Origin of the sequence: Mariniflexile sp. TRM1-10, from assembly GCF_003425985.1 — a bacterium.
In the GTDB taxonomy this organism is placed as follows: domain Bacteria; phylum Bacteroidota; class Bacteroidia; order Flavobacteriales; family Flavobacteriaceae; genus Mariniflexile.
Genome location: NZ_CP022985.1, coordinates 152,844 through 210,514, shown reverse-complemented (window position 1 = coordinate 210,514; position 57,671 = coordinate 152,844). Strand labels below are relative to the sequence as shown.

52 protein-coding genes (2 of these 52 cut by a window edge) are annotated in these 57,671 nt (G+C 32.9%); 37 read left to right on the top strand and 15 right to left on the bottom strand.

Going from position 1 to position 57,671, the window contains the following annotated elements:
• The 3 genes from CJ739_RS01055 to CJ739_RS01045 all read left to right on the top strand — a co-directional run.
• Window positions 1-378, top strand: the end of a protein-coding gene (locus CJ739_RS01055; RefSeq protein ID WP_117172219.1) for an SDR family oxidoreductase. It extends 381 nt beyond the left edge of the window; 378 of the gene's 759 nt are visible here — the last part of the coding sequence; its start codon lies beyond the left edge, outside the window; the stop codon is at window positions 376-378.
• Window positions 379-784: 406 nt separating this feature from the next.
• A complete protein-coding gene (locus tag CJ739_RS01050) occupies window positions 785-1,402 on the top strand; it encodes an SET domain-containing protein (RefSeq protein ID WP_117172218.1) in 618 nt (205 codons plus the stop codon).
• Between the two features lie 26 nt (window positions 1,403-1,428).
• Window positions 1,429-1,908: a CinA family protein gene (locus CJ739_RS01045; RefSeq protein ID WP_117172217.1), complete on the top strand. Its 480-nt coding sequence runs from the start codon at window positions 1,429-1,431 to the stop codon at window positions 1,906-1,908.
• A gap of 455 nt (window positions 1,909-2,363) precedes the next feature.
• On the opposite strand, the gene CJ739_RS01040 is transcribed toward CJ739_RS01045, so the two are convergent.
• The 3 genes from CJ739_RS01040 to CJ739_RS01030 form a co-directional block, all read right to left on the bottom strand.
• Window positions 2,364-2,801, bottom strand: coding sequence for an OsmC family protein (locus tag CJ739_RS01040; protein ID WP_117172216.1), 438 nt, complete (start codon window positions 2,799-2,801; stop codon window positions 2,364-2,366).
• 30 nt (window positions 2,802-2,831) lie between these two features.
• Entirely contained in the window at window positions 2,832-3,002 is a 171-nt protein-coding gene (locus CJ739_RS01035; protein ID WP_117172215.1) for a lmo0937 family membrane protein, read from the bottom strand.
• Window positions 3,003-3,181: 179 nt separating this feature from the next.
• Window positions 3,182-4,063: a YihY/virulence factor BrkB family protein gene (locus tag CJ739_RS01030; RefSeq protein WP_117172214.1), complete on the bottom strand. Its 882-nt coding sequence runs from the start codon at window positions 4,061-4,063 to the stop codon at window positions 3,182-3,184.
• A gap of 391 nt (window positions 4,064-4,454) precedes the next feature.
• Here CJ739_RS01030 and CJ739_RS01025 point away from each other — a divergent pair, with 391 nt between their 5' ends.
• Together CJ739_RS01025 and CJ739_RS01020 are read left to right on the top strand one after the other, a co-directional pair.
• Window positions 4,455-5,471, top strand: coding sequence for a helix-turn-helix domain-containing protein (locus CJ739_RS01025; RefSeq protein WP_117172213.1), 1,017 nt, complete (start codon window positions 4,455-4,457; stop codon window positions 5,469-5,471).
• Between the two features lie 269 nt (window positions 5,472-5,740).
• Window positions 5,741-6,946, top strand: a complete 1,206-nt coding sequence (locus tag CJ739_RS01020; protein ID WP_117172212.1) for an NAD(P)/FAD-dependent oxidoreductase — start codon at window positions 5,741-5,743, stop codon at window positions 6,944-6,946.
• Window positions 6,947-6,999: 53 nt separating this feature from the next.
• Here the strand turns inward: CJ739_RS01020 and CJ739_RS01015 are convergent, their stop codons facing one another.
• On the bottom strand, window positions 7,000-7,482 hold the full coding sequence (locus CJ739_RS01015) for an MgtC/SapB family protein (protein WP_236951580.1): 483 nt from the start codon (window positions 7,480-7,482) through the stop codon (window positions 7,000-7,002).
• 406 nt (window positions 7,483-7,888) lie between these two features.
• On the opposite strand from CJ739_RS01015, the gene CJ739_RS01010 reads away from it, so the two are divergent.
• The 3 genes from CJ739_RS01010 (at window position 7,889) to CJ739_RS01005 (ending at window position 10,938) form a co-directional block, all read left to right on the top strand.
• Window positions 7,889-10,030 (top strand): catalase, encoded by a 2,142-nt coding sequence (locus CJ739_RS01010; RefSeq protein WP_236951579.1) that lies wholly within the window; start codon window positions 7,889-7,891, stop codon window positions 10,028-10,030.
• Between the two features lie 195 nt (window positions 10,031-10,225).
• Complete coding sequence (locus tag CJ739_RS20210; protein ID WP_162880087.1) at window positions 10,226-10,399, top strand: hypothetical protein; 174 nt, start codon at window positions 10,226-10,228, stop codon at window positions 10,397-10,399.
• Window positions 10,400-10,488: 89 nt separating this feature from the next.
• On the top strand, window positions 10,489-10,938 hold the full coding sequence (locus CJ739_RS01005) for a ferritin-like domain-containing protein (RefSeq protein WP_117172210.1): 450 nt from the start codon (window positions 10,489-10,491) through the stop codon (window positions 10,936-10,938).
• 153 nt (window positions 10,939-11,091) lie between these two features.
• Here the strand turns inward: CJ739_RS01005 and CJ739_RS01000 are convergent, their stop codons facing one another.
• On the bottom strand, window positions 11,092-12,399 hold the full coding sequence (locus CJ739_RS01000) for an IS110 family RNA-guided transposase (protein WP_117172209.1): 1,308 nt from the start codon (window positions 12,397-12,399) through the stop codon (window positions 11,092-11,094).
• A gap of 614 nt (window positions 12,400-13,013) precedes the next feature.
• Here CJ739_RS01000 and CJ739_RS00995 point away from each other — a divergent pair.
• Entirely contained in the window at window positions 13,014-13,175 is a 162-nt protein-coding gene (locus CJ739_RS00995) for a DUF1328 domain-containing protein (protein WP_117172208.1), read from the top strand.
• A gap of 389 nt (window positions 13,176-13,564) precedes the next feature.
• On the opposite strand, the gene CJ739_RS00990 is transcribed toward CJ739_RS00995, so the two are convergent.
• On the bottom strand, window positions 13,565-14,662 hold the full coding sequence (locus CJ739_RS00990; protein WP_117172207.1) for a DNA topoisomerase IB: 1,098 nt from the start codon (window positions 14,660-14,662) through the stop codon (window positions 13,565-13,567).
• A 375-nt stretch (window positions 14,663-15,037) separates the two neighbouring features.
• On the opposite strand from CJ739_RS00990, the gene rimO reads away from it, so the two are divergent.
• Window positions 15,038-16,345: a 30S ribosomal protein S12 methylthiotransferase RimO gene (gene rimO, locus CJ739_RS00985; protein WP_117172206.1), complete on the top strand. Its 1,308-nt coding sequence runs from the start codon at window positions 15,038-15,040 to the stop codon at window positions 16,343-16,345.
• A gap of 250 nt (window positions 16,346-16,595) precedes the next feature.
• On the opposite strand, the gene ttcA is transcribed toward rimO, so the two are convergent.
• A complete protein-coding gene (ttcA, locus tag CJ739_RS00980) occupies window positions 16,596-17,423 on the bottom strand; it encodes a tRNA 2-thiocytidine(32) synthetase TtcA (protein ID WP_236951578.1) in 828 nt (275 codons plus the stop codon).
• A 281-nt stretch (window positions 17,424-17,704) separates the two neighbouring features.
• Between ttcA and CJ739_RS00975 the strand changes: the two genes are divergently transcribed.
• Window positions 17,705-18,391 (top strand): peptidoglycan DD-metalloendopeptidase family protein, encoded by a 687-nt coding sequence (locus tag CJ739_RS00975; protein WP_117172204.1) that lies wholly within the window; start codon window positions 17,705-17,707, stop codon window positions 18,389-18,391.
• Window positions 18,392-18,525: 134 nt separating this feature from the next.
• Window positions 18,526-18,771, top strand: coding sequence for a hypothetical protein (locus CJ739_RS00970; RefSeq protein WP_117172203.1), 246 nt, complete (start codon window positions 18,526-18,528; stop codon window positions 18,769-18,771).
• A 67-nt stretch (window positions 18,772-18,838) separates the two neighbouring features.
• On the opposite strand, the gene ygiD is transcribed toward CJ739_RS00970, so the two are convergent.
• Window positions 18,839-19,669, bottom strand: a complete 831-nt coding sequence (ygiD, locus tag CJ739_RS00965; RefSeq protein ID WP_117172202.1) for a 4,5-DOPA-extradiol-dioxygenase — start codon at window positions 19,667-19,669, stop codon at window positions 18,839-18,841.
• Between the two features lie 87 nt (window positions 19,670-19,756).
• The gene (locus CJ739_RS00960) at window positions 19,757-20,644 is read right to left on the bottom strand and encodes an SDR family oxidoreductase (protein ID WP_117172201.1); all 888 of its coding nucleotides are present in this window, start codon (window positions 20,642-20,644) and stop codon (window positions 19,757-19,759) included.
• 385 nt (window positions 20,645-21,029) lie between these two features.
• Between CJ739_RS00960 and CJ739_RS00955 the strand changes: the two genes are divergently transcribed.
• Window positions 21,030-21,398 carry a winged helix-turn-helix transcriptional regulator gene (locus CJ739_RS00955; RefSeq protein WP_117172200.1) on the top strand — a complete coding sequence of 123 codons (369 nt, stop codon included), beginning with the start codon at window positions 21,030-21,032 and terminating at the stop codon, window positions 21,396-21,398.
• A 740-nt stretch (window positions 21,399-22,138) separates the two neighbouring features.
• On the opposite strand, the gene CJ739_RS00950 is transcribed toward CJ739_RS00955, so the two are convergent.
• The 4 genes from CJ739_RS00950 to CJ739_RS00935 form a co-directional block, all read right to left on the bottom strand.
• Window positions 22,139-22,792: a PsbP-related protein gene (locus tag CJ739_RS00950; protein WP_117172199.1), complete on the bottom strand. Its 654-nt coding sequence runs from the start codon at window positions 22,790-22,792 to the stop codon at window positions 22,139-22,141.
• A 229-nt stretch (window positions 22,793-23,021) separates the two neighbouring features.
• Window positions 23,022-26,375, bottom strand: coding sequence for a preprotein translocase subunit SecA (gene secA / locus CJ739_RS00945; protein WP_117172198.1), 3,354 nt, complete (start codon window positions 26,373-26,375; stop codon window positions 23,022-23,024).
• A gap of 167 nt (window positions 26,376-26,542) precedes the next feature.
• On the bottom strand, window positions 26,543-26,764 hold the full coding sequence (locus tag CJ739_RS00940) for a DUF2795 domain-containing protein (RefSeq protein WP_044638512.1): 222 nt from the start codon (window positions 26,762-26,764) through the stop codon (window positions 26,543-26,545).
• Between the two features lie 328 nt (window positions 26,765-27,092).
• Complete coding sequence (locus tag CJ739_RS00935) at window positions 27,093-27,665, bottom strand: cob(I)yrinic acid a,c-diamide adenosyltransferase (RefSeq protein WP_117172197.1); 573 nt, start codon at window positions 27,663-27,665, stop codon at window positions 27,093-27,095.
• Between the two features lie 448 nt (window positions 27,666-28,113).
• On the opposite strand from CJ739_RS00935, the gene CJ739_RS00930 reads away from it, so the two are divergent.
• Both CJ739_RS00930 and CJ739_RS00925 read left to right on the top strand, forming a co-directional pair.
• Complete coding sequence (locus CJ739_RS00930) at window positions 28,114-30,204, top strand: OmpA family protein (RefSeq protein ID WP_117172196.1); 2,091 nt, start codon at window positions 28,114-28,116, stop codon at window positions 30,202-30,204.
• 840 nt (window positions 30,205-31,044) lie between these two features.
• Window positions 31,045-32,457, top strand: a complete 1,413-nt coding sequence (locus CJ739_RS00925; RefSeq protein WP_117172195.1) for a DUF5723 family protein — start codon at window positions 31,045-31,047, stop codon at window positions 32,455-32,457.
• Between the two features lie 167 nt (window positions 32,458-32,624).
• Here CJ739_RS00925 and CJ739_RS00920 read toward each other — a convergent pair whose 3' ends face one another.
• Window positions 32,625-33,398 carry an O-methyltransferase gene (locus tag CJ739_RS00920; protein ID WP_117172194.1) on the bottom strand — a complete coding sequence of 258 codons (774 nt, stop codon included), beginning with the start codon at window positions 33,396-33,398 and terminating at the stop codon, window positions 32,625-32,627.
• A gap of 712 nt (window positions 33,399-34,110) precedes the next feature.
• Complete coding sequence (locus CJ739_RS00915; RefSeq protein WP_117178650.1) at window positions 34,111-35,976, bottom strand: ABC-F family ATP-binding cassette domain-containing protein; 1,866 nt, start codon at window positions 35,974-35,976, stop codon at window positions 34,111-34,113.
• 102 nt (window positions 35,977-36,078) lie between these two features.
• Here CJ739_RS00915 and CJ739_RS00910 point away from each other — a divergent pair, with 102 nt between their 5' ends.
• The 22 genes from CJ739_RS00910 to CJ739_RS00805 form a co-directional block, all read left to right on the top strand.
• Window positions 36,079-36,876, top strand: a complete 798-nt coding sequence (locus CJ739_RS00910; protein WP_117172193.1) for a polysaccharide biosynthesis/export family protein — start codon at window positions 36,079-36,081, stop codon at window positions 36,874-36,876.
• A gap of 10 nt (window positions 36,877-36,886) precedes the next feature.
• Entirely contained in the window at window positions 36,887-39,367 is a 2,481-nt protein-coding gene (locus CJ739_RS00905; protein WP_117172192.1) for an exopolysaccharide transport family protein, read from the top strand.
• Window positions 39,368-39,686: 319 nt separating this feature from the next.
• Window positions 39,687-40,475 carry a 3'(2'),5'-bisphosphate nucleotidase CysQ gene (gene cysQ / locus CJ739_RS00900; RefSeq protein WP_117172191.1) on the top strand — a complete coding sequence of 263 codons (789 nt, stop codon included), beginning with the start codon at window positions 39,687-39,689 and terminating at the stop codon, window positions 40,473-40,475.
• Window positions 40,476-40,480: 5 nt separating this feature from the next.
• Complete coding sequence (cysC, locus tag CJ739_RS00895) at window positions 40,481-41,065, top strand: adenylyl-sulfate kinase (protein WP_117172190.1); 585 nt, start codon at window positions 40,481-40,483, stop codon at window positions 41,063-41,065.
• Between the two features lie 177 nt (window positions 41,066-41,242).
• The gene (locus tag CJ739_RS00890) at window positions 41,243-41,563 is read left to right on the top strand and encodes a GIY-YIG nuclease family protein (protein WP_117172189.1); all 321 of its coding nucleotides are present in this window, start codon (window positions 41,243-41,245) and stop codon (window positions 41,561-41,563) included.
• 751 nt (window positions 41,564-42,314) lie between these two features.
• Window positions 42,315-43,160: an ABC transporter permease gene (locus CJ739_RS00885; RefSeq protein ID WP_117172188.1), complete on the top strand. Its 846-nt coding sequence runs from the start codon at window positions 42,315-42,317 to the stop codon at window positions 43,158-43,160.
• 161 nt (window positions 43,161-43,321) lie between these two features.
• Window positions 43,322-43,672: a four helix bundle protein gene (locus tag CJ739_RS00880; protein ID WP_117172187.1), complete on the top strand. Its 351-nt coding sequence runs from the start codon at window positions 43,322-43,324 to the stop codon at window positions 43,670-43,672.
• A gap of 181 nt (window positions 43,673-43,853) precedes the next feature.
• Window positions 43,854-45,041, top strand: coding sequence for an ABC transporter ATP-binding protein (locus CJ739_RS00875; RefSeq protein ID WP_117178649.1), 1,188 nt, complete (start codon window positions 43,854-43,856; stop codon window positions 45,039-45,041).
• Window positions 45,026-45,931 carry a sulfotransferase family protein gene (locus CJ739_RS00870; RefSeq protein ID WP_117172186.1) on the top strand — a complete coding sequence of 302 codons (906 nt, stop codon included), beginning with the start codon at window positions 45,026-45,028 and terminating at the stop codon, window positions 45,929-45,931. Before CJ739_RS00875 ends, CJ739_RS00870 begins: the two co-directional genes overlap by 16 nt.
• A 4-nt stretch (window positions 45,932-45,935) precedes the next feature.
• Window positions 45,936-46,670 (top strand): class I SAM-dependent methyltransferase, encoded by a 735-nt coding sequence (locus CJ739_RS00865; RefSeq protein ID WP_162880086.1) that lies wholly within the window; start codon window positions 45,936-45,938, stop codon window positions 46,668-46,670.
• Between the two features lie 4 nt (window positions 46,671-46,674).
• A complete protein-coding gene (locus tag CJ739_RS00860) occupies window positions 46,675-48,060 on the top strand; it encodes a capsular polysaccharide export protein, LipB/KpsS family (protein ID WP_117172184.1) in 1,386 nt (461 codons plus the stop codon).
• The gene (locus CJ739_RS00855; RefSeq protein WP_117172183.1) at window positions 48,057-48,917 is read left to right on the top strand and encodes a glycosyltransferase family 2 protein; all 861 of its coding nucleotides are present in this window, start codon (window positions 48,057-48,059) and stop codon (window positions 48,915-48,917) included. Before CJ739_RS00860 ends, CJ739_RS00855 begins: the two co-directional genes overlap by 4 nt.
• On the top strand, window positions 48,914-49,807 hold the full coding sequence (locus CJ739_RS00850) for a glycosyltransferase family 2 protein (protein WP_117172182.1): 894 nt from the start codon (window positions 48,914-48,916) through the stop codon (window positions 49,805-49,807). Before CJ739_RS00855 ends, CJ739_RS00850 begins: the two co-directional genes overlap by 4 nt.
• A 2-nt stretch (window positions 49,808-49,809) precedes the next feature.
• Entirely contained in the window at window positions 49,810-50,724 is a 915-nt protein-coding gene (locus CJ739_RS00845) for a glycosyltransferase family 2 protein (protein WP_117172181.1), read from the top strand.
• Window positions 50,725-50,756: 32 nt separating this feature from the next.
• Window positions 50,757-51,584 (top strand): glycosyltransferase, encoded by an 828-nt coding sequence (locus CJ739_RS00840; protein ID WP_117172180.1) that lies wholly within the window; start codon window positions 50,757-50,759, stop codon window positions 51,582-51,584.
• Entirely contained in the window at window positions 51,577-52,524 is a 948-nt protein-coding gene (locus tag CJ739_RS00835; RefSeq protein ID WP_117172179.1) for a glycosyltransferase family 2 protein, read from the top strand. The genes CJ739_RS00840 and CJ739_RS00835 overlap by 8 nt, the downstream gene beginning before the upstream one ends.
• Entirely contained in the window at window positions 52,524-53,375 is an 852-nt protein-coding gene (locus CJ739_RS00830; RefSeq protein ID WP_236951577.1) for a glycosyltransferase, read from the top strand. The genes CJ739_RS00835 and CJ739_RS00830 overlap by 1 nt, the downstream gene beginning before the upstream one ends.
• On the top strand, window positions 53,372-54,307 hold the full coding sequence (locus CJ739_RS00825) for a glycosyltransferase family 2 protein (protein WP_117172178.1): 936 nt from the start codon (window positions 53,372-53,374) through the stop codon (window positions 54,305-54,307). Before CJ739_RS00830 ends, CJ739_RS00825 begins: the two co-directional genes overlap by 4 nt.
• A gap of 41 nt (window positions 54,308-54,348) precedes the next feature.
• Window positions 54,349-55,419, top strand: coding sequence for a non-hydrolyzing UDP-N-acetylglucosamine 2-epimerase (wecB, locus tag CJ739_RS00820; RefSeq protein WP_236951650.1), 1,071 nt, complete (start codon window positions 54,349-54,351; stop codon window positions 55,417-55,419).
• On the top strand, window positions 55,412-56,665 hold the full coding sequence (locus CJ739_RS00815; protein ID WP_117172176.1) for a glycosyltransferase family protein: 1,254 nt from the start codon (window positions 55,412-55,414) through the stop codon (window positions 56,663-56,665). Before wecB ends, CJ739_RS00815 begins: the two co-directional genes overlap by 8 nt.
• A complete protein-coding gene (locus CJ739_RS00810; protein WP_117172175.1) occupies window positions 56,658-57,554 on the top strand; it encodes a glycosyltransferase family 2 protein in 897 nt (298 codons plus the stop codon). Before CJ739_RS00815 ends, CJ739_RS00810 begins: the two co-directional genes overlap by 8 nt.
• 12 nt (window positions 57,555-57,566) lie before the next feature.
• Window positions 57,567-57,671: the beginning of a class I SAM-dependent methyltransferase gene (locus tag CJ739_RS00805; protein ID WP_117172174.1), read on the top strand. The gene runs 672 nt beyond the window's last position; the window shows 105 of its 777 coding nt (coding positions 1-105); it begins with the start codon at window positions 57,567-57,569; its stop codon lies beyond the right edge, outside the window.

Sequence of the window (57,671 nt, the reverse complement as noted above, 5' to 3'; positions counted from 1 at the left end):
CTTACTTTTTCTTATGAAGCGGTTTTAAGGATGAAGGCACAAAAATCGGGTCATATTATCAATATCGGTTCCATGAGTGCGGAAACTCTTAATGGAGAAAGTACTATTTATGTTGCGACCAAAACAGCTATAAGAGGTTTTAGTACTGCGTTGCGTAAAGAAGTAAATGAGTTAGGAATTAAAGTTTCTCATATTGAACCTGGATCGGTAATGAGTGATATGCAGACAGATACTAAAGCGGAACAGCATCAAAAAATAAGAAAAATGAAAATGCTGGAAGCTGAAGATATTGCCATGAGTGTTTTATTTTGTTTATCACAGCCTCAGCGATGTGATATCGTTAGTATGCAATTGCGCCCGCATCTACAGCTGATATAAATTCCAGAAAAATCATTTTGTAGCCAATTGAAAAAAGTCAAGAAGAAGTGCAGTAATACAAACTGTGAACTATGTAACCCATATGCATTCCATTAACCCGAACACTTAAAAAAAATGATTATTGTCCAATAAAACTTTTACAGTTCATTGCAAACATAATGATGATGGCTTTTTAAAGAGAATACAGATTTGTGGCTAGGCTTTTTGTAATAATTTATTACTTAATGAGTATTAAAACAGATATGTAAATAGACATTTGGATATCAATTTATTGTCATTTAGGCAATCTATATGTCTATTTATCTATAGTCTATAGTCTTTTTTCTCTATTCTATTTTCTTTTAGCAAAGCCTTGAATCTTTAATAGACACTAATAAAAAAAATAAATACATAAAATAACTTTCAAATGATACATCCCAATACAGAAGTACGTTTTATTAGCAAAGAAAAAGGATATGGCGTGGTAGCTACCAAACTCATACCAAAAGGAACAATAACCTGGGTTCAGGACGATTTGGATCAAGTATTTACTAGAGATCAGGTTGCAAATCTCAATCCTTTCATCAAAAAACATCTGGATACTTATTCTTTTACCAATAAAAAGGGTGAAAAGGTATTATGTTGGGATAACGGAAAATTCGTGAATCATAGTTTTAGACCAAGTTGTTTTAGTACGCCTTACGATTTTGAAATTGCAATTCGTGACATTCACCCAGGAGATGAATTAACAGATGATTATGGTTATTTGAATGTAGAAATGCCATTTGAGGCCATGGATGAAGGCACGGATAGAAAAACCGTTTATCCAAATGATATCCTTAGATTTCATAAAGAATGGGACATTCTAATAAAAGAAAACGCACCCAAAGTTTTTGAAGTAGAGCAATCTTTAATCCATTTAATTCCGAAAGAAACATGGACTCAATTTATGAATGCGGTACAAAATCCAAATCAAATGAAATCCATATTAGAGTGCCATTATTACCATACAACATTATTAACTGGTACAACGCATCACATTTAAAATTATAGATTTAAAGCTTAATTTTTATGCCTTCAAAAATTGTTATAGAATGTAGTAAAACAATAGCAGCAAAAGGATGTAATATTGCTTTTGCCGAAAGCGCCACCGCAGGAAGAATGAGTGCGGAATTTTCAATGACAAAAGAATCTGGAAAGATTTTGAGGGGAGGAATTGTATGTTATGATGGATGTGTAAAAGAAACATTATTACATGTTCCTAAAAGTATCATTGAAAAATATACCCCCGAATCTTTAGAAGTGACTCAAATACTGGCACAACAGGCATCTAAATTATTCTATTCAAAAATAACAGTAGCCATTACCGGACTTACGACTCCCGGAGGGAGTGAAAATAAAGAAAAACCACTAGGTACTATTTTCTTTTATATTATAACTCCCACTAAAGAGTTCGGCCATAGGGAAATATTCAAAGGAAGTCCAGAAAAAATCGTATTGCAAGCCATAGATAAAACGGCAGAACTTGTTATGGAAAGCCTTATTGGTTAATGTTCAGTGTTCAGTCTCAGTAGGCAGTGTTCAGTCTCAGTAGGCAGTGTTCAGTGCTCAGTTTTCAGTGGTTGTACGATGAAGTTTGTGATATACGATTCAACAATTACGCGGTTAAACAGTTAAAAGTTATAAGGTATGTTTGTTAATCTGATAAAACCTAGATATCAGATTATATTATATCGAAATTCACGTTAATCTAAAGAATTCCATAGGGATTGTTCGTCTCAGGGCAAACGCACCAGTTTCAGAAATAAAGAATCAGCCACAAATTAGCTTCGCCTGTTCGCTTTCGCTCGGGTCATGAAATTATCTAAATTGGGATGGCATAATATGCCACGGATCTGCCAAAGGCAGATGAAATTTGTGTGATTTTTTTAGAATCATTAAAATTTGTGCAAATTAGCGTCATTCGTGGCAAAGATAAAACTCATGCGTTTGCTCTGGTGTTTGTTTCAAGACATTTGTTTATCAGCAGGATTACTTTGTAAAGTTGCCTCGAGGCTTATATCTAAATTGTAAGCTTTACTAACCGGGCAATCTTGCTTTGCCTTTTCAGCAATCTCTTGAAATTCTTCATCCTTAATACCACTAACCTTAGCAGTAACTGTTAATTTTGAACTTGTAATTACACCATCCTCTAGGGTAATATCACATTGGGTTTCCAACGTTTTTGGTTCAAATCCTGCTGTTGTTAAATCGGCACTTAATTTCATGGTGAAACATCCAGCATGAGCTGCAGCCATTAATTCTTCAGGATTTGTACCTATACCTTCTTCAAATCTGCTTTTATAAGAATATTGAACATTGTCAAGTGCTTTAGATTCAGATGTTATATATCCGTCCCCATTCTTTATAGTGCCGCTCCAAACGGCCACGCTATATCTTTTCATCTTTTAATAAATTATAGTAGGTGTTGTGAATTAATCTAATGGCCTTCTTCCCGCAATAATATTATATAAAATAGCAATTATGGCTATCACTAATAAAATATGGATGAGGCTACCCGTAGCTAGTCCCGCTACAATTCCAAAAAATCCTAAAAGCCAAATGGTTATACATATAACGGCTACAAGCCAAAGAATACTTCTCATGATACTATGTTTTAAGAGGTTATTTAATCATTATTTATGTCATAGTCATACTTATTAAGCGCATACAAAACGAGCCAAGCTAATTATGATAATATAAAAATAAACCTACTAAGTAAATTTATTTAACTCAATTACAAATGATTTTAGTGCAAATAGATAATAGACCTATTTAAAATAGCTCATTTGGTTAGCAAATACCTGTCTGAATAAACTTTGGTAAACTGTGCCCCGAAAAACAATATTAAACTAGAATACGACGTCCAGAGCATCACAATTATTATAGAACCGGCTGCTCCATATGTAGAACCGGGTTCTGTTTTTCCAAAATAAAAAGAAAGCACATACTTGCCTATGATAAATAAAAGAGTAGTTAAAGCGGCACCTACTCTTACGGCTTTCCATTTTATTGGTGCGCTGGGTAAATATTTAAACATGGCAGCAAATAGAGCATATATATATAATAAGGAGAGTATAATATCAAGAATATAAGCAATGTTTGTAACATTTGCTGAAAAAAGAGCGGTTATTCTATTTGCAAACGTAGTAAGTAATGCGGTGATAACAAAACTGATTAAAAGCAAAAAACCGAAAATCAATATAAACCCAAAACTTTTTAATCTACCTATCAAAGTGGCTAGTATTTCATTTGAATAAGGTTGTTCTATTTCCCAAATACTGTCCAATACATTTTGTAAATGATAAAAAACGCCAGTGGCTCCATACAATAATATGACTATACCTAAAATGGTTGCAAAAATAGAAGTAGGCTCATCACCTTTTTCAGCAATCATTCTTAAAATTGATTCGGCTGCATCTGGACCTAAAGCGGCTGATATTTCTGTAAGTAATTCACCTCTTACGAGTTCTTTTCCCCAAATAGAGCCCACCAAATTCAATATTATAATAAGTAAAGCGGGAAGGGATAGAATGGCATAATAAGCAACAATAGCGCCTAATTGAAAAGGTTCTTTTTCAATCCATAGCTTAAATGTTTTTGTTAATAAATTAGGTAAATGAACAAGCTTGAATTTAACCGGATATTCTGAAATGTCTTTTTGCATCTTCCAAAATAAATAGTTTTAATTAAAATACTTAACCAAATCAAAAAAAGAATTATCGCTATTGATTGAGTACACAATTTTTTTTGAGAATACAAATTATATAACATAATGGAGAAATTTTGTAACAGAACACAAACATGCTTGTTGCAACTTTGTAGGGAATAGCAATTAAAACAAATCAGGAGGTTTCAAAACTTAAAAAGCAAAATAGTATCATAAAAATATATTTTAATTTTTGAAGCGTTCTCCAAAAATATACCTAGCTAAAGCTATTGTATAAAGTCATGATTTAGGAATGATTTCTATTGGTGTTCTATATACGATAAGCAGGAGCAAATGCCTTAATCTATATAACTTAAAAATTTAAATATAAATTTAAAAAAATTTAAACATGAAAAGTATCTTAATAACCTCGAATAATCTCACTACAGTTTTCCAACAAATCGAAGAACAATTAGGTGGTAAACTTGAAATAAAATCCAAAGAATTTAGATTGGAAATAAATAATGACATCGCTACGGGTTGCATTTTAGGAATGTTGGTAGAAAATGCTATATCATATATGGAATATGATATTATTTTCAAAGAAAATGTGTCGCTTGTAAAAAAGATTCACAATTTAGATTCCATTCATTTTGGATACTGTTCAAGAGGTCAGGTTACCCAAAGTTTTGGAGAATTTAACGGACATAATAAGTTAAGCCAATTTCAAACAGGTATTTTTTCAAATTCATCCACTAAAAATACTTTTTTTAAATTTAAAAAGAATGAAGAGGTAAAATTCTCTATGATTACCATTGATGTTTTGTCGGTTTCTGATAAAGAATTAAAAAAGCAATTACAAAACACTTTTTTAATTAATGAAGAGAACAATGTATTTTCATATGTAGGCTCTTTTAATCTAAAAATTGTAGAAAGAATAGAATATCTTAATACAATCAATCAGAAAGGATTGATTAGGAATTTTTTGATTAATAGTACGGTATACCACATTCTGGCTTTAGAAATTGAGCAACATAAATACGATTTAATAAATGCTAAAGCTGCCAGTAATTCACTTACCCAATCCGATATGGAAGCTATTAAAGAAGTATCTGAACTTATTAGAAACTATCCGGAAATCCAGTACAGTGTCAGGTATTTAAGTAAAAAATCGGGCCTGTCTCCATTTAAATTACAGGAAGGGTTTAAAATTATGCACAATAGAACAGTTACAGATTTTATTAGAAATATAAGGATAGAAGCGGCAGAAAATTTAATAAGAACATCGGAGCTTAATATTTCGGAAATTGTTTATACAATTGGACTGACTAGCAGAAGTTACTTTTCTAAAATTTTTAAGGCAAAATATAAGTGTAGTCCTAAATATTATCAAAATAAGCAAAATAGGCTTGTGATTACAGCTTAAATGAAGATTAATTTTTTATCCTTTTGTCTATTTTTCAGTTTTATAAATTGAAAATCATTGTTGTACGATAAAACTTTCGCAATTCATTGCGTCATTGCAAACATAGTGATAATGGCTTTTTAAAGAGATTACTGATTTGTTGTCATTTAGTCTTTATTCTGTTTTCTTTTAGCGAAGCCTTAAATCTTTAATCGGACACTAATGATTGAAAATATCACAGCTATCATTTTATAAAGCTTATATAGACATTTAACCTTCATTTTAAGAATATGGATCTTACTTCAAATGAACCCTTTTGGTTAATTAAAAACGGGTTGTTGGCTTCTTATCCTTCATTGAAAGAAGATTTTGAAACGGATGTTTTAATTATAGGAGCAGGAATCACTGGAAGTTTAATGGCCTATAAATGCTTAGCCAAAAATTATAAAACCATATTGCTTGATAAAAGAGAAGTAGCCAATGGAAGTACCTCTGCATCTACAAGTATGCTTCAGTATGAAATTGATATGCCTTTATATAAATTATCAGAAATGATTGGTCAATCTGCTGCCGAAGCTAATTATTGGGCATGTTACCATGCTATTGATGAATTGCAGGCCATTGTTGAAAAAGTAAAATCAGATTGTGGTTTTAAAAAAAAGCAATCACTCTATTTTGCTACTACCAAAAAAGATGTTGTTAATTTAAGAAAAGAGTTTGAAGCTAGGCAAAACTGTGGGCTACCTGTTTTCTGGCTTTCTTCAAAAGACATTGAAAATACCTATCAGATTAAAAAAACGTACGGAGGCATCTTATCAAAACAAGGAGGAAGTATAGATATTTTTAAATTTACGCACGATTTGTTAGCCTATAACCATAAAAAAGGATTGCACATTTTTGATAAAACCGCTATTACGGCAATTAGTTACACAAAAAATGGAGCAAAAGTTACAACTGGGTTTGGAAATACCATTAAAGCAAAAAAGATTATTTACTGCAATGGGTATGAAAGCACGGAGCTTATAAAAGAGAAATTTGTAAAATTACTTTCAACCTATGCTATTATTGGTGAACAGAATGATGATGACCAATCCCATTTAAATGACACGCTCTTTTGGAATACAGAAGCCCCTTATGTTTACATGAGAACAACCGACGATAATAGAATTTTAATTGGAGGGGAAGATGAAGACTTTATAAATGATAAAAAGCGTGATGGCTTATTAAATGAGAAAAACAAAAAGCTTACTAAAAAATTGAAAAAATTATTACCCAATTATCAATTTCGTACTGATTTTGTTTGGGCTGGCACTTTTGGTGAAACTGAAGACGGTTTACCATACATTGGTACGCATCCAGATTTTCCCCATAGTTATTTTGTTTTAGGATTTGGAGGAAATGGTATTACATTTTCTGTTATTGGTATGAATGTTATACAAAAGATGCTACAAAATAAAGAACATCCTTTGCAGACTTACTACAGATTTGGGCGCTGACTTAAAAACGAACATGGGAACAGTATAATTAATTCAACCGGATGTTTGTAACTTTAATTATTTATTTCATTATTAGTGTTTTTATTTATTTTACTATTTATATAGCCAAAAAGAATATTAATCACTACAACTATAATTGTGGCACTTAAAAGCTCGGTATACATTTTCAATGCAGCTAAACATCCTAAACCAGCACTACACCAAATGGTGGCGGCTGTTGCCAGACCACTAATTTTGTGTTTTCCTTGTACAATGACGCCCGCACCTAAAAACCCAACGCCAACAACAATCTGACTAATAATTCTAGCAGTATCCACATAATCAATTCCAGTATATTCAAAAGAAATATTCGTAAATATTGCCGAACCAACCGATACCAAGGTATAGGTTTTTAAGCCTGCATTTTTATTTTTCATTTGGCGTTCTAAGCCGATGCAAAATCCTGCTATCATGGCAACAATAATAGAGATAATAAAATCTAAGTTAGTATTGTTTCCCATATCTAAAACTTGAATAGATATAAAATATGATGTCACTTAAGTTGTAATTATAAAATGGACAGTTAATTTAATGCTTAAATGGTTTGAAAATGTGCCATTTTGAAATTAATTATAACTCAATAAAAAATTTTAATCTAAATATTTTCCCGAAGGCTCTGCCTTGAAGATAGCCTGTTTCAAGAAATTTTTTATTGAAGGAAAAACCTAAGAATTAATTCTTTTCTTTTTACTGAATTAAAAGCTTTCCCCTTTAAATTTCTTATGAAAGAATAATAGCCTTCTTTCACCATTTTCTTTAAGTAAAATTATGTCCTTTTCTTTTTGAGGTAATTTTTTTATGAATCGTGTTAAGTTAAGTGGTTAAAAATTAGGAGTTTCGAAAGCGATGTGATTTATCTACTGATACTCATCTGATTTGTTTACAGAATACTTAAAAATATAAATGATGGCTCCAAAAAAACAACAATTATCAGAATCAAAAAAAGTTGATGATTTAAAAACATCTCAAAAAGAAGTAAAGGATACTACGATGACCACAAATCAAGGGGTCAAAGTAAATGACACGAACAATTCATTAAAAGCGGGAGAAAGAGGGTCTACTTTACTGGAAGATTTTTTACTACGGGAAAAAATTACAAGTTTTGACCACGAACGCATACCAGAGCGTATTGTACACGCTCGAGGTAGTGGGGCACATGGTATATTTGAATTATATGAAAATCTTGAGCAATTTAGTAAAGCGGGTATTTTTACCGATACTAGTAGGAAAACCCCTGTTTTCGTGCGATTTTCAACGGTTGCGGGCTCTAAAGGCTCAACAGATCTGGCTCGGGATGTTCGCGGGTTTGCAGTAAAATTTTATACAGAAGAAGGCACTTGGGATTTGGTAGGTAATAATATGCCTATCTTTTTTATTCAAGATGCTATGAAGTTTCCAGATTTAATTCATTCGGTAAAACCAGAACCTAATAGGGAAATACCTCAGGCAGCCTCTGCCCATGATACTTTTTATGATTTTGTCTCGCATGCCACAGAAACACTTCATAATCAAATTTGGTTAATGAGTGATAGAGGGATTCCTCGAAGTTATCGTATGATGGAAGGCTTTGGAATTCATACCTTCCGATTAATAAATGAAAAAGGAGACGCTCATTTTGTGAAATTCCATTGGAAACCGAAACTAGGCGTACACTCCGTAACATGGGATGAAGCAGTTAAGATTAGTGGAGTCGATTCCGATTTTCATAGACGCGATTTATGGGATGCTATTGAAGCGGGACAATTTCCAGAATGGGAATTAGGAGTTCAAATAGTGCCTGAAGAAGATGAATTTAAATTTGAATTTGATTTATTGGATCCAACCAAATTGATACCCGAAGAATTAGTGCCAGTAAAAATTATTGGTAAAATGACTTTAAATAAAAATCCTGAAAACTTCTTTGCTGAAACCGAGCAAGTAGCTTTCCTGCCTGGTCACATTGTTCCCGGTATAGATTTTACGAATGATCCCTTATTGCAGGGGCGTTTGTTCTCGTATAGAGATACACAGTTATCCAGATTAGGTGGACCTAATTTTCATCAAATTCCTATAAACCGACCTGTCGTAGACACCCACAACAACCAGCGTGATGGAATGATGCAAATGGATGTTGTAAAAGGACAAACAGCCTACTTTCCAAATAGTTTAAGCGGAGGTTGTCCGCATTTAGCTAAAATGGCTGAAGGTGCATTTACTTCATACGAAGAACGTATAGACGCAAAAAAAATCAGGACCCGAAGCGAAAGTTTTAATGATCATTTCTCACAACCGGCATTGTTTTACAGGAGTTTATCCAAATGGGAGCAACAACACCTTACGGATGCTTATACATTCGAACTCGGTAAATGTAAATACACACATATCAAAGAGCGCATGCTTTGGGTGATTTCACAAATCGATACCGATTTAGCGAAAAAAGTAGCCACCGGATTGGGACTTGAAATCCCAAAATCCATAGAGCAACCTATTAATCAAGCCATTGGTGCTGATGCAGATGTGGAAAAACATCAACCGCCTAAAAAGAAAAATTATCTTGATACCGCTCCTTCATTAAGTCAAGCCAATACAAAATTCGAAAGCATTTCAACAAGACAGATAGCCGTATTGGTTGCAGATGGCTTTTCAATGAAAAATTTCAACAAGATGAAAGATGCTCTAGAAAAAGAAGGCGCAATGGTAAAATTAATAGCGCCACATGGAGGTGAAGTTGTAAGTGATGAAGGTATAGCTCATGAGGTTCATGAGGCTATTATGACTACAGAAAGTGTCCTTTTTGATGCCATATATATCCCTGGAGGCACAAAAGCTATTGAGAAATTAAAGAAAGAATCAAAATTTATAAAATTTATTAATGAAGCCTTTAAACATTGTAAAGCTATAGCTGTAGATGAAGAAGGCGAAAATCTGATTGACAGCAGCCTCGTTTCAAATTTCAAACAGGATGCAGCAGTTCTAATTAATAAAGAGTCTATTGATTTTATAAACGCTATTGCAAAGCATCGCAATTGGGATAGAATGGAAGTGACTAAAAACATACCTGTGTGAGAACTTTTAGAAAAAGGACTATCTAATTCAAATAAGTCAGTTTTTTAAATCAAATGCATTAATATAGACGGAATAATCGCTTTAAATTTAATGAAGTGGTTTAACTTTTTCGATGGAAATGAAAATCAGTCATTTTTTAGCCAATTAGAAAAAGTTTAAACCACCTTAATTCATAGAACTATTAAATTAAAAAGTATGACAGCAAATATATTAATAGGAATCTCCCTCGGAATTTTACTCTTTAAATTAGGAGAACTGATTTTAGAGAAAATTTCTAAAAGTAGATTCTTGGACGCCAGGGTAAGGTTTGAACAAGTTTCATTGAAGAAAAAAAAAACCGCGCAAAAGAAAGTTGAATCTTTAATGTAAACAAAAGTAGTGAAGCATTATAAAAGCAGACGATGTAAATCAATGGGCATCTCAAAAGTAAACCATTGTTAATTTAAATTTAGACAATCATGAGTACATACACAGAAACTATAAGTGGTAAGTTAAATGAACTTTTAGAAAGAACATATGATGCAGAAAAAGGTTTTAAAAAAGCAGCAGAGAATACAGAGCATATTTATCTGAAAAGATATTTTGAAAGAAAATCGTTAGAACGACATAATTTCGGTATTGAATTAAATAATGAAGTTAGATCGTTTGGAGAGATTCCAGAGAAAAGCGGAAGTGCGGCAGGAACTGCACATCGTGCCTGGATGGATATAAAAGCCATGTTTTCTGTCGATAACGACGAATCCATGCTCGAAGAAGCTATTAGAGGAGAAAAGACGGCTTTAGATGACTATAATGATGTTATCAATGATACTTCATTGCCCTTGAGTACACATACGATACTAATTAAACAAAGAGATGCCATTGCAAGTGATCTCAACTCAATTAAGCGATTGGAAGATTTGCATTGATGAAGAATAATTTATGTAAAAAAAAGAGGGAATAAGAGAGAGAATAAGTAGGCTGTCTAAAAAGTCTAGTTCTATGTCATATTGAGCTTGTCGAAATATTTTAACTTACTGGTAATCAATATCAGTTTCGACAAGCTACCATTGACGTATTTGCTAAACCGCTGTTTTATAGCTAATTGACAAACCAAGTTCTCTTGCCATTTTCATAATGTTCTTTTGTTTATTAAACAAGATCTTCTCCTCATAATCTTTGATTCCCTTCTCTACATATGACAGTCCTTTAACAAATAGCTTCCAATAGAGCTCTGCCAGTTTTCTTGCCATTGCCTTTATTGCCGGTGATGCCCCTTTCTTTGCCCTTATCTTTCTGCCAAAAGCACCCAATGCAATTTTCTTGCTGTTGAGCAGGCTCGTGGCCGCTTGCTTAAATATCAGGCCGGCCTTTGGTTGTCCTTTAGCCTTATAGTTTTTTTTCATCTTGCCCGAATGGTGCTGTTTTGGCGCCAGTCCCAACCAGGAAGTAAAATGCTTTTCTGTTTTCCATTTATGTAAATCAGTCCCTATTTCCGATAGGAGCTGCATCCAATTATAATCTGTTATACCGGGTAGGACCGTAGCATCTTTGCCTTCAAATATTTGCAATAGATAACGGTCCATTCCTTCTATATTTGGTTTGTGGTGCCTCACGTTTTTTCGTGGAGTTGCCTTATTTGATACTTTAGGCCGGTTTGCCCCCATCTTTTTAAGGACTTCTTCCATTTTCAGATCACAACCGGCAATTTGTTGTTGATAAAAATCATAGCACACCACTGCTTGGCCCAAAGCAAATAGCCCTGCTTCATTGTAGTGCCCTTTCAAGGATTTAAGGATCAGTTCCTTTTTTGTTTTCAACACACTCCCATGGCATAGCTTTACCAAAACCCCGGGATCCCTTTCGCCCTTTAAGATCGCCCTGATTATTTTCAATCCACTTACCCCGTGAACTTGGTCCAGAACTTCTTTTAGCCGAACGTTCATCAGGGTCAGTGCTTTTTGCATATGGTTAATATGCATAGCAGCACTACGGATGTGATCTTCGCGCAGGCGTTGATAGCTCCTTAGTTCATGTACCAGTTCATCTGCAACAAAACAACGGTTCAACAAACCATAGCTGTGCAATTGCTGTATCCATTGACAGTCCTTTACATCGGTCTTTCTGCCTGGAACTTGTTTTGTGCTCCTGCCATCCACCAACCATACATCGATGCCTCTTGCCTTCAATATATCATAGAGGATGACCCAATACACTCCCGTGGCTTCCATGGCCACTGAGGTTACATTGTTTTCCTCTAAGTAAGATACCGCCTGTTCCAGATCTGATGTGAAGGTATCAAAACTGCGAACCTCCTTATCTTCAAGACCTATGAAGATTTTTTTGGCTCCGATATCGATCCCTCCTGCGTTTTTCCTGATTTTTTTCATCCTACATTATTTTTTAAAATCACACCCAGAAAATTTTTATGCTTGCTAGACTACCATTCGGGCATTATTATAAATAAGCACCATAATCGCTACCCCTATTTTCTGAAAACCATACTCAACCACAGGTATATAAACACTACGCTGTGCCTCGGAAATATTGTGACTTTTTGTTAAACTTGCACAAAATACGTCATCGCATTCGCTAGTTAAAAACTTTAACAAAAGTCTCAACCTGACAAATTAAATTTACAGGACTTTTTAGACAGCCTCTTTTTATTAATAATCATTGTTGTCCGATAAAACCTTTAAAATTCTCTGAAAACACAGTGATAATGGCTTTTAAAGCGATTACTGATTTGTTGTCATTTAGTCTTTATTCTATTTTATTTTAGTAAAGCAGTCTTGAATCTTTAATCGGACACTCATGATTAATAATACAATAGCATAACAATACCATGTAAACATGATGCTATTGTGTTAGTATTAAAACCAATAACATTCATTTAATAGTTGAATTTAATATAGCTTTGAATGAAAGCTGAGTGATTGTTTACTTTTCACTAGGTAAAGATTCTCGTTTTACCATAAGATATTATTAACTTAAAATTTAAATTATGTTACGTTGGACACTTACATTTGTTATTTTAGCTATTATAGCTGGCATATTGGGATTTGGTGGAATAGCTTCAGGCGCTGCTAGTATCGCAAAAGTTTTGTTCTTTATCTTCCTTGTATTATTTCTTATTTCATTAATCACAGGAAGAAAAAGAACTTGAATTTCTCTAAAAAGCGTGAGTTCGATTTAAAAATAGGCCCAATCTACGCCTAAGCCCAAATATTTAGTAATTATTGCCACCTTGAGACTTTCGTAAACGGTGCTTTTATCTTCAAATAAAAATACATTTTCATTTTCTGTAATGCTCAGATAAACTAAAGCCAAAAGATTTCAGACAGTCTCTTGAAAGTAGGTGGTTTTTATTGGATTTAACTGCACACTACTTGATATTAAAACATGAATAATTGATTTTTAGATAGATACGATCTTGGCGATGTTAACTCACGTTGAATTGTATATCACAAACTTCATCAATCAAACTCTGAACTTTGAGCTTCTAATAGTGTACTTCTAATATCTAACTTAGTCAAAATTTATATCGAACTCAGGTTATTTAAATTCTTTTTGAAGTAATGGACGATACCTTTTAAAAAGTTTTAGCATTTCTTTTTCAGAAGGTGATAAATAGTTGTTAACTGTTGTTGTCTTTTTAATTTTATCAAAAATTTTATACAAGTTTCCATTTTCATACTGTTCAATAATGATGGGATGTACATAATATTTTTTACAAACATTTCTCGTATTGCCTAGGGTATTTGCCGCTACATCGTATGCGCTTAAAATATTACTTTTTATTTCTTTTTCAGAAGTGGCTTTTTCCAATTCAAGCAAAGCATTAAAAAAAGAGACAGAGGCCGACCACGTTCTAAAATCTTTTGCGGTAAAGTCGCTTCCGCAAAGGGTATATAGATACTCATTTACATGACTGCTTTTTATGGTTTTTTTTATGCCATCTTCATCAATATATTTAAAAAGTGTCCATCCAGGCAGCTCTTCACATCGGTTTACTAATTTTACCAATTTCTTGTTTCGCAGCGAAACAGTATGTTCTATACCTTTTTTTCCAATATATTCAATCTGTAATTTGCCCTTATAGATATTAATATGTTTTTTTCTAAGTGTTGTTAAACCATAAGATTTATTTTGCTTTTCATAATAACTATTACCAATACGAATATGGGTTTCTTCCATTAAGCGAATTATTAATGCAACCACTTTTTCTTTTGGCCAGCCTTTTTTATCTAAATCAATGTCAAGTTGTTTTCTTATTAAGGGTAGTTTTTTGCCAAATGAATACATTTTATAAAATTTGGTAGAATTTCTTATAATTTTCCATTTAGGATGATATAAATATTGCTTTCGGTTTTTGGCATCTTTGCCCACCGCTTGTAAATGACTATTTTCAAGATGACTAATTTTTACATCTTTCCACATGGGTGGAATTACAATATTTTTAATGCGTTTAAGGGCTTGTTTATTTTGAATGGGTTTTCCATTCATAAGATAAATAAAACCTTTACCATGTCTTTTTCTAACAATTGGAAAATCTTCTTCATAGGTATAAGTAAGATTGCATTTAGAAATTATATTTTCAGGGTGGTTCATTAATTGTTGTAAATCAGCTTCTCGCATTCTATTTCTTTTCATTAACCTCATAATAATTTCAAAACTTAAGTAATAATTTTAAATGTAGTTATCCGTTGCTTATAGATTTAATTTAAAAGAGAAAAAAATTGATGTTAAAGAGTTGGTCATTAGCCACTAGCCAGTAGGTACAGTTAGATTGTTAGACGATTAGACGATTAGATTGTTAGATGATTAGATGGTTATAAAGTTAGAAAGATACTTTTGTAAAACGACAAGATACTTCTTTTACGATTTGCCTTTTTATGCTTCACACATCTCACGTCTCACATCTCACAATTCACGAACCCAAGAACCAAGACCTAAAATTCGTAAATCTTAAATTCGTAAATCATAAATCGTAATTCATTCCGTATCTTTGCACACTTAAATTTTGGTATGAGAACGAAATCGCTTAAAAAGAATAAAATTAATGTAGTCACTCTGGGTTGTAGTAAAAATGTTTACGACAGCGAAATACTCATGGGACAGCTTAAAGCCAGTGGAAAAGACGTAGCCCATGAAGAAGATGGCAATATTGTTGTGATTAATACCTGCGGATTTATTAATAATGCCAAAGAGGAAAGCATCAATACTATTTTAGAATTTATGCAGAAAAAAGAAGATGGCGAGGTCGATAAAGTATTTGTAACAGGGTGTTTAAGTGAGCGTTATAAGCCAGATTTACAAAAAGAGATTCCAAATGTTGATGCCTATTTTGGCACTACCGAATTGCCAAGTTTATTGAAGGCTTTGGGTGCCGATTATAAGCACGAACTTATTGGCGAACGTTTAACAACCACACCAAAAAATTACGCATATTTAAAAATAGCCGAAGGTTGTGACAGACCTTGTAGTTTTTGTGCCATTCCATTAATGCGTGGTAAACATAAAAGTACGCCCATTGAAGAGGTTGTTGTTGAAGCCGAAAAGTTAGCAGCAAAAGGCGTGAAGGAGCTTATTTTGATTGCTCAGGATTTAACCTATTACGGTCTCGATTTATACAAAAAAAGAAACTTAGCTGAATTACTTGAAGCGTTGGTAAAAGTTGAAGGCATTGAATGGATTCGATTGCATTACGCCTTCCCAACTGGGTTTCCAATGGATGTTTTGGAGGTCATGAACCGTGAACCTAAAATTTGTAATTATTTAGATATTCCGTTACAGCATATTTCAGATACCATCTTGAAAAGTATGCGTCGTGGGACTACCAAAGAGAAAACGACGCAATTGCTTAAGGATTTTAGGGCAGCCGTACCAAATATGACAATTAGAACCACGTTGATTGTTGGCTATCCAGGCGAAACCGAAGAGGATTATCAAATTCTAAAAGAATGGGTAAAAGCGATGCGTTTTGAGCGTTTAGGCTGTTTTACATATAGCCACGAAGAAAACACACATGCCTATAATCTAGAAGATGATGTACCCGAAGAAGTAAAACAAGCACGTGCCAATGAGATTATGGAAATTCAATCCCAGATTTCATGGGAATTGAACCAAGCAAAAATAGGGCAGACTTTTAAAGTCGTTATAGACAGAAAAGAAGGTAATTATTTTGTAGGCAGAACCGAATTTGATTCTCCCGATGTCGATAATGAAGTCCTTATTGATGCTACCAAAACCTATATTAAAACGGGCGAGTTTACCACAGTAAAAATTACCGAAGCTGCCGATTTTGACTTATATGCCGAGGTTATTACAGCTTAATTTTTTAATCATTATTGACTGAGAAAACTTTTACAATTCACTGCAAACACAGTGATAACGGTTTTTTTAAAGAGATTACTGATTTGTGGGATAGCTTATTGTAATAATTAGTTACTTAGCGATTATTAAAACAGACATGCAAATAGGTATTGAATATCAATTTGTTATCATTTAATCTATAGTCTATTTTCTATATTCTATTTTCTTTTAGCAAAGCAATCTTGAATCTTGAATTGGACCTTCATGTTTTTTAATACGAAACGATCGAGTCTTTAGAAGTCACATCTTGAAGCAATGAAAAGTCATATATCTTACGGTCTAATAAGTGAGAAGGCGATACGTTCTGTAGTGCATTCATCATAACAGCGCTTCTGTCGGGAAATTCAGTTTCCCAATCGGCTATCATTTGTTTTACTTTTTTTCGTTGTAAATTTTCTTGAGAACCGCATAAATTGCACGGTATTATAGGGAAATTCATGTGTTGCGAATACATTTCTATATCATTCTCTTTACAGAAGGCAAGCGGCCTTAATATAATTAAATCTCCCGCATCGTTTTTAAACTTAGGAGGCATGGTTTCTAATTTTCCAGCAAAAAAGAAGTTCAAGAAAAAAGTTTCTATAATATCGTTCCTATGATGGCCAAGAGCAAGTTTGTTGCATTTTAGATTTTTGGCGGCTTCGTATAATGTTCCACGTCTTAATCTGGAACAAAGGCTACAGGTTGTTTTACCTTCTGGCGTTTTTTCCATAACAACCTTATAGGTGTTTTTCTCTATGATTTTATATTCAACACCTAATTTACTTAAATAGTTAGGTAACACTTCAACAGGAAAACCAGGTTGTTTTTGATCTAGGTTGACAGCAATAATTTCAAAAGAGACTGGAGCCACTTTTTGGAAGTATAGCATCATGTGAAGCAACGTATAGCTGTCTTTTCCTCCAGATAGGCAAACCATCATGCGATCGCCATCCTCTATCATTGAAAATTGTTCTAAGGCCTCGCCAGTGGCACGATGCAATTTTTTTGTAATCTGTTCAATATGCTCCATACATGCAAAAATATTATTTAATAGCATTAAATGTAATATTTTAATCTAAAGAATTTTTCGGGGATTGTTCGTTTCAAAAAATTTGTTTATTACTTTTCATTGTTGTCCGATAAAACTTGTACAATTCCCTGTAAACACAGTGTAATTAGTGATTATTAAAACAGACATGCAAATAGACATTGAATAGCAGTTTGTTGTCATTTACTCTATATTCTATTTTCTTTATTTCTATTCTCTATTCTTTTAGAATACGGTCATGAATCTTTAATCGGATACTAATGATTACTTTTGAATAAATACTTTTTATTATGAGTCCATTATATTTTGAAGATTTCCTTGTGAACATAAGTAGAAAACCACTTCGTGTTTTAGATACTTCCATTAAAAACTCAAAATATATTCATTTAGATTTATCGCAAGACCATGTGGAACTTCAAGGTGTCGATGTATCTTCATCAACCAAATTAGAAACTTATATTACCAATTACATCAAAAAACAGCATGCATTGGTTGCCTTTGGAGGTTATAACGAAATACGGACTATTTATAAACGCAGTATATATTTTAATGCAGCACCTACTAAAGAACGTAATATCCATATTGGCATCGATTTGTGGTGTGGGGCTGAAACTCCTGTCTATACACCACTTGATGCCACGGTGCATAGTTTTAAAAATAACACAAATTATGGTGATTACGGACCAACCATTATTTTAAAACACCGTATTAACACTGTTGAATTTTATACCCTTTATGGGCATTTAAGTTTGGCTTCTATTGAAGATTTAAAGGTTAATCAAGTTTTTAAACAAGGAGAACAAATAGGTGCTCTAGGCGATACCGTAGTAAATGGCGATTACCCGTCACATTTGCATTTTCAAATTATAAGGGATTTGCAAGGTTTTAATGGTGATTATCCTGGGGTTTGTAATATAACCGATTTAGATTTTTATTTAGATAATTGCCCCAACCCGAATTTGTTGTTGAAGCTATAATTTTTTGAAATTTATTAACATTTGTAGAATGGCTGAAGTGAAAATGGTAATTCTATAACACAAACTAAAATTGTTGTAATTTATTTTACTGCAGTTGATTGTATCTTGCAACTATATTCATAATAAAACATAAAATGAAAAAAAGAACATTAATTCTCGGAAATTTTATAAGTTTTGCCATTTTTGCCGCTTTAGTATTATTTGCTTTTACAAGCTGTAGAGAAGAGAAACCAAAAACGGAAACTGTAATTATTGAAAAACCAGTGGAAGCTCCTAAAGCCGAAGAAAGTGATGGTACATCGCTTAGTGTTGACAGTGATGGGGTAGAATTTTCAACTAAAGATGGTAAAAAGAAAACAGAAGTTATTATTAAGGACTAAGATGAGTTCTAAAAATAGGAACAAATATAAAGCACAAAAACCGATAATATCATCGGTTTTTTTGTGTTTAATCACAATTAATTTTTATTGAAGTCATTGTAAGCGAACCACCAACGGGTTTATCATTAAATATAGAAACCGTTTCGTTTTTTTCTTTTAAAGCCAAGGTGTAAATGAGCGGTAAATAATGCTCTGGTGTTGGTATGGCCAAATCAAATGCTTTTCCTTCATTCTTAAAATGAATTAGATTTTTGTGATTATCTTCTAAAATATATTGCTTCATTTTTTCATTAGCCTCGGTTGCCCAATCGAAGGCAAAAGCATCGTTTAGTTTGTTCCAAGCCACAAGCCTTAAATTATGTACCATGTTACCACTACCAATAATGAGTACACCTTTTTGTCTTAAACTTGCCAGCTCTTTAGCCAGTTCATAATGGTATTGTGGTGGTTTAGAATAATCAATGCTCATTTGAATGACAGGAATATCGGCATTGGGGTACAGATGCTTAATAACGCTCCAAGCACCATGGTCTAATCCCCATTTATCATCTAGCTCCACTTCGGTTTTAGTAATGATGTGCTTGGTTTCTTTGGCTAATTCGGGACTTCCAGGTGCTGGATACTGCACATCGAACAAGGCTTGTGGAAACCCTCCAAAATCATGAATGGTAGGTGGGTTTTGCATAGCCGTTACAAAAGTGCCTTGGGTTTCCCAATGTGCCGATACACAAAGTATGGCATGGGGTTTTATGAGTTCTTTACCCAATTGCCTAAAGGAAGCTACAAATTCATTTTCTTCAATAGCATTCATAGGACTACCATGACCTAAAAACAATACCGGCATTTTTTCGGTAGTGCCTAAGGTTGAAGTTATTTTGTTTAGGTCTCTTAAATTCATAAGATATATGATTAGTAAACTTCCTTGTCGTAAAAGCTTTATTATTAATACTAATTTAGGTGTTTTATACCAATAACTATAATGTGTTTATTGGTAAACATCTTTAATATAAGCTGCCATGGTTTTTGTTTTTCTGCCTAATATTGTTTCTAAATCATTTTCGGTTTTATCAAATTCACCATTAGCGATACCTAAGCTAAACATGGTTGTTAAACTAATAATAGCGTCGGGTAATCCCATAGATTTTAATGTGGCCTCAAAATCAGTTACTGATGGCGAAATATATTGTATGTCTTCTCCTAAAGTTTCAGACAGTAATCTTGCAATATCATAAAAAGAGACTGTAGCGCTGGCATTAAACTCATATATTTTGTTCTTATGTTTTTCAGGTTCGCTCAAAATAATGGCTTCTGCTTCAGCAAAATCTTCTCTTGCCACAAAAGCAGTTTTACCATTACGGGCAGGTAGATATACTATTTTGGATTTCTGTAGTAGGGTTTTGTCACCTATGAACATATAAACAACTTCACTGTATAAATTGTGTCTTAATATAGTATAGGCTAAACCAGATTCCTGAATCCATAGTTCCGTTTGTTTGTGCGCATTAACGACTAAATGAAGCGGTGCTTTTTCTGATTCATCCTTTCTAACGGTACTGGTGTAAAGAATATGTTTTACGCCTGCTTGTTTAGCTGCCTGTACAACGTTTTTATGTTGTTGGAACCGTTTATCAAGGTCACTCCCGGAAACAAAATATAGCGTTTCAATGCCTGCAAAGGCATTTGTTAAAGTTTCATAGTCATCATAATCTCCAACACGCACTTCAAAACCATCGGTATGATATTGTTTGGCTTTTTCAGAATGCCCGTTTCTAACCAAAACAGCTATGGAATTAGTGCCTATTTTGTCTTTTAACCGTTTGGCAACGTCACTTCCTAAATTGCCTGTTGCGCCTGTAATTAATATTTTATTCATTGTATTATATTTTATAAATGTTTCTATTATATTTAATTTAAAGAATTCCTCGGGGCTTGCCCTGAGGTTTGCTTCGCCAGTTCGCTTTGCTCGTGTCCGCTTCTACCTCTCCTTGAGGAGAGGTCAAAACTGTCAGGCAGTTTTGGGTGAGGTGGAATAAATAAATTTCGGTTTTTGTGTCTTTAGGACAAAATGAAACGAGAAAAATACCCTTATGGCTCTGCTGGGGATTGTTAGTTCCAAGAAATTTGTTTATTTTGTGTATTAAAGTAAAGTTACTTACTTTTAGTTAGTCAAAGATATAAAGTTATTATTGGTAAAACAAGAACTGTTTTAGAAGTTGGATACTAACTTTCAAGTTATTAATATTGAAAATCAATAAGTTATGAGTGTAGAAAATATAAAAAAATATTCAGATGTAGATGATTGTCCTGTTAGAAATGTGTTGGATAGAATAGGAGATAAGTGGTCGATGCTTGTTTTGTTAATTTTGAATGACAATGAAGTGCTTCGATTTAATGAAATTGATAAATATATTGATACGATTTCTCAAAAAATGCTTTCGGTAACTTTAAAAGGATTGGAAGCAGATGGTTTAGTTAAGCGTACCATTTATCCACAAATACCACCTAGAGTGGAATACCAATTAACTGAACGGGGAAAAAGTCTTATCCCTCATTTGCACAATCTTGTTATTTGGGCTAAAGATAATATAGGGGATATCAAACAATCGCGGGTAGCGTATTCCAGTTAAATGGGATAAGCTATTTCAGGACGGGATCGTATATGAAAATAAAACACGCCACCTTATTGTAAAAGGAGTTTCTTATAGATGCTTACTATTTCTTCAATATTGCTACGAAGTCATAGGTTTCAGAACTGGTATTTGAACTCCTGCAAGGTTTTAAAAACCTTGTAGGTCTGCTTCTCAAAACCTAAAAAGCAATCGAATCCAGGTAAAAACCACCTCGTCTCCGGTTTCTTTTAGTGAAACCGAATCCACTCCTCCTTTTTAAAGGAGGAGAATTTAAAAAGGAGGTAAATATTATGATTATACCAATATTGAAATTAAAACGACAAACAACTCCTTCCCTTTTTTAAGGAAAGGTAGATTTAAATCTGGAAGGGTTAAACATTTTGAACATACGTTGTGCCACTTTTATTTAAATAAAAAACCAATCAGGGTTTTTAACCCTGATTGGTGTGTTGCCTTTAAACCTAAATAATAATCGAGTTAAATGGGATAAGCTATTTCATGATGGGACCGTATATAAAAATAAAAACACGCGACCTTATTGTAAAAGCAGTCTCTTATAGATGCTTACTATTTCTTTAATATTGCTATGAAGTCACAGGCTTCGTCTGAGCTGGGCGAACAAATTGTTGAAGCAGGCTTTTGCCATTGCAAAATCAGGAAGACCATACGATGAAAACTTTGTTTCAAAATTAGCTTAAAATTGCTTGTTTTTTAACTCAGTTCTTTGTTGGCAAACGTTATTTTTTGAATGTCATTGAATTTATTGATTCTAAAAGTGTTTTCTTTTGGTCATCATTTATATATGACACTATCACATTAAAGCTAAATCCCTTACTAATAGTTGAATAATAAATCTGTTTAATTTCTAATCCCATGTAATACATATGAGCATACATCTTATAAAAATCACTTCCATTAATCGATTCTTTTTCAAACTCTTCCGATAAATAGTCATATTGAAACTGACTTTGTTTAAGCAATCGTCTTGACTGAAATAAATAGTCACTACCATTTTTTATCCCAGGAGCATTCATAATGTTTTCAGCAACAATCATAATATTTGGATTATATTCAACAGCAGAGCCTAATTCATATTGGAAAACGGCTAATAAATTTGCTGAATTTATGTCAGAGGCTTTCATAATTGCTTTAAGCTTTTTATCCTCGCCAGCTACTAAATTTTTGCCCACATCAGCTATCCGCTCTGTCTGTTCTTTTGATTGAATCACCCAATTATCGGGAAGTTTCATGGAACAATCAAAATAACTATTAGAATAAATATTAGTATTAACGTTCCCATAATCGAAATTATCAGGTTTTCCAGTCGATGAACAATGTGTAAATAATCCTAACATGAGGATACCAAAAATTGAATAAATTAAGTTTTTCATTTTCTAAATACTTCGTTTATAATCATTAATATTTTGTCAGTATAATTGAATTCTAATGGTCTCGCCTAATGTTTGCCAACAATCGTATAACCACAATAAATAGCAATACAATTGTAGTTATATTATGTCTGTAATATATTACTTTTTAATGAGGTATATAAAAAAAATCCTGATAGGAAACTATCAGGATTTTTTAAGTTATGGGATTTCTGCTTTCGCAGAAATAGTATTAATCTTCAACCAAAACCCAGTCGCCTTTGGCCAATAAAGGCTCGGCTTGTTTGTATTTAAGGGTTTTGTTTTCACCAGTAATAACTTGCTTAATAGTTACTTGGTCATTGCGTCCAATTTTTGGTTTATCACGTACAATGGTTTCAACGACATGTTGTTGGCGTTGGGTATTGCCCGCAGCTCTATTTTGTGCCGAACGTTCATCTAAATTAGGTATTTCGTCTTTTTGCACATTCAGTTTTTCCTGTTTGCGCTCTCTGGCTTCATGAATGGTGTTTTGTGTTTCTTGAGGTAATTCACCTTTAAATAAGAATGAAATTACGTCTTTATTCACTTCATCTATCATGGATTTGAACAATTCAAACGCTTCAAACTTATAAATAAGTAATGGGTCTTTTTGCTCATGCACAGCCAATTGCACCGATTGTTTTAGCTCGTCCATTTTACGTAAATGGGTTTTCCAAGCATCGTCAATAATGGCAAGTGTGATGTTTTTCTCAAAATCCGTGATTAATTGTTTACCATGGGTTTGGTAAGCTTTTTCAAGATCGGTAACGACATTTAAGGTTTTTATGCCATCGGTAAAAGGAACGACTATGCGTTTGAATTTATCACGTTGGGTTTCATATACATTTTTAATAACAGGGAATGCAAGGTCTGCATTGCGTGTCATTTTTTCTCTGTAATGATCGAATGCGGTACGGTATATTTTACTGGTAATTTCTTGAGCCGAAAGTTTTCCGAATTCAGCTTCTGAAATTGGCGAACTCATTGAAAAATAGCGAATCAATTCAAATTCGAAGTTTTTAAAGTCGTTGGCAGCTTTATTGGTTTCAGCAATCCCTTCGGCTGTATCGAAAAGCATATTAGCTAAATCTACACGCAGGCGCTCGCCAAATAAGGCATGGTGGCGACGCTTGTAAACGACCTCACGTTGTGCGTTCATAACATCATCATATTCTAATAAACGCTTACGAACACCAAAGTTGTTTTCTTCTACTTTTTTCTGTGCACGTTCAATAGATTTTGAAATCATGGAATGCTGAATGACTTCGCCTTCTTTTAATCCCATTCTATCCATCATTTTAGCAATACGCTCACTACCAAATAAACGCATTAGATTATCTTCTAGTGATACATAGAACTGCGAACTTCCTGGATCTCCTTGACGACCTGCACGACCACGTAACTGGCGATCCACACGACGTGAATCATGACGCTCGGTACCTACAATAGCTAAACCGCCTGCTTTTTTAACTGCTTCAGTCAATTTAATATCGGTACCACGACCTGCCATATTGGTGGCAATGGTTACTTGTCCAGGTTGACCGGCTTCGGCAACAATATCAGCCTCTTTTTTATGGAGTTTCGCATTTAATACGTTATGCGGAATTTTACGAATGGTAAGCATTTTACCAAGTAACTCACTTATTTCTACCGAAGTCGTACCAATTAACACTGGGCGACCGGCTTGTGAAAGTTTTGTTACCTCATCAATAACGGCGTTGTATTTTTCGCGTTTTGTTTTGTAAACCAAATCTTCTTGGTCATTACGGGCAATTGGGCGGTTGGTTGGAATCTCCACGACATCCAATTTGTAAATTTCCCAAAATTCGCCAGCTTCTGTAACTGCTGTACCCGTCATACCAGACAGTTTGCGGTACATTCTAAAGTAATTTTGAAGTGTTACCGTAGCAAAGGTTTGCGTAGCATCTTCAATTTTTACGTTTTCTTTAGCTTCAATCGCTTGGTGTAAACCGTCAGAATAACGACGACCATCCATAATACGACCGGTTTGTTCATCAACAATCATCACTTTGTTGTCAATGACCACGTATTGAATATCTTTTTCAAATAAAGCGTAGGCTTTAAGCAATTGACTAAGCGTATGAATACGTTCCGATTTTATACCAAAATCTTTGTATAGTTCTTCTTTTAATTTAGCTTCTTCGGCTAAAGGTAAATTCTGGTTTTCAATTTTTGCTATTTCAATACCTATTTCAGGCATAATGAAAAAGTTAGGGTCATCTTTTCCAGAAATGTATTCAACACCTTTATCGGTCAGCTCTATTTGATTGTTTTTTTCTTCAATGACATAGTATAATTCGGCATCAACCTTTGGCATTTCGCGGTTGTTGTCCTGCATATAAAAGTTTTCGGTTTTTTGAAGTAGTTGTTTAACACCTTCTTCACTTAAAAACTTAATAAGCGCTTTGTTTTTAGGCATCCCACGGTAAACACGCAGTAATTGAAAGCCGCCTTCTTTAGTATCTCCAGAGGTGATTAATTTTTTTGCTTCGGCTAAAACGCCTGTTAGATATTTGCGTTGTACGGCAACAATATCATCTATTTTGGGTTTTAACTCATTAAACTCATGGCGTTCACCTTGCGGAATAGGCCCCGAAATAATTAATGGTGTACGGGCATCGTCAACCAATACAGAATCCACCTCATCGACAATCGCGTAATGGTGTGGGCGTTGTACCAAATCGTTTGGTGAGTGTGCCATATTATCACGTAAGTAATCGAAGCCAAACTCGTTGTTGGTACCATAGGTAATATCGGCATTATAAGCTTTTTTACGGGCATCGGAATTTGGTTGGTAGTAATCGATACAATCTACAGTCAATCCATGAAACTGAAAAATAGGCGCCATCCACGCGCTATCACGTTTTGCTAAATAGTCGTTTACGGTTACCAAATGCACCCCTTTTCCAGCAAGCGCATTTAAATACATAGGAAGCGTCGCTACCAAGGTTTTACCTTCACCCGTTTGCATTTCGGCAATTTTACCTTGGTGCATGGCTATACCTCCAATAAGTTGTACATCGTAGTGTACCATATCCCAAGTAATGGCTTTTCCTGCAGCATCCCAAGAGTTGGACCAAATAGCTTTATCATTATCTAAAGTAACGTAATCTTTTGCACCTGATAATTCTCTATCAAAAGTGCTTGCCGTTACTGTAATAGTGGTGTTGTTTGTAAAACGTTTTGCAGTTTCCTTAACTACGGCAAAAGCTTCTGGTAAAATAGCGTCTAAAACATCTTCAGTAGTTTTGTAAGCATCATCTTTTAGTTTATCAATGTCTAGATAAATATCTTCACGTCTGTCAATGTCTTCGGTGTTTTCGGCCTCTTCAAGTAATTTTGCAATTTGGTCGTTTATAGGCTGTATCGCTTGTGCAATAGTCGCCTTAAATTGTGCTGTTTTAGCCCTTAGTTCATCGTGTGACAATCCTTCTATAGCAGCTTCAAAAGTCTTGATTTTGCTTACAATAGGCATAATGGACTTTACATCTTGTTTCGATTTGTCGCCAACAAATACTTTAAGTACAGAATTTAAAAAACTCATGTGTATATATATTATATGTTAACTAGGAAAACTTCCTAGTGGTAAATTATTTTGTTTTTGTTGCTTTTAAAAAGCAATCAAAGATACATTTTGTTATATGTTTTATAAAGATTTAAGACAAAAAAAAAGCCTCAAACCGAGACTTTTTAACTTTTCTTTATGCTTTATTAATATTCATCTTCATTCCAAAGGTAATCTTCATCTGTTGGATAATCAGACCAAATTTCGTCAATTGAATCGTAGGCATCACCTTCATCTTCAATAGACTGTAAGTTTTCAACAACCTCCAAAGGAGCACCCGTTCTAATAGCGTAATCTATTAACTCGTCTTTTGTTGCTGGCCAAGGTGCATCACTTAAATACGATGCTAATTCTAAAGTCCAATACATTTTATATGCGTTTTAATTTTGTGCAAAAATAAATTTTTAGTTCAAACACACAAGAAAAAAATGAATTATTTAATTATTATTTTTAAGAACGTGTTTTTTTATTATTTAAACAGTTGAAATTCAGCTTTTTAATTTAAGCGTTAGCATTCCGATAACTATCGGGGGATGTCGGGCTTTTCGTTACTATCTTTTTTATCTTAAAGGTTTTGACTACGCTCAACCAGACAAAAAGGATTTTCACCGCAAATACAACGTATTTATGATTTCATTAATTCAAAATAAAAGCCAGTGAGTCATCCCTAACGCAAGAACCGTTTTCATTATAAAACTACTGCTTCTCAGGAATCCATTTAATCTCGTTTGCTTGCAAGTCATAAGTCAACTTCCGTGCCAACACAAAAAGATAGTCAGAAAGGCGGTTTAAGTACATTAATGTATTGGGGTCAATAGCTTCCATGTCATTAAGGGCGGTAGTTAAACGTTCAGCTCTACGGCACACACAGCGCGCAATATGACAGAATGACACCGTTTGGTGCCCACCGGGCAGAACAAAATGCGTCATGGGTGGCAATGCTTCATTCATAATATCCATTTCCTGCTCTAAATGCTCAATATCGCTACTGGTTATTTTAGGGATGTTTAGGCGTTCTTTTCCACTCTTTAAAATGGCTTTTTCAGGGTCGGTAGCTAAAATGGCACCCAGGGTAAACAGTCTATCTTGAATATGAATAAGTAAATCTTTGTAGTGCACATCAATCTCTTGATCACGAATTAATCCCAAATAGGAGTTTAATTCATCAACCGTACCGTAGCTTTCAATTCTTATATGGTGTTTAGGCACACGTGTACCACCAAATAATGCGGTGGTTCCTGTATCGCCTGTTTTTGTGTAGATTTTCATATTACGAAGTTAAATTATTTTGTGGAAAGATTCAAAGGTTTAAAGTTGCAAAGTAGCAAAGATGCAAAGTTTCAAAGAGGCAAAGGTGTTTCCTGATTGGTAAGGCTCATTTTCAACTCTTGATTCGCATCATAAATAACGATAGCATATAACACTAGGATAATGATTAAGTAAAAATATAAGACGAATTACTTTTTACATTGAATTTAGCAGTACTTTACAAGTGCTTTTTTAACTATGAAGTTTAAATCACTTCAATGAATTATTGGCATTAGAAGCGATGTTGTCATTGTAAAATTTAAATAAAAATATGTTTTTTATGAGGTGTAGATATTAGTATCATGCTTTTATTTAATAGCAGGGTTTTATTTATGTTTTTTTTGGGAAAACAAATACATTTGCAGCATGTAAATTTTTAAACTAAATCAATTTAAACCAACCAAAAATTATGAAAAAAATTACGTTCGTATTCATGTTAGTCGTAAGCTCTTTTAGTTTGCAGGCGCAATCTTATTTAGGGTTTTTAACAGATAACTATAGTGGTGTAAACAGTGTCATTGCAAATCCAGCGAATATTGTTGACTCCCGATTTAAAACCGATATTAATCTTGTTGGGATTAGTACTTTTGGAGGTAACGATTACTATGGTGTTAATATTTTTGATGCGATTAAAAAGGATTATGATTTTGATTTAGAAGCTAAAAAATCGCCAACAACAGATAATAATGCGGCACTGAATGTAGATATTATGGGACCTTCTTTTATGTTTAATATCAATGAAAGAAATTCCATTGCCATTTTTACCAGAGCGCGTTCGTTTGTTAATGTTAATGATATTAATGGTACTTCTATAGATGCTATTGATGATGATGTTTCGGATGATTTTAATTTAAACGAAGGTGATTTTAACGCTTTTGGACAGGCATGGGCGGAAGTTGGAATTACATACGCTAGAGTTCTATTCAATAAAGATGAGCACTTCTTAAAAGGTGGTCTTTCTTTAAAATATTTACAAGGTGGCGGTAGCGGATATGTTTATGGTAAAAATGTTACCGTAGATTATGATGCTGACGGATCAGGTCCAGATACAGCTAGCCTTACATCTACAGGACAATTAACCTATGGACGTTTTGACAATTTTGATAATGATAATTACGATTATGAACTTCCTGATGCTACTGGTTTTGGAGCCGATTTAGGGTTTGTTTATGAATGGAGACCCAACCATGCCGATTATACAACAACAAACGCCGATGGTGCATCATTCACTCGAAAAGACAAAAATAAATATAAATTAAAATTAGGTTTATCTATTACGGATTTAGGTTCTATTAATTATAAAGAGGCTCTTGAGGAAACGTTTGATATTACAAATAACGTAAGTGAAGATGATATTGAAAATGAAGACGATTTGAATGACATTTTGAATAATCTATATACACAAACCGATTCTAAAACAGGTTATAAAACAACATTACCAACAGCACTACATTTAAATGCCGATTGGAGTTTTAATAGCAAGTTTTACGTGAATTTAAACACAGATTTTTCTCTTGTGTCAAAAAATAAAATGAATGCTAGCCGTATTTCAAACACCGTGTCATTAACACCTCGTTTTGAAAGTAAATGGTTTAGTTTTTATCTGCCTTTAAGTGTGGTAGAAAATAATGGATTTCAAATAGGAACAGGTTTAAGGGCAGGACCATTATATGTAGGATCTGGTTCTATACTTTCTGCTTTAACAAGTGATAATAGTAAAGGAGCCGATGTGTATGCGGGAATCAAAATACCTATATATCAAGGAAAACCAAAAGATAGAGATAAGGATGGCATAATAAATAAATTAGATAAATGTCCAAAAGAAGCAGGGCCGATTGAGAACAATGGATGTCCTTGGGGAGATAAAGATTCGGACGGCGTATTGGATAATGAAGATGTTTGTCCAGAAACGGCAGGTCCTATTGAGAATAAAGGATGTCCTTGGGGTGATAAAGATGCAGATACCGTGCTAGACAATGTTGATGGATGTCCAGAAATAGCAGGTCCAATAGAAAATAACGGTTGTCCTTGGAAAGATTCTGATAATGATGGTGTTCTTGATAAGGATGATGCCTGCGTTGATGTACCTGGAACGGTTGCTAATAATGGCTGTCCTGAAGAAAAACTTGAGCCAATCGTAACAGAAGAGGTTCAAAAGTCTTTAAATGAGTACGCAAAAACTATTTTATTTGATTCAGGTAAATCAACTATAAAAACTGTGTCTTATGGTGTTTTAGACGAAATCACTACTATTCTTGGAGAGTACCCTAATGCTAAATTTTCAATAGAAGGTCACACCGATAGCGTAGGTAGCGACGTTTCTAATCTAAAACTATCTGAATCTAGAGCGAGTTCTGTGATGACGTTCTTAATTGAAAAAGGAGTGGCATCAAACAGATTGACATCAACAGGTTTTGGCGAAAGTAAACCAATCGCGGATAATACTACAAATGAAGGTAGAGCTCAAAACAGAAGGGTTGAAATTAATTTAGTGAAGTGATGTTGGGGGATGGTTGATGGCTGATGGTTGATGGGTGTTGGTTTTTGGTTGATGGTTGATGGAGAAATGTAAAAAAAAGTTGGTTGAAAAATGAAAAAAAACAGCTTTATAAAAACTTTAAACTTTTGCTTTTGAGACGTGAATCGTGAGATGTGAATTGTGAAAAGACAAATCGTGAAAGGAGTATCCTGTTGTCTTTTACAGAACTATCTTTCTAACAATCTAACTTTATAGCAATCTAACCATCTAATGGTGGTTGGTTGTTGGTTGATGGAGAAATGTGAAAAAATGTTGGTTGAAAAATGGCAAAAAGCAACTTTATAACAACTTTAAACTTTTTAACTCTGAACTCATAACTCCGAACTCATAACTGGTGAATCGTGAAAAGGCAAATTGTGAAAAGGAGTACTTGTTGTCGATTAAAAAAAAACCTTTCTGACCTCTAACCATCGTGAAAGGTAAGACAATTAAGAATTAATAATTAATCCTGAGCGTTTGCTTGGGATTTTTTATGCTATAAAGTTTGATAAACGGTTTTTTATAATATTTTTAAAATTTAGAAGTTCATTATATTAATAGAACTCATCTTGACTTTTTGTTTTTAACCAAAAATGAGATAAAATTTGTACAAATGAGGCACTTTTTGCAAGGCATAGTATCACTACGCATAAAAAAGTAACGAAATATGGATAAATTTTAGCCGTTCCTGCCTGCCGGCAGGCAGGTTTTAGGAAATAGAAAAAGTCAAGATGAGTTCAGTATTTTATTTGTTTTGTTGTTTATTTTATAAGAAAAAAAATACATTTGTAATATGTAAATTTTAAGCTTAACCAAAAAATTATGAAAAAAATCACGTTTTTATTTATGTTAATTGTAAGCTCTTATAGTTTGCAAGCGCAATCTTATTTAGGGTTTTTAACGGATAATTATAGTGGTGTAAATAGCGTCATTGCAAATCCAGCGAATATAGTTGATTCTCGTTTTAGAGCAGATATTAATCTTGTTGGGACGAGTGTTTTTGCTGGAAACGATTATTATAATTTAAACATCATGAAAGCGTATAATGATGATGATTATAATTTTGAAGGGGAGTCACGACAAAATCCAAAAATAAACAATAATGGAGGGGTGAATGTAGATGTTATGGGGCCTTCATTTATGTTTAATATAAACGACAATAACGCTATTGCGGTTTTTACCAGAGCGCGCTCTTTTGTGAATGCTAATGGAATTAATGGCAAAGATTTACATGCTATTGGAGAAGACGGAACTAATGATTTTATTGTTAATGAAAATGAATTTAACACTTTTGGGCAAACATGGGCAGAAATAGGACTTTCTTATGCTAGAGTATTAGTTAGTGAAAGAGAGACCTTTTTAAAAGGGGGGATTTCCTTAAAATATCTAAAAGGAGGCGGTAGTGCTCATGTAGCGGGTAGAAATATTATGATAGATTATGATGAAGATGGAACGATGCTTTCTGGAGGAGGAACCACAGGTAGTGTTTCGTCTACTGGCGACGTCATTTATGGACGTTCTGATGATTTTGATAGAGACGATTATGAATATGAATTCCCAAAAAGTGCTGTTGGTTTAGGTGTAGATATCGGAATAATTTATGAGTGGCGTCCCAATTATGGAGATTATAAACCTAGAAAAGTATGGCCAAACCGCTTAACATATAAAGAACAAAATAAATATAAGTTAAAACTAGGTTTTTCTATAACCGATATTGGTTCTATAAATTATAAAGATGGCATTGAAGATTTTTTTGATATTACAAATACCAATGTGAGCGAAGAAGCCATTGATAATGAAGATGATTTATACGATATATTAAACAATCTATATACGTTAACAAATTCTTCAATAGGGTATAAGGCTATATTGCCAACAGCATTACATCTGAATGCAGATTGGCGTTTTACAAATAATTTTTATTTAAATTTTAATACTGATTTATCGCTTACTGGAAAAAGCCAAATACACACGAGTAAAATAACAAATATAGTATCCCTTACGCCACGTTTTGAGAGTAAATGGCTTAGTTTTTATATGCCTTTAAGTATGGTCCAATATGCCGGTTTTCAGGTGGGAGCTGGTTTAAGATTAGGGCCACTTTATCTAGGCTCCGGTTCTTTGTTTACTAATTTGATAAGCGAGAAAAGCAAAGGGGCAAATTTTTATGCAGGATTAAAAATACCTCTTTTTCATGGGAAATACGATAAAGGAAGTAACTGCGATTGTTACTAGTAAACTAGTTTAATTTAAAAATTTTTCTCATGCCGTCACGAGCGGGACGCTCGCGATAGCGGAGAAGTTCATCGTGAAAAAGGCATCTTGTCGTTTAAAAAAAACATCTTTCTAACAATCTAACAATCTAACAATCTAACAGTCTAACAATCTAACAGTCTATCACATTAAACTCTTACAACAAAATCCTCCTTTACCTGTTCTTTTCTAAAAAACACAACCCCCCAAAAAAAGGTATCGATAGTAACGGTTACTTTTGGGTGTTGTTTTATGGTTTCCCAAGCTTCGGTCATTTCTTTCGACCAGTAGATATCATCAAAAATAAAAACCGAATCGTTGTGTGCCGTTTGTGTTAAGGTTTCGAAATACTGTAAAGTGGCTTCTTTTTGGTGGTTGCCATCGAAAAAAATAAGATCGAAGGTTTTAGGTGTTAGGTTTTTTATGATATCATTAAAATCTCCTGTGATAAGACTTATGTTCTTTAAATGGTGTTTTTCAAAAGTTGTTTTTGTGTATTCTGAAATCATCGGGCAACCTTCAATACTTGTAATTTCTGATTTTGGATTGGCTAAACTCATCGCATGTGTTGCAATGCCTAGGGAGGTGCCTAATTCTAATATGTTTTCAAAATTAAAATAGGCACTAAGGCGGTATAAAAGTTTGGCTCTTTTAATGGTCGTTCCTGTGTTTTTGGCAATTTCAGAAATAGTGCGTTCCTGCTGTTTTGTTACATGGGAACCTTTGCCTAAATCGGTTACTGTAATTTTAGTGTGGTCTTGAAGGAGTTGTTTTTTATATGCTGAAATGTTCTTGTAGGCTTCGTAATTTGCTGTATCGTAAAAGCATTTTGTGACTAAATTGTAGACAAAAGGGGAGTGCACACCGTGCTGGTTGGTGGATTTGAACAGGAATTTTATGTATTGAATGGCTTGATAAAACATTTTTTATTGTTTCAAAGTTTCAAAGTTTTAAAGCTTCAAAGTTTCAAAGTTGCAGAGCTTCAAAGTTTTAAAGTTTCAGAGATTTAGCTTTGTCTCTTTTTATAGTTTCAAAGTTTCAGAGTTTCAAAGTAACAAAGTTTCTAAGTACAAAGTTTCAGAGCTTCAGGTTTTCAGGTTTTTTTGCTTTTAGAGATTTTGACTTGTTTCTTTGTCACTTTGCAACTTAGCCTCTTTGTAGTTCTACCGTTGCTACTTCACACTTAGCCTTTTAGGTACTTTATAACCTTATAACCTTATAACCTTTTAACTTTTCAACTTAGCCTCTTTGTAGTTCTGTGGTTGCTACATTCCCACTTAGTTTCTTAGGTACTTTACCGCTTTGCAACTTTGTCTCTTTGCTACTTTGAAAATCAGTCACTTAGTAGTTCTGAAGCTGCTACTTCACCACTTACCCTTTTAGGTACTTTGTAACTTTATAACTCCTTAACTCCTTAACTTCTTAACTTTTCAACTTAGCCTCTTTGTAGTTCTGCCGCTACTACTTCACTATTTTGCCTCTTAGGCACCTTGTAACCTCATAACCTTATAACCTCATAACCTTTTTAACTTTTCAACTTAGCCTCTTTGTAGTTCTACCGTTGCTACTTCACCACTTAGCCCCTTAGGTACTTTGTAACTTTATAACTCCTTAACTCCTTAACTCCTTAACTTTTCAACTTTCCTCCAACTTAGATAACAACTCCAGCCAGCGTTCTTCCTTGGTTTCTATATCATCAATAATTTTCTGTAACGCTTCCGAAAGTTTGTTTATTTCCTCGGGTGATAAATCGGGATTGTTAAACTTTGCTTCTAGTTCTTTTTTGTCAAACGCTAACGAATTTAACTTGCTTTCAATATTTTTTAGTTCTTTTTCTTCGTTGTATGTTAGTTTGCTGTCTTCTGTTTTTTTCCAAGCTTTTTTATCTTTTTTATCTTCTTGGGAGTTGGAAATTACAGGTTGGCTATCTTCATAAACTCTGTAATCGGTATAATTTCCTGGGAAATCTTCAATGACGCCTTCGCCTTTAAAAACAAAAAGATGGTCGATGACTTTATCCATAAAATAGCGGTCGTGCGATACTACAATCACGCATCCGGGAAAATCCAATAAGAAACTTTCCAATACATTTAGGGTAACGATATCTAAATCATTAGTAGGTTCATCAAGAATTAAAAAATTAGGATTTTGAATTAAAACCGTACATAGATACAGGCGTTTACGTTCGCCACCACTTAGTTTTTCAACAAAATCGTATTGTTTTTTTCTGCTGAATAAAAAGCGTTCCAACAATTGTTGAGCCGAAATTTGACGTCCTTTTTTTAACGGAATGTAATCGCCAAATTCCCGAATCACATCAATGACCTTTTGCTCCGGTTTTATGGTGATGCCGTTTTGTGTGTAATAACCAAATTTAACCGTTTCGCCTAAAATTACTTTTCCAGAATCTGGTTTTATAGTTTGTGTTAATAGATTTAAAAAAGTGGTTTTTCCAGTGCCATTTTTACCAATAATACCAACACGTTCTCCATTTTTAAATAGGTATTCAAAACCATCAAGAATCACTTTATCCTTAAAGGATTTGGATACTTTATGAAACTCTACCACTTTACTACCCAAACGTTCCATGTTGAGTTCTAGCTGTACTTCATGGTCGTTTCGGCGTTGGCTGGCACGGTGTTTAATATCATGAAAATCGTCTATACGCGATTTCGATTTTGTAGTACGTGCTTTTGGTTGGCGGCGCATCCATTCCAATTCTTTTTTAAAGAGCTGTTTGGCTTTGCCGGTCTCCACTTCGGTTTGTTCAATTCTGGCCTCACGCTTTTCGAGATAATAGGAGTAATTGCCTTTGTAGCTGTACAGTTGCCCTTCGTCCAGTTCTATAATTTCGGTACACACGCGTTCTAGAAAGTAGCGGTCGTGGGTTACCATAAACAGGGTGATGTTTTCTTTTGCAAAAAAGGCTTCCAACCATTCAATCATTTCTAAATCCAAATGGTTGGTAGGTTCGTCAAGAATTAATAAATCGGGTTTGTTTATGAGTGCGTTTGCTAACGATAAACGCTTTTTCTGCCCCCCAGAAAGTGATCCTACTTTTTGGTTTAAATCTTCAAGTTTTAGTTTGAAAAGTATTTGTTTGTATTGCGTTTCAAAATCCCAGGCTTGATGCTGTTCCATTTGCTCGAATGCTTTTTGGTAAGCATCCGAGTTTTCAGGGTTTAAAAGGGCCTGTTCATAATTTGAAATGACTTTTAAAATGGGATTGTCGCTTGCGAAAATGGTTTCTTCAACCGTTAAGTCCTTGTCCAATTTTGGGTCTTGTGATAAAAACGAAACCACAATACCATTCCTATAGGTTATATTGCCGGAATCGGCTTCATCATCACCGGAAATAATATTTAGAATAGAGGTTTTACCCGTGCCATTTTTCGCTACAAAAGCTATTTTTTGGTCTTTATGGATGCTAAAAGAAATGTTTTCGAAAAGCGTTAGCTCTCCGTAAGATTTCGATATATTTTCAACAGTTAGATAATTCAAAAGGATATTTTTTTGCAAATAAAGGATAAAAAACCAAAAATACAGTGATAAGTTTTATTGTTCATTTTGAAAAGTTATATTTGTGCTAAATCAATTACCCCTATGATGAAACAAACATTCCTGTTTATCTGTGTGTCAATCAGTGTTTTATGTTCTTCGTGTATCACCAATAAAGATGTCGTTTATTTACAGGATAAAGGTACTGTTAAACAGGATTCATTATTGATTAAAGAGTTGTCTAAACCTTACAGGGTTCAAGTTAATGATATTTTAAGTATTAATGTAAAGGCTTTGGATAATGAGCTTACGGCTATTTTTAATCCTGTTGGAGCTAACCATATTAGTACGGCACAAGGACAAGCGGGTTTGTATTTTAGTGGCTTTACTGTTGATTTACATGGTAATATTAAATTTCCTATTCTGGGAGAGATTAATGTGTTAGGTTTTACCATTAAAGAAATAGAGGAAAAAGTTAAAAAGGAGCTATTGGCTCAATATTTCAAAGAATCGGCAGAATTATTTGTTACCGTAAAATTGGCAGGTTTACGTTATACCACCATAGGCGAGGTGGGTACAGGTGTGCATACGTTATTCCAAGATAGGGTAAATATTTTAGAGGCTTTGGCCAATGCGGGCGATATCAGTCAGACAGGTGATCGAAAAGATGTTTTGGTTATCAGGCAGTATCCCGACGGACAAAAAATACACCATATAGACTTAACAGACATTGCGGCAATGGATTCGCCTTATTATTATATTCAACCCAATGACATCATATTGGTGAAGCCTTTAAGGCGTAAATCTTTAGGAGCAGGACAAACGGCTATTCAGAACATCACCACGATGGCTTCTATATTGTCTGTATTGGTGTCAACCTATTTTTTAACTCGAAATCTTTAAAATTTAAGTTATGATTGAAGAATTTGAAGTTTCAGAGTCGGGAGCAAGTAGTTTTGATATAAAAAAGTTTTTATTCAGAGCCTTAAGTTATTGGAAACTTTTCTTAATACTATTGGCTATTGGTGTTTTCTTTGTTTATCAAAAAAACATACGGGAAGAGTTCTCTTATCGTTTAGGAACAAAAATTTCTATTGAAAATGATAACAATCCATTATTCACGTCCAATGCCAGTTTGACCTTCAACTGGGGAGGTGTTACAGCTAAGGTTCAAACCATGATTGTAACCTTAAAATCGAGGTCACACCATGAAAAAGTAGTGGATCGCTTAGAGTTTTATAAAAGCTATTTAAAACAGGGCAGGTTTAGAATGCAAGATATTTATAAAGCGGCGCCTTTTAGATTTTACCACGATTATAATGCGCCCCAACTTTTAAACATTCCAATAAAAATAACTTTTTTAAATACCAATTCTTTTGAGTTGGAAGCCGAATTTTTAAATCCCAGCGTACAAGTTCAAAATTACACCACTAAAGACATTTCGACGGTTGGTGTGTCTGTTGGAATTTTTAAAGAACAATTTAAGATAGGAGATACTATAAACTTACCATTTTTAAAAGGCGTTATTAATTTGGCTGAAAACAGAAAAGCCCATGTAGGCGAGCCATTCTTTATACAATTTAGTAATTTTGATAGTACGGTTGCTAGTTATCAAGGCAGAACAGCCATAGGGAGTACTGCAAATTCCCCCATACTTGATATTTCCCTGATACATAAAAATACCGAAAAGATAGTTGATTATTTAAATGGCATTGTGGAAGTTTTAGGTGAAGACCAATTAAATAGAAAAAACCAATACGCTACCAACGCCATTAATTTTATAGATGAACAAATTTCTAGAGTAAAAGGCGAATTATCTGAAAATGTTGAAGCACTTAACGACTACAGAAAGAAGAACAAAATTTACACACTTGATGATGAAACGGACCAGCTAAAAGACAAGCTAACAAAATTTGATGCCGAAAAGGAACATATAACCAGACAGCTAAGTTATTATTCCAATCTTAAAAACTATTTGTTAAGCAGTAGCACGTTTACCGAAATACCAGCACCATCTATAGCAGGTATAAGTGATGGCAATATTTTATCAAATGTTTCCAAAATTAACGATTTATCCGTTCAAAAATCGAAGTTGCAGTATTCGGTACGTAGTGATGCATCCGTTTTCAATGATTTAAACAGACAAATTGAAGGTATAAAAAATGTACTTTTAGAAAACATTAGTTCGGTTACTAATGGTTTAAAAAGGGAGTTAAGTACCGTTAGTTCCAATTTGCATGCTATTGAATCCCAGTTTAGTAAGCTTCCGGAAGATCAACAACAGTTAATCACTATTAAGCGCCAATATTCTTTAAGTGAACAAACTTACAATGCTTTTTTAGCGAAACGAGGCGAAGCACAAATGATTAAAGCATCAAATGTGTCAGATATTTTAGTTATCGATCCTGCTAAAAATACCGGAGCGACTGTATTGGGTAGAAATTTAAACATTCGATATGTATTTGCCTTCTTTGGAGCTTTACTTATTCCCTTACTATTAGCGTTTGTTTTAACATTTTTAGATAATCATATCCATACTCCGATGGATGTGGAACAATTATCACCCATCCCCATGTTAGGGATCATTGGCAAAAATAAATTGGATGATAATTTAGTAGTCCATAGAAAGCCAAAATCGGCCGTAGCCGAAGGGTTTCGGGGCATACGTACTAATTTGCAATATTTTTATAAGTCTAAAGACTTAGAAGGCGCCAAAACATTAATGGTAACATCGTCTGTAAGTGGCGAAGGCAAAACATTTTGTTCCATTAACATCGCTACGGTTTTTGCATTAAGTGGCAAGAAAACTATTTTGCTGGGACTGGATTTAAGGAAACCTAAGATTTTTGATGATTTTAATATTAAAAATGATATGGGTGTTGTAAATTATTTAATTGGGCAAGAACCATTAGAAACTGTCATTCAGCACACAGAAATTGAGCATTTAGACGTTATTACCTCGGGACCCATTCCTCCAAATCCTTCAGAATTATTAATAAGTGAAAAGCTCACTGAACTATTAATAGTTTTAAGAAGTAAGTATGATTATATTGTTTTAGATACACCGCCAGTAGGTTTGGTAGCTGACGCTTTAGAACTGTTAGTGCATGTGGATGCTTCTTTGTATGTCGTTAGACAAGATTACACAAAGAATGGGATGCTTCATTTTATAAATGAAAAATATAAAAACAAACAAATAAAAAATATCAGTTTCATCTATAATGGCTACGACCGAAAAGCAAAATATGGTTACGGCTATGGTTATGGTTACGGGTATGGCTATGGTTACGGTTACGGCTATGGAAATTATGCCAATGGGTACCATGATGAGTCTAGGAATAAAGGGGTTTTAAATCGTTTGAAGGCGCTTTTTAGATCCAATAAAGGACGCTAATTTATTTTTTGAAGCAGGCTTTATCCGTACACTATCTACGGGACAACTATGGAGTATCAATGGAGTCATTTATCAGTAATATTTTTAATATATGGCAAAAATTCAAACATATCCAGATGTCGGTCTGAGCGCAGTCGAAGACATTGAAAATATCGTTTTTAATCTAAATAATTCCCTGAAGGCTCTGCCTCGAGGATAGTCTGTTTCAAGAAATTTTTTATTTGCATTTCACAAGCTATGCTTTTGTCTTCAAATAAAAATTATGTACTAAAGTAATATTTAATAAAATCGAATGGAAGTCATATATTAGTGTAAATTAATGAAGACATTACTTAAATTGGCCATAGAAGCAGCTATTTATGCAGGTGCTGAAATAATGAACATTTATTCCGATAGTTTTGAGGTTACTCTAAAACAGGATGATTCGCCATTAACAATAGCCGATGAACATGCTAATGCCATTATTAATTCGTATTTACAAAAAACAGCCATTCCCATTATAAGCGAAGAAAACAAGCAAATTCCCTACGAAATAAGAAAAGATTGGGATATGTGTTGGATGGTAGATCCATTAGACGGCACTAAGGAATTTGTAAAACGGAATGGAGAGTTTACTGTAAACATAGCATTGATAAAAAACAATAAACCTGTTTTAGGTGTTATTTATGTTCCAGAAACTAAAACAGTGTATTATGCTTTGGTATCAAATAACAAAGCCTATAAGGCCGAGTTGGATACCCATAAATTCACCGATGCTATTTTTATAAACAGTACGGAACTGGTACCACAAAAAGAGTTTGGTAACCAGATTAAAATAGTAGGCAGCCGTTCCCACAAAAGCGAAGCAACAACCAATTTTATTAAAAATTTAGAAGCTCAAGGCCACGACATTCGTTTGGTTTCAAAAGGAAGTTCTTTAAAATTCTGTTTGGTAGCACAAGGTGAGGCTAACATCTATCCTAGATTTGCACCCACTATGGAATGGGACACGGCAGCTGGACACGCCATCTGTAATGCGGTAGGTTTAAAAGTAAGGCATGTTGACAAAAACGATGAATTGCAATACAATAAAGAAGATTTATTAAACCCCTATTTTATAGTTCAATAAAAGTAATGGAGCATAATAGAAAGCAAACATATACCATAAATAGGGAAGATAGGACCCTCATAAATAAACACAAACCCTGTTTAATATGGTTTACGGGTTTGTCGGGTTCTGGAAAATCCACCATAGCTAATTTATTGGAAAAGGAATTGCATAAGCAGGGCGTGCATACCTATACCTTAGATGGCGATAATTTGCGACGTGGATTAAACAAGGATTTATTATTTACAAAAGAAGACCGTATTGAAAATTTAAGACGCACCGCCGAAGTCGCTAAATTGTTTATTGATGCAGGTTTGGTGGTTATAGCGGCTTTTATTTCACCGTACAACAAAACACGTGAAGATATTAAAGCCATTGTAGGTAGTGATTATTATATAGAAGTGTTTGTCAATACCCCTTTGGAAGTTTGCGAGCAACGCGACGTTAAAGGTTTGTATAAAAAAGCACGGGCAGGCACTATAAAAAATTTCACAGGCATCAGTGCGCCTTTTGAAATACCGACAAAACCAACATTAGAAGTTGAAACGCTTAATGAAAGCCCGGAAGAGGCAGTAGTTAGAATTTTAGATGTTTTAAAAAGTAAATTATGATAAGCATTTAAATAATGTTGTCACACTGAGCCTGTCGAAGTGCTTTTTAGAAGAAGTTTGGAATGTTCAGACTGACAGTGAAGTCTATGTGAATATGTTGTCACACTGAGCTTGTCGAAGTGCTAGAAGAAGTCTTAGGATGCTCAGTCTGACAAGGGAACATATAAAGTAAATTATATGAAAAATTATTTTGTTTATATAGTTAAATGTGAAGACGATTCTTTTTATACGGGAATTACAAATAATCTTGAAAGACGATTGTTTGAACACAATAAAGGTATTGATAAACACGCTTATACATATCAAAGAAGACCTGTGGAGTTGGAATGGTTTGAAATGTTTACTGAACCTTCCCAAGCCATTATGTTTGAAAAGAAAATAAAAGGATGGAGTAGGAGAAAAAAGCAAGCTTTAATTGATGAAAATTGGGATAGATTAGTGGAATATTCAAAAAACTATACACAATATGGTAAGGATGGTGAGACTTCGACAAGCTAGTCTGATAACGGGAATGGTATTAAATATGCCTGTCATACAGAGCCTGTTGAAGTGATATGAAGGAAGTGTAGTTAATAGGACTTCGACAGGCTCAGCCTGACAGGGTAACTATATAGAAAGTAAGAGGATAAATTAAGCTTGTCACACTGAGCCTGTCGAAGTGCTTTTTGGAGAAATCTTGAAATGCTCAGACCGACAATGAAGCCAATAGAGAACATGTTGTCGTACTGAGCCTGTTGAAGTGATATGAAGGAGTGTAGTTAATAGGACTTCGACAAGCTCAGTCTGACAGAGTAACTATATAGAAAGTAAGAGGATAAATTAAGCTTGTCACACTGAGCCTGTCGAAGTGCTTGTAGAGAAGTCATAGGATGCTCAGACCGATAATGAAACCAATAGAGAACATGTTGTCGTACTGAGCCTGTTGAAGTGATATGAAGGAGTGTAGTTAATAGGACTTCGACAAGCTCAGTCTGACAGGGTAACTATATAGAAAGTAAGAGGAAAAATTAAGTTTGTCACACTGAGCCTGTCGAAGTGCTTGTAGAGAAGTCATAGGATGCTCAGACCAACAGTGAAGTCTATAGTGAATATGCTGTCACACTGAGCTTGTCGAAGTACTTTTTAGAAGAAGTCTTAAAATGCTCAGTCTGGCAGTGAAACTATAAAAGTAAGAGGGTAAATAAGTTTGTTAAGTAGGAAAACAAAAAGTTAAGAGTATCAAAACACACTAAATTGAGAAACCAAAAGCATGCAACTTGAAACCAAAATATATCAAAAGGAGAACAACTTAAAAATAGGCAAGCTATTAAGTGCAAGTGCCAAAGATTTTTTTGGTTCTCATTTTTTAGCAAAACAACTAGCCACCCGAGATATAAAATCACAATACCGACAGTCGTATTTAGGGATTATTTGGGCTTTTATTACACCTATTAGTTCTGCTTTTGTTTGGATATTTTTAAACTCAACAGGAACAGTCAATCTTTCCGATACTGGTGTGCCATATCCCGTATTTGTATTTTCAGGAACCTTAATTTGGTCTATTATTACAGAGTCTATTAATTCTCCGACAAGTAATACCAATGCAGCTAGAGGTATTATGACCAAAATAAATTTTCCAAAAGAAGCCTTGATTCTAACAGGCATTTATAAACTGCTTTTTAATAGTTCTATAAAAATAGGGCTGTTGGTGGTTTTAATTTTTGCATTTGGTATCGGATTTCATTGGTCTTTGTTATTGTTTCCGTTCGCTATATTGGCAGCCATTCTATTTGGTACTACTATTGGGTTGTTTATTACACCTATCAGCCTTATTTATAATGATATTGCTAAAATCATCAGTATGGGTTTAAGCTTGTTGATGTATATAACACCCGTGGTTTATGCCATTCCAAAAAGCGGTATTATGAAAACCATCATGGAATTAAATCCATTTACGGCACTTATTTTAACGGCAAGAGATTTGGCTCTGGGAACTTCGCCAGCGTATTTGGGCTATTTTTGTTTGGTTTTTGCAATAAGTCTTTCTTTGTTTTTTATTGGTCTGCTGTTTTATAGAACATCCATTCCTATAATCGTTGAACGTTTAAGTGCTTGATGAGGTGAATCGTGAAAGGTGAATCGGGAATCGGAAATCGTGAATGGTGAAAGGTGAATCGGGAAGATGAAAAGTGAATGGTGAAAAGTGAAAAGTGAATCGGAAAACGAAAACAACGTCTCACGCCTCACGTTTCACGTTTCACGTAAAAATAAATAAATATGGAGCATAAAGATTTAGATGTATGGAAGTGTAGCATGGATTTAGTTGAGGAAATCTATACCATGTCATCTAAGTTTCCAGATGATGAACGTTATGGTTTAACCAGTCAAATACGAAGGTCCGCTATTTCAATACCTTCTAATATTGCAGAAGGTTCTGGAAGAAAAAGTGATAAGGAATTAATTCAATTTATTTCAATAGCTTTAGGGTCATTAACGGAATTGGAAACACACTATTTGATCGCTATAAGATTAAAATATGTTGATGAAACTAAAGAATTAATGACGTTAATAACAAAAGTAAAACAATTGTTATTAGGGTTTAGGAATTATTTGAAACGGAAATTGTGAATCGGGAATGGTGAATCGGGAATGGTGAAACGTGAAAAGTGAAAAAGTGAATCGAGAAACAGAAACAACGCCTCACGTCTCACGCCTCACGCTTCACGATTTGAGAAAGGTGAAAAGTGAATCGGAAAACGAAAACAACGTTTCACATTTCACGTCTCACGCTTCACGTCTTGTACAAAATATGATAGAAGAAAAAAACATAGAAACAACTAATGAAGTCCTTGTCAAAGTAGAAGGACTTTCAAAAAAATTCTGCAAAGATTTAAAAACAAGCTTGTGGTATGGCGTAAAAGATTTGATTTCTAATATTCACGGTAATAAAAATGAAAGACTGTTACGCGATAAAGAATTTTGGGCGGTAAAAGACATCAATTTTGAGTTACGCCGTGGTGAATGTTTAGGCTTGATAGGGCATAATGGTGCAGGTAAAAGTACGTTGCTGAAAATACTCAATGGTTTAATAAACCCCGATGCCGGTAAAGTTACCATCAAAGGGCGGGTTGGTGCGCTTATTGAATTAGGCGCAGGTTTCAATCCCATTTTAAGTGGTAGGGAAAACATATACAATAACGGGGCGGTTTTGGGGTTTACCAAAAAAGAGATTGATGCTAAAGTAGAAGACATTATAGATTTTGCTGAAATTCGTGAGTTTATAGACATGCCCGTGCAAAATTATAGTTCTGGTATGAAAGTACGTTTAGGCTTTGCCGTAGCAGTGCAAATGGAACCGGATGTATTGATTATTGATGAGGTTTTGGCGGTGGGGGATGTTAGTTTTAGGGCTAAATGTTATGATAAGATTTCTAAAATAATTAGTAATTGTGCAATCATATATGTTAGTCACAGTATGCCCTCCATAAATAGAATTTCAACTTTTGTAATGCATATCAATAAAGGGAAATCGAAAATTTTTTATAACATTGGAGAAGGAATTAATGAGTATTTATTTACATCCACAAACCAACATAAGAATATTAAATTTAGCATACCAGAAGTGACTATTGATAATTTTCCAGAAATAATAGCTGTCAGAACATCCAATGAAATATATTATCAATTTGATTTAAAAGTAGTGGGTTTTAAATTTAAAAATGCGAGTTTATACTTAAATATACTCTCGGGAGATCAGTTACCAATCTGTTTTAACTATATTCAAATAAGTGATGAAATTGATAGCAAAAGAAAGTTTATTTTTCATGTTGAAAAAAATCTTTTGGCATCAGGAGAATATTATGTTTCAATAGTTATATATGACAATGGAGGTAGAGAGCAAGTATTGTGGTATCAAAATATTACTAAAATTAAGGTTGAAGGAGAAAACCATTTTAGAGCTCCAATTATTATTGACGGAAAATGGAAAATAGTATAGAAAGAAATTGGTTAGTTCTAGGTGGTGCTCCAAGATCAGGCACTACTCTTTTGGCGTTGCTCTTGAATAGTCACCCAGAAATTTATGTTACTAATGAGCATAACTTAACAGAGCTATTAAATAAAGTTGAAAAAATTTATTTTAAAGAATCCGAATATAATAATAGATTTATACAGTTTGAGAGAGAAAAAGGAGTTAAAGAGACTTGGAAAAATAGTGATATTTTAGAGCAAACTTTACAAAAGAAAAACTCATTAGTTAAGATATTAAATATTTTATATGACGAAAATGCAAACGCTATAAACAAAAACAATTTGACTGTTTTGGGTGATAAATTACCAAGGTATTATTTATTCGATTTTAGTAAGTTTAATGAAGAATTAAAAAAAACTGTAAAATTCATTCATATTAGTAGAAATCCATTGGATGTAATTAATTCCATGATTGTAAGGCATCAAAACAAGTCCAGAGGGAAGGACACATGGACTCTCACATCTACATTAGAGGAAGCAATAAATGAATGGATTTTAGGATGGAATTATATTATAAAAAACGAAAGCAATCATATTTTGCACATAAAATATGAAGATTTGTGTTTGTTTGATAAAATTGGTACAATAGAAAAGATATGCGATTTTGTCAATGTTAAAAATGAATTCAATTTAGAAATAATACAATCTGATCGATCTAAACATTTTGAAAGAAATAAATTAAATGAAGATTATCTTTTTAGAATTAAAAAAAAATTAGGCGATATTATTTTTGAATGGAATGACAATGATTTAGGATACCTAAAACAAAAATATGGAGAATACAAAGCAATAGAGCTATCTAAAAAGAAAGTAAGTTTAATTAATAAAGTAAAATTAATTGGTAAAAGAATTTTTTAAAAGGATGCTGAATTTTTTTGGATTAAAATTAATTCGAATAAGGAAGAAATCAAATCCATTGAGACAAAAAGACTTTTTCAATAAAGAATTTATCTTAAATGGTCATGTAGAAGCCCCTTATAACAACCTGCCGTTTGCAGGAGAAGCACTTAAAAAATTTATTACTGATTTTGATTTTTCAACAGTTCTGGATATTGGTAGTGGAGAAGGAAAGCATAGCGATATGCTTCAAAGCGAAGGAAAAAAAGTAACCTCAATAGATTTTGGAAAATCTATATATTTTGAGAAGCGTAGCGACAACCATACTTGTATTTTTGGAGATTACTACACGTATAATTTTGATAATCCATTTGATGCAATTTGGGCATCTCATGTTTTAGAGCATCAACCAAACCCAAATTTGTTTTTAAAAAAAATACATAACGATTTAAAAGAAGGTGGCGTATTAGCAATTACAGTACCGCCTTTAAAACATGAGATTGTAGGTGGACATGTAACATTATGGAATGCTGGGTTATTAATGTATCAATTAATATTGGCAGGTTTCGATTGTAGAGGTGTTTCTATCAAATCTTATGGCTACAACATAAGTCTTATTCTTAAAAAGAAAAGTATAATATCATACCCAGATTTAAGTTATGACAGCGGAGACATAATTAAATTGGCAAATTATTTTCCTAAAGAAATTACAGAACCTTTTAACGGGGATATAAAAGAGTTAAATTGGGGTAATTTATAGACTAATGAAGACAATTCTTTATCTTACTAGCGTATTAACCAATCAGAATATAACTTTTATAAATAAAGTATCTAATTGCCTTGGGGAGAATGGTACTAAATTGATAGTTACAGGGTGGAGTCCTATATTAAAAGAGTCACCCATAATACCACAATATATAAAACTTCCTGAACCTTTAAATTATTTTGCTCCAGTATATTGTAATCAAATTATTAAATCGGAATTTGAGAATTATGACTTATCTATTGAATTTTTGTTGAATAGATTTAATTGGTGGTTTCCAAAATCAAAAAATGATAGCGAGGTACAAGCCCGTATGGCATTTTTACATTACCATTTATGTTTTTTTTTAACATTAATCAAAAAATATACACCTTTTTTGGTATTGGTTTGGAATGGTAACGACCCCCGACAATATATACTTAGTCATTTATGCCAATGGTTTAAGATTAATAGACTTTTTGTAGAAAGAGGTACTTTACCTTCATTATTGTTTTATGATAGCAAAGGGGTGCTTAGCCATAGTTCAATAGCTAGTTTGCAACAGGAAACGTTTATTAAAAACACTTGTGATTTAGATAAATTTAAACATTATGTTGGATGGTATAAAAATACTTCTGAAACACTTTGGGAACAACCAGAAAGAAAGGATCAAGAAGACTTAAGGACTAAATTTGGAATAGACAAAGAACAAAGGATAATTTTATTTATTGGACAAGTTGATAATGATATTCAAGCCAAATTATTTAGCCCTTATTTTAGTTCTAACAAACAGGCATTTGAGTGGTTTATTGATTATGGAGTGGAGGAAGGTTACTTTGTTTTGGGAAAACATCATCCTAAAAGCTCAGTTCCAAAATATGAATACGATGCCCTGATTCAGAATAAACTCAATGTTGTTTGGACAGATCAAGTGCCATTGGAACAATGCTTGGAAATAGCTGACAAAGTCGTGACAGTTAATTCTTCTGTTATTTTTGATGCATTGTTGTATGAAAAGCCGGTATTGTCACTAGGGGCAACGATGCTAGATGGAAAAGGAATTCTTTATGAGTATAATCCTAAAAATATGGATTTAGTTTTAAAATTGTTTTATAAGGATGATGATTTATCTTTGAAGATTAACAATTTTAAGTGTCTTTTGGATTATATGTTAAATTATAATTTTGTTTTCTTAAATGAAGATAAAGATATTTTAAGATTTACACAATTACTCTTAAAGTTACAAGATAATGACATTCTTAAAAAAACGGTTGATGATTTAAATGCTAACGTAGTAGAGAATTATTTAAACAACATAGGTAGTTTGCCTAAAAGTAAGCCTAAACTTAAAAATAAGGTTGTTAGTTATTTGAAAAAGATAGTTAAAAAAATAAAATATAGTTTTTGAAAGAACAAAGGAATATATTTTCTGTATCTGTGGTTGTACCTTGTTATAACCAAGCTCAATATTTGGATGAATGCTTACAGTCTGTACTAAACCAAAACTATACTAATTGGGAATGTATTATTGTAAACGATGGCTCTAGTGATGATACAGAAGTTATTGCTAAACGTTGGGTAGTTAAAGATAAAAGGTTTAAGTACTACTGTCAAGAAAACTCTGGTGTGTCCAGTGCAAGAAATCTTGGTATTGAAAATGCCAAAGGATATTATATGTTGCCACTAGATGCCGATGACTTAATAGCAGAAGATTATATTTCACTAGCTATAGAAGCTTTCAAAAAAAATGATAATTTAAAAATTGTTTATTGTCAAGCCAAAAAATTTGGCAATGAAAGCAGGTATTGGGAATTACCCAAGTTTCATATTGAAATATTACTAAAGGGTAACATAATATTTAATTGTGCAATGTTTAAGAGAGAAGATTGGCAAAAAGTTGGTGGCTATGATACAAGTTTTACAATAGGTTATGAAGATTGGGAGTTTTGGATTAGTTTGTTAAAAAATGGAGGAAATGTTTACCAAATACCAAAAGTATGTTTTATGTACAGAATTAATAACGAATCTAGAAATAATAAACTTATAAAAGAACAGATGGAAGAGATATCTAAGCAGATAAATGCAAAACATATTGATGTCTATGCTAAAATATTTGGTAGTTACAATAGTTTACTGTTTAGGATAGATAATTTAAAGCAGCAAAGTCAGTTATTAACAAATGAACAAAATGGGTTTGGTCATAAATTAAAAAGGCGAATAAAAAGTGTGATCATTAAAATAATAAATATTAATAGAAAGCATTGAAGCCTTTAGTTTCCATATGTATTCCTACCTATAATGGTGCCCAATTTATTGCAGAAGCTATGCAATCTGTCATAGCCCAAACCTATCCAAATTTAGAAATTATAGTTTCAGATGATGCTTCAATAGACAATACATTAGTAATTATTCAACAGTTAAAACAAAAAACAAGCATTCCCATAAACATCTATCATCATAAACCAAATGGCATTGGAGCCAATTGGAATAATTGCATTAAAAATGCCAATGGTAAATACATTAAATTTTTATTTCAAGATGATATTTTAAATCCCATATGCATTGAGGATATGGTGCAAGTTCTTGAAGCCAATAAATCAATAGCATTAGTGGCTAGTAAAAGAGAACTTATAGTTGAAACATCTTATTTAAATGAAGAAACTGAAAAGTGGATAAAGGGTTACGGAAATTTACAGGAAGCATTACAACTGCCATTAAAGAATGGTATGCGAATTTTGGATAGACAGTTATTTAAATCAGACCTGTTTTTGTGTTCGCCATTAAATAAGGTAGGAGAACCTTCGGTGACATTATTTAGAAAGGACCTATTAAAAAAAACTGGTTATTTTAGAGAGGATTTAAAACAAATTTTAGATTATGAGTTTTATTATCGTATTTTAAAAAAATATGAAATAGCCATTTTAGAAAAGGAATTGGTTAAATTTAGGTTGCACCAACAACAAGCTACCAATCTGAATAAAGGTAATGATAGTTCAGATTATATAGCATACGATAGGATAATTTATAAAGAGTATTTTAAGTTTCTTAATAAAGAAAAGCAAATAGATTATCTGAAAAAATATAATCCTTTTGTGAAAAAATACTATTTGGCTGTTAAACTACTTTTAAAAATAAAAAGAAGATTACATTTATAAAGATGAAAAAAACAGTAGTTATTATCGTGACTTATAATGGTATGCAGTGGATTGAAAGGTGCATTAAAAGTGTTTTAGAAAGCGCAATCATTTGTGAAATAATTATTGTTGATAATAATTCAAGTGATGGAACAACGGCATTCATTAAAACACATTTTCCTCAAGTAATTTTGTTAGAACAAACCAAAAATCTAGGTTTTGGGGCAGCTAATAACCTAGGAATGAGTTATGCATTTAATAATAATGCAGATTATGTTTTTTTATTAAACCAAGATGCTTATTTACAATCAGATACGATTGGTAAATTAATAGAGGTTCATAACGGTAACCCAGACTATGGTATTTTGAGTCCTATTCATTTAAATGGAGAAGCTAACAAGCTTGACAAAATTTTTTCAAATTATATAAAAATAAACGACTTATTATTTTATGATGCTTTAAAAGGTGCGTTTTCAAAGTCCATTTATGAAGTTCCTTTTGTTAATGCCGCAGCTTGGTTGTTACCAAAACAGACACTGGAAGTTATTGGTGGTTTTGATCCTATTTTCCATCATTATGCCGAAGATGATAATTATTGCCAACGCGTTATTTACCATGAGCTTAAAATTGGTATTGTACCAAACTGTTATGCGCAGCATGATAGGGAGTTTAGACAAAAAAAGTTAAATAGTTTATATAACCTTATTCAACGAGAGAGGTACTTAAAATATAAATGGGCAAACATTAATATTGAAGTAACAGAAGAAATTGAAAAGCAAAAGAAGTATTTGAAAATGCTTGTATTGAGACTTTTTTTTAAATTTCAATATAAAAAGATGCTTTATTATAAAAAGGAACTAGCTCTAATAAATCAAATAATACCTGAGATTTTTAAAAGTAGGAGCATTAATTCAAAAACAGGGAAGCATTATTTATAAAAATTATAGTTTTTTAAATTAGATAAGGATTAATGAAACATTTTTTAGCAACAAGATTTAATTTAACAGTTCCTGATTGGAAAACTTCCAAAAGCGGCAAACTTGTTTTAACAGATGACTGGTTAGAAAATAGATTTTATTTATTCGAAAATTATTGTTTGCCATCTGTTAAGAATCAAACCAATCAAAATTTTATATGGTGTGTTTTTTTTGATACAAATACATCGGATTTTTATAAGAATAAAATAAAAATTATTGAAGAAAACTACTCAAATTTCAAACCTTTATTTATTGAAGGTATAGGTAGCCTTCATAATTCATTTAAAGATTTTATAGTTAATAATCTTAGAGATGATGAATACATAATAACTACAAGATTAGATAACGATGATCTTATCCATAAAGATTTTATTAAAACAATTCAATCTTTATACCAACCAATTGATAAAACTGTAATTGATTTAAGAAAAGGTTATTCAATAACTTTAAAGAAAAAGCATAGTGAAATTAGAGTTTATGTAGGTAGATTTAATCCTTTTATAAGTCTTGTTGAGGAAGCAAAAAAAATAGAAACAGTATTTGCTAAAATGCATTTAGATTGGGCCGATTCAAAAAATATAATTATAGAAGATAACTTAAAACTTTGGGTTGAGTTAGTTCATGATGAAAATAAATTAAATCATACAAAATACAATTTAAAAAGAGCTTTGATTTTTAATAATGCTGATTTTGGGCTTTTCTATGATTTTAAATTAAAGGATCCGTTTGATAAAGTCATAAGTGCCAACGTAAAACTAGAAGCAAGTAGTTTAAAGCAGGCTTTGAAGTATAAATTTAAAAAGATTTTTTTTTATGGTTAAGGGCTTAGTTTCTATCATTATTCCAACTTATAATAGAGTACATTTAATTGGAGAAACTTTAGATAGTATTTTGAGTCAAACATATACTAATTGGGAATGTATTGTAGTTGATGATGGAAGTACAGATGATACAAAAATGACTATAGAACAATATGTGCAAAAAGATGCTAGAATCAAACTATACAACAGACCAGAAAATTATTTAAAAGGTGCCAACTCCTGCAGAAATTATGGATTTGAAAAAAGTTCAGGCAAATACATAAATTGGTTTGACAGTGATGATATAATGATATCTTCTTTTATCCAAAAAAAAGTTGAATTTTTAGAAAATGAAAAGCTTGATTTTGTGATTTCTCATTCAATTAATTTTAATGAAGTAGGAAATGAAACACCTATTTTTGATAATAATAACAAAGGAAAAGATATTACTGCTGAAAATTTTATTGGAAATGTCATTAATTGGATTACTATGGATGCCATGGTTACAAGACAATCCGTTGGAGAATTACGTTTTAATGAGCTTCTAAAATCAGGACAAGAATATAATTTTTATTCCAGATATTTACTTAAAAAGCCAAAGGGTGAATTTATATATGAATGTTTAGCAAAAAGACGAATTCATAAGACTTCAATTCAGCAACAGTTGCTAAAGGATGAAATAAAGAGGAAAAAGGAATTATTATTCAATGAAATGCTTCTGTTAAAAGATATAAAAGGAAAAGTGTCTAGAAAATTAATTAAGCGTAGTTTAAAACGCTTGATAAGGTTAAGCTATGAAACACAAAAAAAATTCACTTTCAGTAAAGTACAGTTTATTGTATTGAAAGAATTGATAAGTTTTGGTAGTTTAAAAGCAATATGTTGCTATTTAATTTGGGGAATGACCAATTTTATCTTTGGCAAGGGCTATTTTTTTATTAAACTATCTAAATTTGATTGATGAGTAAAGAAATGCAAAATAGACCAGATTTAATATCCATAGTAATTCCTTGCTATAATGATACTCAATTTATTGAACAAGCAGTTGATTCGGCTTTAAATCAAACGTATTTTGATAAAGAAATTATTGTGGTTGATGATGGCTCTGATTTTGAAACAAAGAAAGTCTTAAAAAATATTGAACACAAAATCACGAAATTAATTACACAAGAAAATAAAGGACAGAGTACAGCAAGAAATGTTGGTATAAGATACGCAAAAGGTGAATTCGTTTTGGTATTGGATAGTGATGATTTTTTTGAACCTACTTTTTGCGAAAAAGCCATAAATATCTTTACGTCTTGTAAAGAAACTAAAATAGTTAGTTGTTATGCTAATTTACTTTTTAATAATGGAAAAAAATTACATTACAAACCTAAAGGAGGAACTATTCATGATTTTCTTTTTTTTAATCAAATATTAGGCACCTCTATGTTTAAAAGGCAAGATTGGGAATATTGCGGTGGATATGATGAATCGATGCGAAATGGATTTGAAGATTGGGAGTTTTTTATAAGACTTTTAAAGAATGGAGGAATAGCAGAAGTTATTAAAGAGCATTTATATAATTATAGAAAAAGATTAAACTCTACAACTCTAAAAGCAAATGAAAATAAATACGAGTTACTTAAGTACATGTTTTTAAAGCATAAAGAGTTGTATATAAATAATTTTGAGTTAACAATATCTCATTTGTTAAATGGTATTGAAAGAGAGGAAATAGAAAAAAGAAAAAATACCGAACGATTGGAGTTCAAAATTGGTCAAACAATTTTAAAACCTATCCGTTGGGTAAAATCACTTTTAGGATGAACCTTAGCTCACAAGTTTCAATCATCATGGCAACCTACAATAGAGCACATTTTATTGTAGAAACCTTAAAATCCATACAAACGCAGACCTATACTCATTGGGAGTGTTTAATTATAGATGATGGAAGTACCGATACTACAGAAACCGTTTTAGAACCTATTTTAAAAGCAGACAATCGATTTAAATACTGCAAACGACCACCAAGCTATAAAAAGGGATTGCCGGGAAGTAGAAATTATGGTTTGGATTTAGCAAAAGGAGATTATATTGTTTTTTTTGATGATGACGATGTGGTTCATCCGTTATGTTTAGAAATTAGTTTATCTGCTCTCAAAAACATTCAAAATTCATCTTTTTGTAATTTTAAGAAAGAAGCTTTTTTAGGAGATTTTAATTATAGCTCAATAAATAAGGGTAATGAATGTAGTTTAGAAATAACCAAAGATGATTTATTAGAAAACGTTATAAAACAAAAAATTCCTTTTGCATCGTGTACAGTTTTATGGAAAAGAGAATGTTTTAAAGAACATGTTTTTAATGAAAATTTGATGTATGCCGAAGAGTGGGAATGTTATCAGCGTATACTCAGTAATAAACCTAAAGGGGTTCTTATAGATAAAGTGTTGTACTATAATAGAAAGCATGACAAATCAAATACAGGGGAGTTTTGGAGAAATTCAAAAATTCGAGTAAATTCAAAAAAAGAGGCCATTAAATTGGTTGTAAGTAACTTATATAAAAAAGAGCTGTTATCACCTTATTTATTTAAATACTTAGTAAATTTAGCTATTTCGTTTAGAGATTTTAAATTAGTAAAAAACATTCTTAAAATCACAAAACCAAAAATGAGACTGAAATTATTTTACATAATAAAATATTATTTATTTCCTTTTTGGGTTTTTTATAAGAATAAAAGAAGATATAAACATTGAAACTACTTGTCTGTTTTGGCACGCGCCCTGAAGCCATAAAAATGGCGCCAATATGCTTAGAGTTAACTAAAAGATACATAGCTTTTAAACTCTGTGTAACAGCACAACATAGGCAAATGCTTGACCAAGTGTTAGAGTTTTTTCAATTAGTGCCAGATTATGATTTGAACGTGATGCAACCCAATCAAAGTTTGAATATGTTAAGCTCTAGGATATTGTCCGAAATGGATACGATATTAGAGAAAGAACCCTTTGATTTGGTATTGGTACATGGTGATACAACCACATCAACATTAGTGGCTTTGGCAGCATTTCACAGAAATTGCAAAGTAGCCCATATAGAAGCAGGTTTAAGAACTTATAATAAAAAATCACCATTTCCAGAGGAACTGAATAGACAATTAACGGGTCGAATTTCAGATTTTCATTTCGCACCTACTCAAAAAGCAAAAAGTAATCTTTTAAAAGAAAATGTAAATAAAGGAAGCATTATTGTTACAGGAAATACCGTTATTGACGCACTACACATTACTATAAATAAAATTGAAAAGGGTTATACAAATACCTTTATTGAAAATTTATGCGGAATCATTAATTTCAATAGAAAAATTATTTTGATAACGGGTCACCGAAGAGAAAGTTTTGGATCTGGGTTTGAGAATGTTTGTGAAGCCATTTTAGAGATTTCAAAAAAGCATGATGTTGAAATCGTGTATCCAGTGCATTTAAACCCGAATGTTCAAAACGTGGTTTATGAAAAACTATCTAACATTAAAAACATTCATTTAATAGCACCTTTAGATTATCCTTCGTTTGTATGGTTAATGCGTAAAGCTGTTTTAGTAATTTCTGATTCCGGAGGTATTCAAGAAGAGGCTCCATCTTTAAGTATACCTGTTTTAGTAACCCGAGAAACAACCGAACGAGAAGAAGGTATAGCATCGGGATGTTCTATTTTAGTGGGGACCAATACCAATAAAATTATCCATGAAGCAAATAGACTATTAGCTACAGATAAAGCGAACAATAAAATGACCAATCCTTATGGTAATGGGCTAGCAGCTATTAAAATAGTTGATTTCATTCAAAATAATATTTGGGTAAATGACTAAACAAATTGTAATAGTTGTAGATTCCATTGATGTCAATGATAGTAGTGGGTCTAAAGCCAATATAGCTTTAATTAAAAACTTAGCTGCAATTGGTTATAGTGTTACGGTTATGCATTTTACGCAAAAAGATATTCATTTAAATGGAGTTGCGTGTATTTTAATAAAAGAAAAAAAGTATAACATATTATATTTTTTAAGTAGAACACAACGTATTATTCAACGCTATTTTAAAATAAATTTAGCAAGGTATTTAGAACCCATTTTCGGTTTTTCTTTTACCTTTTTTAATGATATAAATAGTATTAAGGCAGTGTTAAAAAAACTGGATGTTTCAAAATTTGATTTAGTATTAACATTAAGCAAAGGTGCTAGTTTTAGACCACATTATGCAGTAAACAAACTACCGATCTTACATAAAAAATGGATGGCATATATACATGACCCTTATCCATTCAGTTGTTATCCAAAACCTTATGATTGGAATGAGCCAGGACATAAACAAAAGCAACTTTTTTTTGAAAGTCTTTCAAAACATGCCAAACATGCTGCTTTTCCAAGCAAGTTGTTAAATGATTGGATGGGTAGTTATTTTCCTAATTTTAATAATACAGGCATAGTAATTCCACATCAAAGTTTTGAAGAAGAACCAATGAATTTTGAAAAACCAAACTATTTTGATAGTAATAAATTTAATTTATTACATGCAGGGAATTTAATGAAACAACGCAACCCAGAAGGTTTAATAAAGGGGTATAAACTGTTTCTTGAAAATACTCCAGAAGCTAAAGGAAACTCTCAATTATTGTTATTGGGTAATGCCGATTATCATAAAGAGCTTATTAATAAATATACGGTTGGTTTATCACAGCTATATGTACAACTTACAAATGTTCCTTTCAACGAAGTATATTGGTTGCAAAAGCAGGTGTCTGTAAATATTATTTTAGAAGCAAATTCAGAGATTAGTCCATTTTTACCTGGAAAATTTCCCCATTGTATAGCAGCAAATAAACCTATATTACATTTAGGTCCAAAGCATAGCGAAACAAAACGTTTACTTGGTGAACACTATGAGTATTGGACAGAAGCTGATAATGTTGAAGTGATTTCGATAATAATAGAAAAACTTTATAATGAATGGCTACTTTCATCCAAAACGATGTGTTTAAATAGATCTGATTTAGAAAACTATTTAGGAAAAGCGTATTTAAAAGAACAACTAGAAAAGGTTTTTGGCAATGACTAAATTTTCCATATTAATCACCACAAAAGATAGGTTGTCCGATTTAAAGGAAACATTAAATCAACTAGCTTGTTTTATAGACAATGATGATGTGGAATTTATTATTTGTGATGATGGTTCTAGCGATGGAACATCAACTTTTATAGAAACAAACTATAAGTCCATACAGTTAATAAAAAACGCAAAAAGCAAGGGACTTATTTTTAGCCGAAACAGGTTGCTTAATCTAACCAAAGCAAAATATGCCATAACATTGGATGACGATGCGCATATTGTTTCTCAAAATCCTTTGGAGATAATAGAAACTTTTTTTGAGTCAAATAAAAAGTGCGCTGTGATTGCTTTCAGGGTTTTTTGGGGGAAAACATTGCCGGACAATTTAAATCATACACTTGTAAATGCACGTGTAAAAGGCTTTGTGGGTTGCGGCCACGTTTGGCGTATGGACGTGTGGAGAAGCCTGCCAAATTATCCAGATTGGTTTGTGTTTTATGGGGAAGAGGAATTTGCAGGTTTTCATCTCTTTAAAAAAGACTGGGAAATTTGGTTTGTTCCAGATGTATTGGCACACCATCGTGTGGATGTAAAAGCAAGAAAAAAACATCAAGATTACACGACCAGATTGAGACGTTCATTACGGTCTGGGTGGTATTTATACCTATTGTTTTATCCATTAAAATACATACCTAAAAGGCTAGCTTATACTTTATGGATGCAACTAAAATTAAAAGTTTTTAAAGGCGATTTTAGGGCGTTGTTAGCTATATTGGGAGCAATTTTTGATGTGCTGTTTAATTTAAAAAGACTGATTTTTAATAGAAATGCATTAAATAATTCAGAATATCAAAAATACAAAAGACTTCCAGATACTTTTTTGTATTGGACAAATTAATAATTAGATAATATGTTAAATATAATTAAGGAAAAAATCTCATATCAAAAAAGACTGAAAATCAAATACAGACTAAGGTTTTTTAAAGCTTTCTTTTATCTTTTTAATTTATCTAAA

Coding starts and splice junctions, on each gene's coding strand:
- CJ739_RS00870 (WP_117172186.1), top strand. CDS start 45,026: ATGGAAAATAGTATAGAAAGAAATTGGTTAGTTCTAGGTGGTGCTCCA.
- CJ739_RS00845 (WP_117172181.1), top strand. CDS start 49,810: ATGAAAAAAACAGTAGTTATTATCGTGACTTATAATGGTATGCAGTGG.
- CJ739_RS00815 (WP_117172176.1), top strand. CDS start 55,412: ATGACTAAACAAATTGTAATAGTTGTAGATTCCATTGATGTCAATGAT.
- CJ739_RS00925 (WP_117172195.1), top strand. CDS start 31,045: ATGAAAAAAATCACGTTTTTATTTATGTTAATTGTAAGCTCTTATAGT.
- CJ739_RS00920 (WP_117172194.1), bottom strand. CDS start 33,398: ATGTTTTATCAAGCCATTCAATACATAAAATTCCTGTTCAAATCCACC.
- CJ739_RS00960 (WP_117172201.1), bottom strand. CDS start 20,644: ATGAATAAAATATTAATTACAGGCGCAACAGGCAATTTAGGAAGTGAC.
- CJ739_RS01000 (WP_117172209.1), bottom strand. CDS start 12,399: ATGAAAAAAATCAGGAAAAACGCAGGAGGGATCGATATCGGAGCCAAA.
- CJ739_RS20210 (WP_162880087.1), top strand. CDS start 10,226: ATGACAGCAAATATATTAATAGGAATCTCCCTCGGAATTTTACTCTTT.
- CJ739_RS01020 (WP_117172212.1), top strand. CDS start 5,741: ATGGATCTTACTTCAAATGAACCCTTTTGGTTAATTAAAAACGGGTTG.
- CJ739_RS00950 (WP_117172199.1), bottom strand. CDS start 22,792: ATGAAAAACTTAATTTATTCAATTTTTGGTATCCTCATGTTAGGATTA.
- CJ739_RS00885 (WP_117172188.1), top strand. CDS start 42,315: ATGCAACTTGAAACCAAAATATATCAAAAGGAGAACAACTTAAAAATA.
- CJ739_RS00810 (WP_117172175.1), top strand. CDS start 56,658: ATGACTAAATTTTCCATATTAATCACCACAAAAGATAGGTTGTCCGAT.
- CJ739_RS00940 (WP_044638512.1), bottom strand. CDS start 26,764: ATGTATTGGACTTTAGAATTAGCATCGTATTTAAGTGATGCACCTTGG.
- CJ739_RS01005 (WP_117172210.1), top strand. CDS start 10,489: ATGAGTACATACACAGAAACTATAAGTGGTAAGTTAAATGAACTTTTA.
- ttcA (WP_236951578.1), bottom strand. CDS start 17,423: ATGCTATTAAATAATATTTTTGCATGTATGGAGCATATTGAACAGATT.
- CJ739_RS00890 (WP_117172189.1), top strand. CDS start 41,243: ATGAAAAATTATTTTGTTTATATAGTTAAATGTGAAGACGATTCTTTT.
- CJ739_RS01025 (WP_117172213.1), top strand. CDS start 4,455: ATGAAAAGTATCTTAATAACCTCGAATAATCTCACTACAGTTTTCCAA.
- CJ739_RS01035 (WP_117172215.1), bottom strand. CDS start 3,002: ATGAGAAGTATTCTTTGGCTTGTAGCCGTTATATGTATAACCATTTGG.
- CJ739_RS00930 (WP_117172196.1), top strand. CDS start 28,114: ATGAAAAAAATTACGTTCGTATTCATGTTAGTCGTAAGCTCTTTTAGT.
- wecB (WP_236951650.1), top strand. CDS start 54,349: ATGGCGCCAATATGCTTAGAGTTAACTAAAAGATACATAGCTTTTAAA.
- CJ739_RS00970 (WP_117172203.1), top strand. CDS start 18,526: ATGAAAAAAAGAACATTAATTCTCGGAAATTTTATAAGTTTTGCCATT.
- CJ739_RS00835 (WP_117172179.1), top strand. CDS start 51,577: ATGGTTAAGGGCTTAGTTTCTATCATTATTCCAACTTATAATAGAGTA.
- CJ739_RS01010 (WP_236951579.1), top strand. CDS start 7,889: ATGATGGCTCCAAAAAAACAACAATTATCAGAATCAAAAAAAGTTGAT.
- CJ739_RS00830 (WP_236951577.1), top strand. CDS start 52,524: ATGAGTAAAGAAATGCAAAATAGACCAGATTTAATATCCATAGTAATT.
- CJ739_RS00840 (WP_117172180.1), top strand. CDS start 50,757: ATGAAACATTTTTTAGCAACAAGATTTAATTTAACAGTTCCTGATTGG.
- CJ739_RS00905 (WP_117172192.1), top strand. CDS start 36,887: ATGATTGAAGAATTTGAAGTTTCAGAGTCGGGAGCAAGTAGTTTTGAT.
- secA (WP_117172198.1), bottom strand. CDS start 26,375: ATGAGTTTTTTAAATTCTGTACTTAAAGTATTTGTTGGCGACAAATCG.
- CJ739_RS01030 (WP_117172214.1), bottom strand. CDS start 4,063: ATGCAAAAAGACATTTCAGAATATCCGGTTAAATTCAAGCTTGTTCAT.
- CJ739_RS00935 (WP_117172197.1), bottom strand. CDS start 27,665: ATGAAAATCTACACAAAAACAGGCGATACAGGAACCACCGCATTATTT.
- CJ739_RS00880 (WP_117172187.1), top strand. CDS start 43,322: ATGGAGCATAAAGATTTAGATGTATGGAAGTGTAGCATGGATTTAGTT.
- rimO (WP_117172206.1), top strand. CDS start 15,038: ATGAGAACGAAATCGCTTAAAAAGAATAAAATTAATGTAGTCACTCTG.
- CJ739_RS00975 (WP_117172204.1), top strand. CDS start 17,705: ATGAGTCCATTATATTTTGAAGATTTCCTTGTGAACATAAGTAGAAAA.
- CJ739_RS01050 (WP_117172218.1), top strand. CDS start 785: ATGATACATCCCAATACAGAAGTACGTTTTATTAGCAAAGAAAAAGGA.
- CJ739_RS00875 (WP_117178649.1), top strand. CDS start 43,854: ATGATAGAAGAAAAAAACATAGAAACAACTAATGAAGTCCTTGTCAAA.
- CJ739_RS00995 (WP_117172208.1), top strand. CDS start 13,014: ATGTTACGTTGGACACTTACATTTGTTATTTTAGCTATTATAGCTGGC.
- CJ739_RS00825 (WP_117172178.1), top strand. CDS start 53,372: ATGAACCTTAGCTCACAAGTTTCAATCATCATGGCAACCTACAATAGA.
- CJ739_RS00955 (WP_117172200.1), top strand. CDS start 21,030: ATGAGTGTAGAAAATATAAAAAAATATTCAGATGTAGATGATTGTCCT.
- CJ739_RS00860 (WP_117172184.1), top strand. CDS start 46,675: ATGAAGACAATTCTTTATCTTACTAGCGTATTAACCAATCAGAATATA.
- CJ739_RS01045 (WP_117172217.1), top strand. CDS start 1,429: ATGCCTTCAAAAATTGTTATAGAATGTAGTAAAACAATAGCAGCAAAA.
- CJ739_RS00910 (WP_117172193.1), top strand. CDS start 36,079: ATGATGAAACAAACATTCCTGTTTATCTGTGTGTCAATCAGTGTTTTA.
- ygiD (WP_117172202.1), bottom strand. CDS start 19,669: ATGAATTTAAGAGACCTAAACAAAATAACTTCAACCTTAGGCACTACC.
- CJ739_RS01040 (WP_117172216.1), bottom strand. CDS start 2,801: ATGAAAAGATATAGCGTGGCCGTTTGGAGCGGCACTATAAAGAATGGG.
- cysQ (WP_117172191.1), top strand. CDS start 39,687: ATGAAGACATTACTTAAATTGGCCATAGAAGCAGCTATTTATGCAGGT.
- CJ739_RS00990 (WP_117172207.1), bottom strand. CDS start 14,662: ATGAAAAGAAATAGAATGCGAGAAGCTGATTTACAACAATTAATGAAC.
- CJ739_RS00865 (WP_162880086.1), top strand. CDS start 45,936: ATGCTGAATTTTTTTGGATTAAAATTAATTCGAATAAGGAAGAAATCA.
- cysC (WP_117172190.1), top strand. CDS start 40,481: ATGGAGCATAATAGAAAGCAAACATATACCATAAATAGGGAAGATAGG.